Here is a 57,671-nt window from a genome sequence, read left to right as displayed (position 1 = left end):
GCGAAACTCGTGTGGGGTCTCGCGCCGCTGCCGGCGCCCGTGCCGCCGCTGTTCGACGGCGCGCCCGCGACCGTGTTCGGTCTTGCGTTGCCGCGTTACCGGCTGTTCATGATGGCGATGTCCGCGACGATGCTGGTCGCGCTCGGCGTGCTGCTGCGTGCGTCGCGCATCGGGCTCGTCGTGCGCGCGGCGCTCACGCATCGTGCGGCGGTCGAGGCGCTCGGCTACGACGTGCCGCGCGTGATGACGGCGCTGTTCGGTGCGGGCACCGCGCTCGCGGCGCTGGCCGGCGTGATCGGCGCGCCGCTTGCGGTGATCGAGCCCGCGCTGGCCGAGACCGTCGGGTCGGTCGTGTTCGCGGTCGTCGTGATCGGTGGCTTGGGTTCGCTCGGCGGCGCATTCGTCGCGTCGCTCGCGGTCGGCTTCGCGCAGACCTTCGCGGCCGCGAGCGACACGTCGCTGCGCGATCTCGCGCAATGGACGGGTATCGCGCTGCCCGACAGCGTGGCCGCGGTGTCGATCGCGCAACTGGCGCCGCTGGTGCCGTACCTGCTGCTCGTCGCGGTGCTGGTCGCGCGGCCGCGCGGGTTGTTCGGCGAGCGTGTCGATGCATAGCCGCGCACTGGCCGGAGGCGCGCGCTGGGCGCTGTTCGCCGCCTGCTTCGCGTTGCCCGCGTGGCTGTGGCCGCACGGCGCGGTGCTCGGCTATCTGGCGCAGACGGCCGCACTCGTCGTGCTCGCGCTGTCGTACAACCTGCAGCTCGGCACGACCGGGCTGCTGTCGTTCGGGCATGCGGCGTTCGCGGGCTTCGGCGCGTTCGCGGCCGCGCACTGGTTCAATCACGTCGGCGGCCCGCTGCCGCTGTTGCCGCTCGTCGGCGGCGTGGCCGGCGCGGGCTTCGGGTGCGTCGCCGGGCTGCTGGCGACGCGCCGTTCCGGTACCGCGTTCGCGATGATCACGCTCGGGCTCGGCGAATGCGTCGCGGCGGCTGCGTGGAGCGTGCCCGCGTGGTTCGGCGGGATCGGCGGCGTGCCGATCGACCGCGCGAGCGGCGCGCCGTGGGGCAACGCGCATTTCGGCGCGCCGGCGCACGCGTATGCGCTGATCGCCGCGTGGTGCGTCGTGTCGGCATGGGCGATGCATGCGCTGAGCCGCACGCCGCTCGCGCGGCTCGCGAACGCGGTGCGCGACAACCCGGCGCGCGTCGCGGCGCTCGGCACCGATCCGCGCCGCGTGCGGCTCGCGATGGTCGCCTGCGCATCGTTTTTCGCCGGCGTCGCCGGCACGCTGACGCTGATCGACGTCGAGATCGCGACGCCCGACAGCGTATCGATGGCGCGCTCGGCGACCGTGCTGATCGCCGCGGTGATCGGCGGCACCGGCGCATTCTTCGGGCCGGCGGCCGGCGCGGCCGTGCTGACCGCGCTGAGCATCGTCGTCGCGGGCGTGTCGCGCGCGTGGGCGCTGTATCTCGGCGTGCTGTTCGTCGCGATCGTCGTCGCCGCGCCGGGCGGGATCGCGGGCATCGCGCAGGCATTCGCGCATGCGCTGCGGCGCGAGGCCCCGGCGACCGAGCGGTGGCGGCTGCTGTGCGCCATCGGCGCGTGTGCGTTCTGGGGCGTCGCGATCGTCTGCGCGGCCGAGCTCGGCTATGCGTGGCGCTTCGCGCAGGACGACGGCACGGGCGTCGCGTTCGGCGCATGGGGCATCGACGCCGATACGCCGATCGGCTGGGCCGTCGCGGGTTCGGCGGCCGGCATCGGCATCCTGCTGTGGGGCTGGCGCGCGCGGCTCGGGCACGGCGCGGCGGCCGCCACGCGGGAGGACGCGCAATGAACGGCAACGCGATCGCGCTGCACGGCATCGTGCAGCGCTTCGGTGCGCAGACCGTGCTCGACGGTGTCGATCTGCGCATCGCAGCCGGCGAGCGCCACGCGCTGATCGGGCCGAACGGCGCGGGCAAGTCGACGCTGTTCGGCGTGATCGCCGGGGCGACGCGGCCGACGCGCGGGCGCGTCATGCTGCACGGCGTCGCGCTGCGCGGGCGCGGGCCGGTCGTCGCGAGCCGCCTCGGCATCGGCCGCAGTTTCCAGCAGACGAGCGCGTTCGCGCGCCTGAGCGTATTCGACAACCTGCGCTGCGCGGCGCTGCATGCGCCGGCCGAACGGCGGCGCTGGTGGAACCGGCTGCGCGACTCCGCGTCGGTCGATCTCGCGGCCGCGCGCGTGCTGCACGACATCGGCCTCGACGCGCGGCGCGATACGCCGGCCGGCGAACTCGGCTATGCGGAGCAGCGCGCGCTCGATCTCGGCATCGCGCTCGCGAGCGGCGCGCGGACGCTGCTGCTCGACGAGCCGACGGCCGGCATGAGCCGCGCGCAGGCCGCGCGGATGATCGCGTTGATCCGCGCGACGACGCAGGGCCGCACGGTCCTGATGATCGAGCACGACATGGACGCGGTGTTCGGTTTCGCCGAACGCATCACGGTGCTCGTGCGCGGCACGGTGGTCGCGACCGGCGCACCCGACGCGATCCGCGCCGATCCGCGCGTGCGTGCCGCGTACCTGGGCGAGGGCGCGGCATGAGCGCGGTGCTCGACATCCGCGGGCTGCGCGCGTGGTACGGGATGCAGCCCGTACTCGATGGCGTCGATGTCGCGCTCGCGCCGGGCGAGACGCTCGCGCTGCTCGGCCGCAACGGCTCCGGGCGCTCGACGCTCGCGAAGGCCGTGATGGGGCTCGTGCGCACGGCCGGCTCGGTGCGCATCGCCGGCGCCGAATGCGCGGGGGCGCGCACGTTCGAGATCGCGCGGCGCGGCGTCGCTTACGTGGCCGAAAGCCGCGACGTGTTCCCGCTGCTGACCGTGCGCGACAACCTGCGGCTCGGTTTGCGCGGCGCGCGCGGCGCGGCCGAACGGGCGGCGCTCGACCGCCTGTTCGACCGTTTTCCGCTGCTGGCCGCGCGCGCGGACGTGAAAGCCGGACGGCTGTCGGGCGGGGAGCAGCAGGTGCTCGCGCTGGTGCGCGCACTCGCCGGCGGCCCGCGCGTGCTGATCGTCGACGAACCGGCCGAGGGGCTCGCGCCGCTCGCGGTCGACGAAGTCGGCGCGTGCCTCGCCGCGCTGCAGGCCGACGGCGTCGCGATCGTGCTGATCGAGCAGCGGCTGCAGCTCGCGCCGCGGCTCGCGCGGCGCGTCGCGGTCATGGGGCGGGGACGGATCGTCTACGACGGCGGGCTCGACGGGCTGCACGGCGAGGTTGCCGACGCGTGGCTGAGCGCCGGCTGACCACGCCCGGTCGATTGTTCGGCAAACTCCGCCAGTCAATTCGCGTCGAGCCGCTTTATCGCTGCGGTGCCGCAACGTAAATTTCCAGTCAGGCCGATTGCCGCGGCAACATCGTCGCGGCAACCGGCGCCATCCATCGAAGGTCTTCTGACTGAGGAATGAAATCATGAGCAAGCTGGCAGGCAAGGTAGCGGTCGTCACGGGCGCCTCGAAGGGCATCGGCGCGGCGATCGCGAAGGCACTGGCCGACGAGGGCGCAGCGGTCGTCGTCAACTACGCGAGCAGCAAGGCGGGCGCGGATGCGGTCGTGAGCGCGATCACCGAAGCGGGCGGCCGCGCGGTCGCGGTCGGCGGCGACGTGTCGAAGGCCGCCGACGCGCAGCGCATCATCGATACCGCGGTCGACACGTACGGCCGTCTCGACGTGCTCGTCAACAACTCCGGCGTGTACGAATTCGCGCCGATCGAAGCGATCACCGAAGAACACTACCGCCGGCAGTTCGACACGAACGTGTTTGGCGTGCTGCTGACCACGCAGGCGGCCGCCAAGCATCTCGGCGAAGGCGCGAGCATCATCAACATCAGCTCGGTCGTGACCAGCATCACGCCGCCGGCCAGCGCCGTGTACAGCGGCACGAAGGGCGCGGTCGACGCGATCACCGGCGTGCTCGCGCTCGAGCTCGCTCCGCGCAAGATCCGCGTGAACGCGATCAACCCGGGGATGGTCGTGACCGAAGGCACGCACAGCGCGGGCATCATCGGCTCCGATCTCGAAGCGCAAGTGCTCGGCCAGACGCCGCTCGGCCGCCTCGGCGAGCCGAACGACATCGCGTCGGTCGCCGTGTTCCTCGCATCGGACGATGCACGCTGGCTGACCGGCGAGCGCCTCGTCGCGAGCGGCGGGCTGCGCTGAGTCGGCATGAGTGGGGCCTGCGCGAGGCAACGTGCCCCGCGATCACCGCGTCGCAGGCCCCGCCGTCGTGGCATCCCCGCAGCGCAGCTCGGTCGGGTTTGCGAAAACGCGAATTTCGATATTTAATTCCTCTGAAGTGATCCGGCAGGTTTGAACGGTTTGCGGCCGGATGCAAACGGCGCACGTCGCTGGCCGGTCGAGCGAACATCGGCGGTGCGGCGCTCGACATGCGGCCGACGCCGGCATGGTTCGTTTTCGGGGAAGCGGGACATGAGACGTGCGGTCATCACGGGGATCGGCATTGCGTCCAGCATCGGCAGCGATGTTCCGACCGTGCGCGACGCGCTGCGCGCGGGCCGCAGCGCCATCGTGTTTTCCGAATCATTCAGGGACGCGGGACTGCGCAGCCACGTCTGGGCGCCCGTCGAGGCGCCCGCGCCGGATCGCGTCGATCGCCGGCATCTCCGATGGATGACCCCTGCCGCGCTGCAAGCATTCGCATGCATGCAACAAGCGATCGACGACGCGCGGCTGCCCTCGCGCCTCGTGTCGAACGAGCGCACCGGCGTGATCGTCGGCAACGCGTGCGGGGTGTCGCTCGGTTACGTCCATGCGGTCGATGCGATGCGCACGCGTGGGTTGCGCGGCGTCGGCGCGTACGACATCGTGCATTCGATGCCGTCCGTCCATGCCGCGTGCCTTGCCGTCGCGTTCGGCGTGCGCGGCGTGAGCTACGCAATCTGCGGTGCGTGCGCCGCATCGGCACAGTGCATCGGCCATGCCGTCGAATTGATCAGGGCCGGCACGCAGGACATCGTGTTCGCCGGCGGCGCCGAAGAACTGGGGTGGGAAGTCGCGTGCCAGTACGATGCAATCGGCGCGCTGTCGACCCGCTTCAACGATACGCCGGTGCGCGCGTCGCGCCCCTACGATGCGGACCGCGACGGCTTCGTGATTTCAGGCGGCGCAGGGATCGTCGTGGTCGAGGAAATGAATCATGCAATCGAGCGCGGCGCGCCCGTCTATGCGGAAGTGATCGGCTACGGCACGACGACCGACGGTATCGACATGGTCGTGCCGTCCGGCGAAGGCGCCGAGCGCAGCATGAGGCTCGCATTGCGCGGTATCGATTTGCCGATCGACTATCTGAACACGCACGGCACGTCCACGCCCGTCGGCGACATCCGCGAATTACGCGCGATCCGCAACGTGTTCGGCGAGGCCGCGCCGCCGTTGTCGTCGACCAAGTCGACGACCGGCCACGCGCAGGGTGCGGCCGGTGTGCACGAATTCATCTATGCGGTGCTGATGATGAACGACGGATTCATTGCGCCGAGCATGAACATCGGGCAGCTCGACGACGGCGCGTGCGGCTTCGACATCGTCACGGCGACCACGCAGCGGAAACTGACGACCGTGATGACGAACAGTTTCGGTTTCGGCGGCGTCAATGCGACGCTCGTCATGACGAACGCCTATCGCGCGCAGATGCAATAGCGCGCCGCCGCATGCGTTTCCCTGAACTGCCGATTTCTCCCGGAGGTGTCGACATGCAGGTTGCTCCCAGCCATCGCAGCCATCATTTTTCGTTGCGCGTGCCGTTCGTCGATGTCGATCTCGGCGGCGTCGTCTATCACGCGAACTACCTGCGCTGGTTCGATCAGGCCAGGATGGAATGGTATCGCGCCAACGGCATCGATCTCGCGCACATGATGGCCGAACTGCGAACCGGACTCATCGTCTGCCGCATCGAGACGGCGTTCCTGTCGCCGGCGCGTCACGACGAACCGCTGACGATCCGCACGACGCTGACCGAGCTCACGCGCGTGCGTATCGCGTTCCAGCAGGAGGTCTATCGCGACGATACGCTGCTGGCAAAAGGGCGAACGGGGCTCGCCGGCGTGAATCTCGACACGCTGCGGCCGGTTCGGATTCCGTTTGCGTTTCGCGTCGAATGAAAGACGCATGCCGTGGCGCTGCGCGACCCGTCGACCGCCGGCCGCGAGCGGCCGCTACGCGCTCATCGCCAGCGCATTCGCGCCGACGTGCCACCGCAGGCATTCGACGACGAGCGCGTGATTGGCTTCGGAGCCGAGCCCCGCGATCGTCATCGCGCCGACGATGCCGGCGCCGGCGAGCCGCAGCGGTACGCCGCCGCCGTCGAGCGCGTAGTTGTCGTCCGACAGGCCGTGCGAACGCAGCGACCAGCCGGCACGCCGAAAGCACGCGCCGACCGCGAGCGAACTCTGGCCGAAACGCAGCACCGTGTTCTGTCGGCGGCGGATCGCATCGCTATCGTGCGCGTCGCTGCCGTCGAGCGCGCAGTAGAACAGCGGCGCCTGCCCGCCGACGATGCCGACCGCGATCGGCAGCCCGCGGCGCGACGCGAGGTTGACCGCGATTTCTCCGATGCGGCGTGCGACGGCTGCATTGAAGTGCGGCAGCGCCGGGTTCGACGCATCGTCGTCGAAGGCGTGGGGTTCGAGGCGAAAGGGGGGCGTCACCATGGCGGCTCCGTCGCGTTGCCGGCACTGTACGCGCGTGCCGGGCGTCGCATCGTCACGGGCCGCGCGCGGGCCCGTCTTTCGTTCAGTGCTTCGGCGTTTCGGCACGTCGACGTTTCAGCGTTTCAGCGCTTCAACGTTTCGGCGCCGCGTCGAGCATCCACTCGTGCGCGGGATCGTTCCTGAACGCCCACGCGCGGCTCGGGCCCGCCATCACGTTCAGGTAGTACAGGTTGTAGCCGTGCGGTGCGACGACCGGGTGATAGCCGCGCGGCACCATCACGACGTCGTGGTTCTCGACCGCGCACGCCTCGTCGAGGCTGCGGTCGTCGGTGTATACGCGCTGGAACGCGAAGCCCTGCGGCGGATCGATCCGGTGGTAATAGGTTTCCTCGAGCGACGTCTCGTCGGGCGCCGCGTCGCGGTCGTGCTTGTGCGGCGGATAGCTGCTCGAATGGCTGGCCGGCGTGACGACTTCGACGACGAGCAGCCGGTCGGCGGCCGGGTTGTCGCCCATCAGGATGTCGCATACGTAGCGCGTGTTGGTGCCTTGCCCGCGCACCGAGCGGCGCATCCGTTCGCCGTCGAGGCGCTGAACCCGCTTGCCGCCGCTCGCGTACGGCGCGGTGCACAGCGCGACTTCCGCATCGCGCGTCGCGACCAGCGTGACGGTCTTGCCGCCCGGCACGTACAGCGCGTCCGGCGACACGTCCTCGAACACACTGTCGCGCTTGCCGAGCGCGTCGTACGTCTCGCCGTCGACTTCGGCGCGCACCGTGCCCGTCAGCACGACCACACACAATTCGCGCGTGTCGGTGTCGAGCGTTTCGGTGTCGCCGGCCGTCAGGCGCAGCGCGCGAAAGCCGACGTGCTTCCAGCCGGCCGATTCGGGCGTCACGTTGCAGATCTCGCGGTCGGCGGATGCCTTGACCAGCAGGGGAGAAATCGTCATGAAATAAGTCTCCGCAATAGGGTAGGGCGCGAACGCTCAGGCGCTTGCGCGCGAACTCACGCGCTCAACCGGTCGACGATCGCGCGCAGCGATTCGTAGCCCTTCTTCGCATACGCATAGCTCGGCGCGACGGCCGGGTCCTGCTCGGCCTCGACGACGAGCCAGCCTTCGTAGCCGGCGTCCTTCAGCGTGCGCAGCGTCGCGTCGTAGTCGAGCGCGCCGTCGCCCGGCACCGTGAAGGTGCCGTTGATCACGCCGTTCAAAAAGCTCCAGCCGTCGTTGCGTGCCTTGCTGACGACCTGCGGCCGCACGTCCTTGCAATGCACGTGCGCGACGCGCGACACGTGCTTCCGCAGCAGCGCCACCGGGTCGGCCGCGCCGCCGAAATACGCGTGGCCGGTGTCGAACAGCAGGAACACCTTCGCGGGATCGGTCAGCGCCATCAGCCGGTCGACGTCGTCCGGCGACTCGACGTACGCGCCCATATGGTGATGGTACGCAAGCTTGATGCCGTACGTGTCGAGCAGGTGCGCGCCGAACGCGTCGAGACGCGCCGCATAGCGCCGCCACGCCGCATCGTCGACGAAACGCGGCCGCTTCGCGACCGGCGTGTCGATGTTGCCCTGGATCGTGCCCGCGCATTCGCCGTACACGACGACCTTCACGTCGTTGTACTGCAGCTTCGTCATATGCGCGCGGCAGCGCTCGATTTCCGCCGCGACCGCATCGGCATCGGTCATGCCCGGCGCGACTTCCGCGAGGAAGCCCGAATACCAGCCCGACACGCACACGAGCCCGAATTCGGCGAGCTTCGCCTTCAGTTCGGGGCCCGTCTTCGGAAACTTGTTGCCGAGCTCGAAGCCCGCATAGCCGATTTCGGCGCCTTCCTTCAGCGCCGTCTCAAGCGGCGTCTCGCCGCCGAGCGACGGCAGGTCGTCGTTCATCCACGACAGGGGATTGATACCGATGCGGACGTTCCAGCTCATGACGGGTTTCCTGGGTTCGAATGTTGTTGTGTCGGCGCGGCCGATGGAAAGGGGCGCGGATCAGCGCCGCTGGCGGGTCTTCGCGTCGAGATACGCGCGGTGCGCCGCTTCGACGCCGGCGCGTTCGGACACCTGCGGCACCGCGACTTCCCACCACGCGCCGCCGTCGTCGGTCGTGCGCTGGTGCGTGGTATCGATCACGAGCACCTGGCTCGTCGTCGCCGCCCGCGCGCGCTTCATTTCGTGGCGCAGCTCGCCGATGTCGCGCACGTGCACGGCTTCGGCGCCCATCGCGCGCGCATGCATCGCGAAGTCGATCGTCGAGCGTTCGCCGCCTTCGGGCACGCAGTCGTCGAGCATGTTGTTGAAGCTCGCGCCGCCGCAATGGCGTTGCAGCCGCTCGATGCAGCCGTAGCCGCGGTTGTCGAGGATCACGACGATGAGCTTGCGGCCGAGCATCACGGATGTCGCGAGTTCCGCGTTGAGCATCATGTACGAGCCGTCGCCGACGATCACGATCACTTCGCGCTCGGGCCGCGCGAGCTTCGCGCCGAGGCCGCCCGCGACCTCGTAGCCCATGCACGAATACGCATAATCCATGTGATAGTTGCCCGGCACGCCGCTGCGCCACAGCTTGTGCAACTCGGCCGGCAGCGTGCCGGCCGCGCAGACGACGAGATCGTCGCGCGCGCTGTCGCGTCCCGCGTCGGCCGCGGAGTCGCGCACCGCGCCGATCACTTCCGCATCGTACGGCAGCGTGTCCTTCGGAATCCGTGTGGTCAGGTCCGTCACGCGCGCGTTCCATGCGGCGGCCTGGTCGCGGTTCGCGGCGGTCCACGCCGGGTCGGCGCGCCAGCCGGCCAGCGCGGCCGACAGCTGGCCGAGGCCCGTGCGCGCATCGGCCACCAGTTGCCGGCCGCGTTTCTTGCCCGCGTCGAACGGCTGCACGTTCAGGCTCAGCAGCGTCGCGTCGCCGTAGAGCGCGTGCGAACCGGTCGTGAAATCCTGCAGCCGCGTGCCGACCGCGAACACGACGTCGGCCTGCGCGGCCGCGCGGTTCGCGGCGGGCGAGCCCGTCACGCCGATCGAGCCGAGGTTCAGCGGGTGGTCCCACGCGAGGCTGCCCTTGCCGGCCTGCGATTCGGCGACCGGCACGCCGTGCGTGTCGGCGAACGTGCGCAGCGCATCCCACGCCTGGCTGTACAGCACGCCGCCGCCCGCGACGATCAGCGGCTTCTTCGCGGCCTTCAGCATGTCGAGCGCATCGGCGAGCTCGAGTGCGTCGGCCGGCGGCCGGCGCATCCGGATCACCGGCGGCGCGAAGAAATCCTCGGGCCAGTCGTACGCGAAGGTCTGCACGTCCTGCGGCAGCGCGAGGCACACGGGCCCGCACTGCGCGGGATCGGTCATCACCTGGATCGCGCGCGGCAGCGCGACGAGCAATTGCTCGGGCGACGTGATGCGGTCGAAGTAGCGCGTGACGGGCCGGAAGCAGTCGTTCGCGCTGACGTCGCCCTGTTCGAAATCCTCGACCTGCTGCAGCACCGGGTCGGGCAGCCGCGACACGAACACGTCGCCGGGCAGCAACAGCAGCGGCAAGCGGCCGACGTGCGCGAGCGCGGCCGAGGTCAGCATGTTGGTCGCGCCGGGGCCGATGCTCGACGTCGCGGCCATCATCCGCTGGCGGAAATGCGCTTTCGCGAACGCGACGGCCGCGTTGGCCATCCCTTGCTCGTTGTGCGCGCGAAACGTCGGCAGCCGATCCTTCTCCGCATGCAGCGCCTCGCCGAGCCCGGCCACGTTGCCGTGGCCGAAGATCGCGAACACGCCGCCGCAGTACGGCAGGATCTCGGTGCGGCCGTCGGGCTGGACGACTTCGGCGCGCAGGGCGGCCAGGTAGCGCACGAGCGCCTGGCTGACGGTCAGTCTTACGGTGGTGGTCATCGTCGGTCGATAGAGAGAAGTCGGGTGGTCGTCACGGGCACATGCATCAGGCCGCGGCGGCGGCGCGCGCGGCGGCCCGGCGGCCCAGCCACGCGTCGACCAGTTGCGCGAAGTTGCCGGCCACTTCGTCGATCAGCGCCTGGTCGTCGATCCGGCCCGCGAACCAGTTCAGCGACGCATCGGCCCACAGCGTGCGCCCGACCATGAAGCCCTTGACGATCGGGTTGGTCGCCGAGCGGAAGCTGTCGACGAGGTATTGCAGCGGCTGGTTCAGCCCGAGGATCACCGCGCCGCGGCAGTACGGGTCGCGCTCGGCGATCAGCGCGGCGAGCCGCGCCCAGCCGTCGGCGGTGAGCGGCGTGAGCTTCCACCATTCGGGCTTCACGCCGAGGTTGTAGAAGCGCGCGACCGTGCGCAGCACCGCGTCGTCCTCGGTGCCGGCCGGCGTGACCGCGCGCGGCGGAATCATTTCCAGCAGCAGCTCGTTGCCGCTCGCGCGCGTGGCTTCCCACAGCTCCAGCACGCGCTGCTCCTGTTCGACGCGCAGGTCGACGTGGTCGTCGGGGTGATAGTGGACGAGGCACTTCACGACCTGTTCGGTCGGCCAGTGCGTGAGCGACGAGCCGACCGAACGCGTGTCGTCGAACCGCAGCGGCCGCGAGCCCGGCAGTTCGACCGGACGGCCGACCCACCAGCCGCGCCCGGTGGCCGACGCGAGCGCGTCGCTGCCGTACGCACCGCCGTCGATCAGCACGCCGACGTGGCCGGCGATCCCGCGATCGCGCTCGACCTGTTCGACCGCGCGCACGAGCAGGCGCTTCAGCGTCTTGATCCGCGCTTCGTCGGCGCCGGCCTGCACCGCGAGCTCGTAGAACTGGCTGCGATGGTCGAATGCCATCACGCAGAGATCGTCCCATTCGCGGCGCGGCACCGTCACGCGATGCAGGTGCGCGAGCGTGCGGTCGGCGTCGACCTGCGGATTGCGGCTGCCGTCGAACCAGTGCGCGAGTTCGGCCGGCGTCGGCATCGCGGCCGAGCACGCGTGGCGCGACACGACGATCGCGCCGCACGCGTTCGCGATGCGCGTCGATTCGGCCCAGTCGCGCCCGCGCAGCAGCCCGGACAGCAGCCCCGACAGGAACGCGTCGCCCGCGCCGAGTACATTGAGCACGTCGACGCGCTCGCCGAGAAAGGTCGGCGCATCGTCGATGCGCGCGGGAACATCGCCTTCGATCACGCAGCAGCCGAGCGCGCCGCGCTTGACGACCAGCGTCGCGTTCGTGATCGAGCGCACCGCCTGCAACGACGCGATCAAATCATCCGGCACACCGCCCGCGATCAGGAATTCCTCCTCGGTGCCGACCAGCAGGTCGAATTCGCCGAGCACCTGCTGCAGCTGCCGTGTCACCTGCGCGTCGGGCACGTAGCGGTTTTCGCCGGCGCCGCGCGCGGTCAGCCCCCACAGCACCGGCCGGTAGTCGATGTCGAGGATCCGCACGGCGCCGTGGCGGCGCGCATACGTCAACGCGGTCAGCGACGCCTCGCGCGTGCCCGGCGTCGACAGATGCGTGCCGGTGATCGCCAGCGCGCGGCAACCGGCGATGAAGGCCTCGCTGATCTCGTCGGCGCGCACGGCCATGTCCGCGCAGTTCTCGCGCACGAACAGCAGCGGAAACGTATCGCGATCCTTCAGCCCGAGCAGCACCAGCGCGGTGAGGCGCTCGCGGTCGGTCTGCAACTGGCTCGTGTCGCAGCCTTCGCGCTCGAGCGTCTCGCGCAGGAAGCGGCCCATCTGCTCGTCGCCGACGCGCGAAATCATCGCGGTCTTCAGCCCGAGCCGCGCGACGCCGAACGCGACGTTGCCGGACGAGCCGCCGAGATACATCTGGAAGCTGCGCGCGTCCTCGAGGCGGCTGCCGTACTGCTGCGCATAGAGATCCACGGCCACGCGGCCGAGGCAGGCGAGATCGATGGGGCGGTCACTCGGAAAGTTCAGCAGGCTCATATCACGTGTCACGCTCGCGGCCGGCGTTCGGCGCTGCCGGCAGATTAGGGGACCGATCCGGCGGCGGCTGTCGCGGCAGGTGCTGCACGACGCGAGGCGGCCTGTCGCCGGGATTCGGGCTACGGAACGGAGTCTAGACTTTTTGGAAATCTAGTTCCCTAGGTGAAATAACGTAGAAATAAATTTCCAAATTTTCGAGGAAGTGATCTACAGTTTCATCCGGATGCTTCAGTCCCGATCGGACCAGATCGGACTCGGCCCGGCGGCGCGCAACGCGCCGTCTTCCGCCCCCCGGAGATGAGGAGACAGATTGATCATGAAGACCAAGCTGATGGCCGTCGCGGCCGCCGCGATCCTGGCTGCGCCGCTCGCGCATGCCGAGAAGATCGGCGTGACGATGGCATCGTTCGACGACACATTCCTGACCATCCTGCGCAACAGCATCGCCGATTCGGCGAAGAAGGACGGCGCGACGGTGCAGATCGAGGACGGCGGCAACGACGTCGGCAAGCAGTTGAGCCAGGTCCAGAACATGATCGCGCAGAAGGTCGACGCGATCATCGTGAACGCGGTCGATACCGACGCGACGCCGAAGATCACGAAGATGGTGGCCGCCGCGAAGATCCCGCTCGTCTACGTGAACCGCAAGCCGGTCGATTTCGACAAGCTGCCGGCCGGCGTCGCGGTCGTCGCGTCCGACGAAAAGCAGTCGGGCACGCTGCAGGCGCGCCAGGTGTGCAAGCTGCTCGGCGGCAAGGGCGACCTGCTGGTGCTGATGGGCGAGCTGTCCAACGAATCGGCGCGCGCCCGCACCAAGGACATCGAGGACGTGATCGCGACGAAGGATTGCGCGGGCATGAAGATCGTCGACAAGCGCGAAGGCAAGTGGAGCCGCACGCAGGGCCAGGACATCACGATGAACTGGCTGAGCTCCGGCACCAAGTTCGACGCGATCATCTCGAACAACGACGAAATGGCGATCGGCGCGATCAACGCGCTGAAGGCCGCACGCAAGCTGACGCCGAAGACGGTCGTCGCCGGCATCGACGCGACGCCGGACGGGCTCGCGGCGATGAAGGCCGGCGAGCTGAAGGTGTCGGTCTACCAGAACGCGACCGGGCAGGGCGCGCAGGCGGTAGCCGCGGCGCTCAAGCTGGCGAAGAAGCAGCCGGTCGATCGCTACGTGAACGTGCCGTTCGAACTCGTGACGCCGGAGAACATGAACCAGTACGCGAAGCACTGACCGGTTTTTCCGCTGAACTGCGCGGGCCCGGCGCGGCCGGGTTCGCGCGCGATTTTCGAGGTACGTCCATGTTTACAGCCAGGATCGCGCGCTCGACGGCCAGCGAAAGCGCACCGGCCGCTTCGTCCGCCGCGCCCGGTGCGCCCACGGCCGACTGCGTGCTCGAAGTGCGCGGCGTCGGCAAGTCCTTTCCCGGCGTCGTCGCGCTCGACGGCGTGCAGTTCCGCGTGCGCCGCGGCACCGTGCATGCGCTGATGGGCGAGAACGGCGCCGGCAAGTCCACGCTGATGAAGATCATCGCGGGCGTCTACACGCCCGACCAGGGCGAAATCCTGATCAACGGCGAACCGGTCGTGCTGAACGGCCCGCTCGATGCGCTCGACCGCGGCATCGCGATGATCCATCAGGAACTCAACCTGATGCCGTACATGACGGTCGCGGAGAACATCTGGATTCGCCGCGAACCGAAGAACCGCTTCGGCCTGATCGATCACGCGGCGCTGCGCCGCCGCACGGCCGCGCTGTTCGAGCGGCTGTCGATCGACATCGATCCGGAGACCGACGTGCGCACGCTGACGGTCGCGAGCCGGCAGATGGTCGAGATCGCGAAGGCCGTGTCGTTCGACTCGGACGTGCTGATCATGGACGAGCCGACCTCCGCGCTGACCGACAAGGAAGTCACGCACCTGTTCCGGATCATTCGCCAGCTCCGCGAGCAGGGCAAGGGCATCGTCTACATCACGCACAAGATGAACGAGCTGTTCGAGATCGCCGACGAGTTCTCGGTGTTCCGCGACGGCAAGTACATCGGCACGCATGCGTCGACCGACGTCACGCGCGACGACATCATCCGCATGATGGTCGGGCGCGAGATCACGCAGATGTTCCCGAAGGAAGAGGCGCCGATCGGCGACGTCGTGCTGTCGGTGAAGGACCTTTGCGTCGACGGCGTGTTCCGCGACGTGAGCTTCGAGCTGCGCGCGGGCGAGATTCTCGGCGTCGCGGGCCTCGTCGGCTCGGGGCGCTCGAACGTCGCGGAGGCGCTGTTCGGCGTCGTGCCGGCCACGTCGGGCGAGATCCGCATCGACGGCAAGCCGGTGCGGATCGCGACGCCCGCGCAGGCGATGAAGCACGGGATGGCGTTCCTCACCGAGGACCGCAAGGATTCCGGCTGCTTCCTGAATCTCGACCTGCTCGCGAACATGGAAGCGGCGGTGCTCAGCCGTCGCTACGTGAAGTTCAACTTCGTGCAGCACGCGCAACTGAAGCGCGACTGCGAGGAAATGAGCCGGATGCTGCGCGTGAAGTCGCCCGGGCTGCACGAGGAAATCCAGAACCTGTCGGGCGGCAACCAGCAGAAGGTGCTGATCGGTCGATGGTTGCTCACGCAACCGCGCATCCTGATCCTCGACGAACCGACGCGCGGCATCGACGTCGGCGCGAAGGCCGAGATCCACCGGCTCGTCAGCGCGCTCGCCGGCAAGGGCGTCGCGGTGCTGATGATCTCGTCGGAAATGCCGGAAGTGCTGGGGATGAGCGATCGCGTGATGGTGATGCACGAAGGGCGCATGACCGGCATCGTCGATCGCAAGGACGCCGACCAGGTCCGCATCATGGATCTCGCGTCGCGCTGAGCCGAAACAAGATTGGAGACACTGAAATGGGCAACCTGAACCCGGTCGCGGATGCGCAGACCATGACCCTCAAGTCGCGGCATGCGAAGTGGCCGCCCGAACTGAGCATCTTCCTCGTGCTGGTCGGCATCAGCCTGTTCTTCGAGATCGTCGGCTGGGTCGTCGTCGGCCAGAGCTTCCTGTTCAATGCCGAGCGGCTCGAGATCATCGTGCTGCAGATGGCCGTGATCGGCATCATCGCGGTCGGCGTGAACCTCGTGATCATCACCAGCGGGATCGACCTGTCGTCGGGGTCGGTCGTCGCGGCGGCCGCCGTCGTATCGGCGAGCCTCGCGCAGGTGTCCGACTTCCCGCGCGCGGTGTTTCCGCACCTCACCGACCTGCCGATCATCTGGCCGGTGCTGGCCGGCGTGTGCGTCGGGCTGCTGGTCGGCCTGCTGAACGGCACGCTGATCGCGATGACGGGCATCCCGCCGTTCATCGCGACGCTCGGCACGATGGTCGCCGCGCGCGGCTTCGCGAAGTGGTTCACCAACGGGATGCCGGTGTCGATGCTGACCGACCCGTTCGCGGCGATCGGTGCGGGCGCCAACCCGGTGATCATCTTCGTCGTGATCGCCGCGATCTTCCACGTCGTGCTGCGCTACACGCGCTTCGGCAAGTACACCTATGCGATCGGCGCGAACCGCCATGCGGCCGTCGTGTCGGGCATCAACGTCACGCGGCACCTGATCTTCGTCTATGCGATCGCGGGCCTGTTGAGCGGCATCGCGGGGACCGTGACCGCCGCGCGTGCGATCTCCGGCCAGTCGGGCATGGGCGTGATGTACGAGCTCGATGCGATCGCGGCCGTCGTGATCGGCGGCACGTCGCTGTCGGGCGGCCTCGGCCGCGTGACGGGCACCGTGATCGGCGTGTTGATCCTCGGCGTGATGACGTCGGGCTTCACGTTCATTCGCATCGACGCGTATTACCAGGAGATGGTGAAGGGCGCGATCATCGTCGCGGCCGTGATCGCCGACCAGTACCGCAACAAGAAGAAGCGCCGCTGACCCGTCATGCATCGCCGGGCGGGGGCGGCACGTGCCGCCGCCTGCGTCCGGCACCTGTCACCGTCGAGGAGATTCGATGAAGATCGCGCTGGACCCCTACATGATTCGACACCTGCCGCTCGACCGCCTGCCGCACGCGGTGGCCGAGCTCGGCTACGACCAGATCGAGCTGTCGCCGCGCAGCGACTTTCTCGACTGGTGGGTGATGCCGCGCGCCACGCGCGAGCGGATGGCCGCATTCCGGCAGGCGATGCGCGCGAGCGGCGTCGGCCTCGCGTCGCTGCAGCCGATGTACCGCTGGGCGAGCCCGTTCGAGGACGAGCGCCAGTGGGCGGTGCGCTGCTGGAAGAAGGCGATCGAGGTGGCGGTCGAGATGGAGTGCGCGCTGATGGTGTCGGAGTTCGGGCGCGGCGCGTCGCCCGAGCGCTCGGTCGGCGAACGGCCGGGTGCGAACCCCAAGGAGCTGTGCGAAGCCGCGTGGTTCCGGTCGATGGACGAGCTGTTGCCGATCCTCGAGCGCGAACGCATCGTGCTGTCGGTCGAGCCGCATCCGGAGGACTGGATCGAGCAGCTGCAGCCGGCGATCGACATCGTCACGAACCTCGGCTCGCCGTCGCTGAAGCTGTCGTATATCGCACCGCACACGTTCTACTACGGCGACGACATGGCCGCGATGATCGCGCAGGCCGCGCCGATCCTCGCGCATGTGCGCGTGGCCGATACCTTCGACCACCGCAAGAGCAGCCAGCTGCGCTACATCGTCAACCCGCCCGGCTCGAACCAGATTCGCGTGCACCAGCATCTCGACATCGGGCAGGGCGAGATCGACTGGGACGTGTTCTTTCGCGCGCTCGGCGCGGCAGGCTTCGACGGCGTGATGTCGTCGTGCGTGTTCGCGTGGGAGGACCGCGCGGAAGCGTCGTCGCGCTACATGCGCGACACGATCCAGCGCTACGTCGATCGTCATTTCGATCGCACCGCGCGCTGACGGATGACTGACCGGTGCGGCGCGTGCCGCACCGCCAATGAACGACTGGAGACTCCTAGATGACCTTGCAAATCGGCGTGATCGGCTGCGGTGCGATCGGCCAGGACCATATTCGCAGACTGACCCGCACGCTGTCCGGCGCGCGCGTCGTGGCCGTCAACGACATCGATCCGCAGCAGGCGCGTGACGCGGTGACGAAGTACGGGCTCGATGCGGAGATCTACGGCGACGGCCACGAGGTGGTCGCGGCCGCCGACGTGCAGGCCGTGCTCGTCACGTCGTGGGGGCCGACGCACGAAGCGTTCGTGCTCGACGCGATCGCGCACGGCAAGCCCGTGTTCTGCGAGAAGCCGCTCGCCGTCACGGCCGAAGGCTGCATGCGGATCGTCGAAGCCGAAGTCGCGCACGGCAAGCGGCTCGTGCAGGTCGGCTTCATGCGGCCGTACGACGAAGGCTATCGCGCGCTGAAGCGCGTGATCGACAGCGGCGAGATCGGCGCACCGCTGATGCTGCATTGCGCGCACCGTAACCAGTCGGTCGGCGAGCGCTACACGACCGACATGGCGATCACCGACACGCTGATCCACGAACTCGACGTGCTGCGCTGGCTGCTCGGCGAGGACTACGTGAGCACACAGGTCGTTTATCCGAAGAAGACGCGCCACGCGTCCGCCCATCTCGCCGATCCGCAGATCGTGCTGCTGGAAACCGCGAGCGGCGTGCGCATCGACGTCGAGATCTTCGTGAACTGCCAGTACGGCTATGACATCCAGTGCGAGGTGGTGGGCGAGCAGGGCATCGCGAAGCTGCCCGATCCGCCGGCCGTCGGGCTCAAGCATGCGGCGCGGCAGTCGGTCGAAATCATGACCGACTGGAAGGAGCGCTTCATCGCGTCGTACGACGTCGAGCTGCAGGCGTTCATCGACGGCGTGCGGGCGCAGGCGCTCACCGGGCCGTCGGCCTGGGACGGCTACGCGGCGGCGGTCGCGGCCGACGCCTGCGTGCGTGCACAGAAGAGCGGGGCGGTCGAACCGATCGCGATGGCCGAACGCCCTGCGTTCTATCGCGGCTGAACCGCAGCCGCCTGTTTGCCGGACTGACCGACATGACGATGAAGATAGGTTGCGCACCGTGCTGCTGGGGTGTCGACGATGTGAAGAACCCGCACCTGCCGCCGTGGCGGCACGTGCTCGCCGAGGCCGCACAGGCCGGCTACTCGGGCATCGAGCTCGGGCCATACGGCTACATCCCGCTCGACCTCGACGTGGTGAGCGCCGAGCTCGAGCGGCAGCGCCTGAGCATCACCGCCGGCACGATTTTCGACGATCTGGTGTCGCCGGAGAACCTGCCGAACCTGTTGCGCCAGACGCGCGAGATCTGCGCGCTGATCACGCGGCTGCCGAAGCTGCCGAAGCTGCCGACGCAGGACGGCCAGCGCTACGCGGCGCCGTACCTCGTCGTGATCGACTGGGGCCACGAGGAACGCGACTACGCGGCGGGCCACGGCGAGCGCGCACCGCGGCTGTCGGACGAAAGCTGGGCGGCGATGGTCGACCACATCCGGCAGATCGCGACGATCGCACGCGACGAATTCGGCGTGCGCGCGGTGATCCATCCGCATGCGGGCGGCTACATCGAGTTCGCGGACGAGATCGACCGGATCGTCGCCGACATTCCGGCCGACACGGCCGGCCTCTGTCTCGACACGGGCCACCTGTACTACTCGGGCATGGACCCGGAGGCCTGGCTGCGCCGCCATGCGGCACGGCTCGACTACGTGCATTTCAAGGACATCGACGCGGCCGTGTACGACGCCGTGATGGGCGAGCACATCGCGTTCTTCGCCGCCTGCGCGCGCGGCGTGATGTGCCCGATCGGCACCGGCGTGCTCGACTACCGGTCGATCCGGCAGGCGCTCGACGATATCGGCTATGCGGGCTATATCACGATCGAGCAGGAGCGCGACCCGCGCAACGCCGGCACGAGCCTGCGCGACGTCGCCGCGAGCCGCGCGTTTCTCGCGTCGGCCGGCTTCGCGTGATCCACCGCATCACGCCCACCCTGAACTGAACACGCACCAGGAACACCACCATCATGATTGACGGACAGATTCTGCTTGGACATTCGATTCGCTGGGGCATGGTCGGCGGCGGGCTCGGCAGCCAGATCGGCTACAGCCACCGGTCGGCCGCGCTGCGCGACGGCAGCTTCCAGCTGGTTGCGGGCGCATTCGATATCGATCCCGAACGCGGCCGGCAGTTCGGCGTGAAGCTCGGCGTCGCGGCCGAGCGCTGCTATCCCGACTACGCGGCGATGTTCGACGCGGAGGCGCGGCGGCCGGACGGCATCCGCGCGGTATCGATCGCGACGCCGAACAACACGCACTTCGAGATCTGCCGCGCCGCGCTGAACGCGGGGCTGCACGTGGTCTGCGAGAAGCCGCTGTGCTTCACAACCGAGGAAGCCGAGGCGCTGCAGCGGCTGTCGGTCGAGAAGAACCGGATCGTCGGTGTCGCGTACGGTTATTCCGGACACCAGATGATCGAGCAGGCGCGCGAGATGATCGCGCGCGGCGACCTCGGCGAGATCCGCATCGTGCAGATGCAGTTCGCGCACGGCTTTCACAGCGAGGGCGTCGAGGCCGCGAGCGCGGCCGCGCGCTGGCGCGTCGATCCGAAGTTCGCGGGCCCGAGCTACGTGCTCGGCGACATCGGCACGCATCCGCTGTATATCTCCGAGGTGATGGCGCCGGAACTGAAGATCAAGCGGCTGATGTGTTCGCGGCAGAGTTTCGTGAAGAGCCGCGCGCCGCTCGAGGACAACGCGTTCACGATCATGGAATACGACACCGGCGCGATCGGCTACGTGTGGTCGAGCGCGGTGAACGCCGGCTCGATGCACGGGCAGAAGGTGCGCGTGATCGGTTCGAAGGCGAGCATCGAATGGTGGGATGAACACCCGAACCAGTTGCGCTACGAAGTCCAGGGGCAGCCCGCACAGGTGCTCGATCGCGGAATGCCGTACCTGCATCCGCACGCATTGCGCGAGGACCGCATCGGCGCCGGGCATCCGGAAGGGCTGTTCGACGCATGGTCGAATCTCTACGCGCGCTTCGCGCTCGCGATGGACGCGGCCGATCGCGGCGACGCCGCGGCGGTGAAGGCGATCCGTATTCCGGACGTGCACGCGGGCGTCGAAGGCGTGCGCTGGGTCGAGAACTGCGTGCGTTCGGCCGACGCGGGCGGCGTGTGGGTCGACTATCGCTGAACGGAGGCGGGCCGGCTGCGTCGCGCTTCGTCGCGACGGCCGGCCTCGGTACACACCCTGATCTTTACGCCGCCGCGAGCGCGTTGGACAATCGCTCCCAGTCTTGCCGTGGAGCGTATGCAAGCGATGATCGAGCGCGTGGGAGCGAGCAGGCGGCGCGGGCCGTGCCGCAAACGTGATTAAATTCGCCCTTCATGCATGTATCCAGTCGAGCCCCGGGCCGCGCCGGCCAGCCACGCGCGCGCACCGGGGCCGTCAACTTCGCGCTATCCGATGAGTTCATCCGAGAAACCTCCCGCCACCGTCGAGGCGTTCCTGCAGCACCTGACGCAGGAGTACGACGGCCTCAGCAATCGCCTGAAGGTGATCGCGCGCCACGTGGAAACGCATCGGGACCAGCTTGGGCTGGAGGGCATCCAGTCGCTCGCGGAAGCCTGCGGCGTGCAGCCGTCGGCCGTCGTGCGCTTCGCGAAGCACTTCGGCTTCTCCGGGTTCTCCGAGATGCAGCGGCTGTTCCGCGAAGGGCTCGCGCAGCAGATCGCGCCGGGCCGTGCGTACAACCTGCGCGTGCGCGACGTGATCGAATCGGGTTCGTCGAGCCTGCAACCCGAACAGATCGCCGACGAATTCATCAAGGGCAGCATTGCCGGGATGCAGCAGTTGCGGCAGACGCTCGACTCGCAGGCGCTCGCGCAGGCGGTCGACCTGCTCGCCGATACGCAGGCGATCTGGATCGCCGGGTCGCGGCGCGCGTTTCCGATCGCCGTGTATCTGGACTATGCGCTGCAGCACACCGACAAGCGCATCGGGCTGTTCAGCGCGCTCGGCAGCATGCATCTCGGGCAGATCCGGTCGGTGCGCGAAGGCGACGTGATGATCGTGATCTCGTTCATGCCGTACGCGGACGAGACGGTACAGGTCGCGCAGCAGGCCGCGCAGCGCGGTGCGCGGCTGATCGCGATCACCGACAGCCGGATGAGCCCGCTCGCGCGGGAGGCGGAAGTGACGCTGATGGTGCAGGACAGCGCGACGTTCGGCTTTCGCGCGCTGACGGCGACGATGGGCCTTGCGCAGAGCCTGTTCGTCGCGCTCGCGTACCGGCTCGAGCTGTCGTACCTGCCGACCGCCGACGGCGCGCACGGCACGAAGGCCGGTTGATCTCGGCTACCGGTGGGCCGCCCGCCGAACGGATCGACGGGCGGCCCACCGGCCGGCTTACTTCGCGGTCGGCATCGCGAATTCGGCGCCCTTGCCGATGCTCGACGACCAGCGCTGCATCACAGACTTCTGGCGCGTGTAGAAGCGCACGCCTTCCTCGCCGTACGCGTGCATGTCGCCGAACAGGCTCTTCTTCCAGCCGCCGAAGCCGTGCCATGCCATCGGTACCGGGATCGGCACGTTGATGCCGACCATCCCGACCTGGATGCGCCGCGCGAATTCGCGCGCGATCCCGCCGTCGCTCGTGAAGCACGACACGCCGTTGCCGAACTCGTGCGCATTGATCAGGTCGACCGCTTCGCCGAAATCCTTCACGCGCACGCAGCCGAGCACCGGCCCGAAGATTTCTTCCTTGTAGATCCGCATGTCGGGCGTGACGTGATCGAACAGCGTGCCGCCGGTGAAGAAGCCGGCCTCGCGGCCCGGCACGCGCAGCCCGCGGCCGTCGACCACCAGTTGCGCGCCTTCGTTCACGCCTTGCTCGATATAGCCTTCGATGCGCTTGAGCGCTTCGCCGGTGACGATCGGGCCCATCTCGACTTCCGGCGACATCCCGTCGCCGATCACCAGCTTGCGCGCGCGCTCGGCGACCGCCGGCACGATCCGGTCGGCCACGTCGCCGACCAGCACCGCGATGCTGATCGCCATGCAGCGTTCGCCGGCCGAGCCGTACGCCGCGCCGATCAGCGCATCGACCGCCTGCTCGATGTTCGCGTCGGGCATCACGACGAGATGGTTCTTCGCGCCGCCCAGCGCCTGCACGCGCTTGCCCGACTGCACCGCGCGCTGCTGCACGTAGGCCGCGATCGGCGTCGAGCCGACGAAGCTGACGGCCTGCACGTCCGGGTGGTCGAGCAGCGCATCGACCGCGCCCTTGTCGCCCTGCACGACGTTGAACACGCCGGCCGGGAGGCCGGCCTGCGTGAGCAGGTCGGCGATGAACAGCGCGGCCGACGGGTCGCGCTCGCTCGGCTTCAGCACGAACGTGTTGCCCGTCGCGATCGCGACCGGGAACATCCAGCACGGCACCATGCACGGGAAGTTGAACGGCGTGATGCCCGCGACGACGCCGAGCGGCTGGCGCATCGTCCAGTTGTCGATGCCGGTGCTGACCTGGTCGGTGAAGTCGCCCTTCAGCAGTTGCGGCACGCCGCACGCGAATTCGACGATGTCGATGCCGCGCGCGACTTCGCCCTGCGCGTCGGAGAACACCTTGCCGTGCTCGGCCGTGATGATCGCAGCCAGCGTGTCGCGGTGCTCGTTCATCAGTTGCAGGAAGCGGTGCAGCACGCGCGCGCGGCGGATCGGCGGCGTCGCGGCCCAGTCCGGGAACGCGGCGTGGGCGGACGCGACGGCCCGCTCGACTTCGTCGTTGCCGGCGAGCGCGACGCGGCGCACCGCGCGGCCGAGCGACGGGTTGAGCACGTCCTGGAAGCGGCCGCTGCGGCCGGCGACGGGCGCGCCGTCGATGTAGTGGCCGACGTCGGCGTCGGACGTATACGCGGGAACCGTGGTCATGCGTGTCTCCTGGGGGGATGAGAGCGGAACAGCGCCTAGTCTAGGGAAACCGGCCGGGCGGGAGAAGACCGCGCAGCTTGATTCACTGTTCAGAATTCTGAATAATCACTGGATGAATCAGCAAAATGTCCAGGCCCTCTGGCCGCATATCCATTCGCTGACGGTGCTGGCCGCCGCGGGCAGTTTCACGGCGGCCGCGCAGCGGCTCGGCATCAGCAAGGCCGCGATGAGCCAGCGCATCGCCGATCTCGAAAAGGCGGCCGGCGTGCCGCTCGTGCGCCGCACCACGCGCAGCGTGCGGCTCACCGATGCGGGCCAGACGCTCGTCGACAGCACGCGCGACGCGTTCGAGTCGATCGGCCAGCATTTCGCGCGCGTGAAGGACCTCGCCGGCGAGCCGCGCGGGCTGCTGCGCCTGACGGTGCCGGTCGCGCTCGGGCGCCAGCAGGTCGTGCCGCACCTGCCCGATTTCCTGCGCCAGCATCCGGGCGTGCAGATCGAGCTCGACCTGTCGGACCGTCTGCATTCGCTGACGCAGGAGGGCTTCGATCTCGCGATCCGCCATACGACCACCGCGCCGCAGACCCACGTCGCGTGGAAGCTGTGCGACACGCGTTCGCTGCTGGTCGCGAGCCGCGACTATCTCGACGCGCGCGGCGCGCCGCGCCACCCGAGCGAGCTCGTCGATCACAGCTGCCTGTGCTATCTGCGCGAGCACGAGCCGGCCGCGTGGAGCTTCGAGCCGGACGGCCGCCGCCGCGAGCGCGTGAGCGTGCCGGTGCGCGGCAGTTTCGCGGCGAACAACAGCGAGGCGATGCGCGAGGCCGCGCTCGGCGGGCTCGGCATCGCGCTGCTGCCCGATTTCAGCGCGCGGCGCGATCTCGACGCCGGCCGGCTCGTCGCGCTGCTCGACGGCTGGCGGCCGTCGGGCGCGTTCGGCGACCACATTTTCGCGATCCGCCCGTACAGCCCGGTCGTCCCGAGTGCGGTGCGCGCGCTCGTGCGGCACCTGCGCGAACGGCTCGCGGGCGGCTTCTCCGGCGCGTGAGCCGGGTGCCGGCGGGCGCCTGGCCGTGGGCGGCCCGGGCAAGCGCGGCGGCGCTGCGGTAAAATCGCCGCTTCCTCCCGCGCCACGTATGGCGCGTCATTCGAAGGTCGACAGCCGATGCAGATTCACAAGGAAGTGGACGCGCGCGGGCTCAATTGCCCGTTGCCGATCCTGCGTGCCAAGAAAGCGCTTGCCGATATGGAAAGCGGGCAGATCCTCAAGGTGCTCGCGACCGATCCGGGCTCGCAGCGCGATTTCGCCGCGTTCGCGAAGCAGACGGGCAACGAGATCGTCGAATCGACGACCCAGGACAAGACCTTCGTATTCCTGATGCGCCGCCGCTGAAGGCGCGCATCACGTGTCCCGCCGCGCCGGGCGCGTCGCCGGCTGTCCCTGGCCCGGTGTCCTTGCCCAGGCGCCTGTTCCATTGGAAAGCGCCGGCCACACTTCTCTGACAATTCTTAAACCTCGTTGCGCGACCGGCTGCGTATACTGACCCGGCCGGTCGTCCGCTCCCAGCGGAGGCGCCGGCCACGGTACGTCGCACGGCGGGCTCGGGGGCCATGCCTGACGCTACCGTCGTACAACGGGGAGAGGACATGTCCTTCAGACCAGGGACCCTTCGAAGTCCGTCCGGAGCGGAAAGCATCGCGCCCGTGCGCACCTCGGAATTGAGCCGGATCGAGCTCGATCCGCAACAGGACCGCCACGCGCGTGCCGCGCTGGAGGCCTATGCGGATTCGGCCGCGGCCGAGATGCCGTGGCTGGCCGAATGGCTGGACGAACGGCTGCGCGACGCCGCGCGGGACGACGGCGCGGGCCCGACCTACTGCGGTGCGACGATCGAACGCGTGTTCGATCTGGCGCAGGCATGGGCGGCGGGCCAGCCCGACTACGTGGCCGGCGCGTGGGAGCGCGTGCGCGACCAGTTGCAGCGGATGCTGGGGCAGCCCGTGCTGGGGCAGCCCGCGCTGGGGCAGCCCGTGCTGGGGCAGCCCGTGCTGGCGCAACCGCCGTTGCCGCAGCGGCCGTCGCCGCGCATGCCGACGGTTGATTTCGCCGAGCCGGTGGCCGGCATCGCGGGCGCCGAATAGGCGTCCGGTTGCGCAAGAGAAAGGATTATTCGAAGAAAGGGCGATAGTCCGCGCAATTTCTTGGCGAATTTCATACTACTATGATGAAATCGCCGGTTCGTCCGTGCCCCGTTTTTGAGATATTTAGCCGGGGTCGCCGGCTTGCGCAGGAGGCGCGAGCGGCGAACGACGGCTCGCCGGCCGGTATCCGGACGCCGCGCACAGGTGGCGCGGCCGGGGCAGGCGCGGGAGCCGAGTGGACGAGTCGACTTCGATTTGCGGGGTGCTATGAGAATTGCTGTACTGGATGACGATCCGGCCCAGACGGATTTCGTCAGTCAAACGCTGACGGCCGTCGGCCATACGTGCTATGCGTTCAAGGAAGGCAAGGCCCTGAAGAAGCGCCTGCAGCGCGAGACGTTCGACCTGCTGGTGCTCGACTGGAACGTGCCCGACATGTCCGGCGAGGAAGTGCTCAAGTGGGTGCGGGCGAACCAGACCGAGCACAGCCTGCCGATCATCTTCATGACGAGCCGCGACGACGAGGCGGGAATCACGCAGATCCTCAACGCCGGCGCCGACGATTACGTGGTCAAGCCCGTGTCGGGCCCGATCCTGCGCGCACGTATCGGTTCGCTGCTGCGCCGCGCGTATCCGGTCAATGCCGAGGCCACCGTCCGCGAGTTCGACCAGTTCCGTTTCGACGTGAACCTGAAGCAGGCGTACGTCGGCGACAAGGCTGTGAGTCTCACGCAAAAGGAATTCGAGCTCGCGCTGCTGCTGTTCCAGCATCTCGACCGGCCGCTGTCGCGCGCGCACATTCTCGACCTCGTATGGAAGCAGGCGACCGACATTCCGTCGCGCACGATGGATACGCACATTTCGATGCTGCGCACCAAGCTCGGCCTGCGGCCCGAAAACGGCTACCGTCTCGCGCCGATCTACGGATACGGCTACCGGCTCGAACGGGTCGGCCAGGGGGAACCGGAGTGACCGCGCGCATCACGCGGCGCACGGCGGGCCTGTGCACGGCGGGCCTGTGCACGGCGGCGCTGCGCGCGGCCTGCGCGGTCGCATTCGCGTTCGCCGCGCAGCAGGCCGCGGCGCAGCCGCCCGCCGCCGCGGGCAAGACGGTCGTCTATCGCACGCAGGCGGGCGACACGCTGTACGACGTCGCCGCGCGCTACCTGCAGGGCGTGGACGACTGGCAACTGCTCCAGCAGATCAACGGCGTGCCGGCGCCGAAGCGCCTGCAGCCCGGCATCGCGCTGAAGCTGCCGGTCGCGCGCCTGCGCAAGGAAAAGCTCACCGCACGCGTGATCGCGGTGCAGGGCACGGCCGAGCGCGCGTCCGGCGCCGCCTTCGCGCCGCTCGCGAACGATGCGACGCTCGCCGAAGGCGACCGCGTGCGTACCGGTCCGAACGGCTTCGTGACGATCGAGCTGACCGACGGCACGCACATGAGCCTGCCGCCCGACAGCCAGCTCGACCTGAAGTCGCTGCGCCGCACGGTGCTGACCGGCACGCTCGATCGCGAGTTCGAACTCACGCGCGGCTCGGTCGACAGCGAAGTCACCCACCTGAAGAAACGCGACGACCGCTTCCAGATCCGCTCGCCGTCGGTCGTCGCCGGCGTGCGCGGCACGCGCTTTCGCGTGAACTACGACGCGGCCGGCACGGCGTCGACGCGCGTCGAAGTGCTCGACGGCACCGTCGGCGTCGCGGGCGGCCGCAAGCCGGCCGGCGCGACGCTCGTGCATGCGAACTTCGGCAGCGTCGCGACGTCGTCGGGTGCGGTCGGCGCGCCGATCGCGCTGCTGGGCGCACCCGCGCTCGAGCATCCCGACAAGGTGCAGGACGAGCCCGGCGTCGCGTTCGACATCGCGCCGCTCGAGCAAGCGCATGCGTACCGTGTGCAGCTCGCGCACGATGCGGGGCTGATGGACCTGTTCCGCGAGACACGCACCGATTCGCCGCGCGCGGTGTTCCGCGACGTGCCGAACGGCAACTACTTCGTGCGGATCGCCGCGATCGATGCGAACGGCCTCGAGGGGCTGCCGCGCACCTATACGTTCGAACGCCGCGTGATGGGGCTCGACGCGAGCGCGTCGCCGGGCGCCGGCGGTTACGAGTTCCGCTGGTCGCCGAACGGGGCGGGCAAGAATGCGCGTTACCGGTTCGTGCTGTCGCGCTCGAAGGACCTGAGCGCGCCGGTCGTCGATCAGGTCGGCCTGCACGCGCGCCAGATCACCGTCGCGCACCTGCCGCCGGGCGACTATTTCTGGGCGGTGACCGTCGAGGAATTCGAAGGCGGCAAGTTCTACGAGAAGACCAGTCCGGTCAGCGCGTTCACGTTGTCGCGCTGACCCGCGGCGCATGAAACCCGATTCCGTTTCCACACGGCGGCACCTCGGCCGCCGCTTCCTGATCGAATGGATCGCGATCGGCTGCCTCGGGGTCGCGGTGATCCTCGCGTGCGCGCTCGGCCGCCTGTCGTCGAGCGTCGACGGGCTGATCTACGACCGGCTGCTGATGCTGCGCAGCCTGCCGCTGTCGCCCGACGTGGTGGTCGTCGACATCGACAACCAGAGCGTGTCCGCGCTCGGCCGCTGGCCGTGGCCGCGCGACGTGCATGCGCGGCTGCTCGACACGCTCGCGCGCGCGCAGCCGGCCGCCGTCGTCTACGACGTGCTGTTTACCGAACCGTCGCCCGAGGATCGCGCGTTCGCGGACGCGATGAGCCGCGTGCCGACCTTCCTGCCGGTGCTGCTGAGCCCCGAGCAGGCGGACGGCACGCGTTCCGTCGATCCGCCGGTCGCCGCGCTCGCGGCGCGCGCGACGGGGCTCGGCCATATCAATCTCGAAGTCGATCGCGACGGCATCGTGCGCAGCGTCGCGCTGTTCGAAAGCGACGGCCGCGTGCGCTGGCCGCAATTGATGGTGCCCGTCTATCGTGCGATCCAGGCCGGCCGGCTGCATCCGGTCGGCGGCGTGCCCGGCGCGAACGCGCACGACCTGTCGCGCGATGCGGCGGGCGACGGCCGCTACCTGATTCCGTTCAGCCGCAACACGCCCGCGTATCCGACGCTGTCGTTCGACGACGTGCTCGAAGGGCGCGTGAAGCCCGACGCGCTGCGCGGCAAGATCGTCGTCGTCGGCGTGACGGCGTCCGGGCTGTACGATCGCTTCGCGACGCCGGTGTCCGGCGAATTCGGCCCGCTCGCCGGCGTGTACATCCATGCGAACGTGCTCGACATGCTGGCGACCGGCAGTGCGATCTCGCCCGCGTCGCCCCCGGGGCTGTTCGTCGCGTCGCTGCTGCCGCTCGCCGTGTTGCTGGGCGGCTTCCTGATGCTGTCGCCGTGGCGTGCGCTGCTGCTGACGCTGAGCCTCGCCGCGCTCGCCGTCGTCGCGAGCCTGGCGCTGCTGTTCGAGGCGCGCATCTGGCTGACGCCGGCGCCCGCGATCTTCGGGCTGATCGCCGTCTACCCGATCTGGAACTGGCGGCGGCTGGAAATGACGATGTCGTACCTGCGCCGCGAGCTGCAGAAGCTCGCCGACGAGCCGCACCTGCTGCCCGAGGCGCCGCGTACGCGCAGCGTCGGCGGCGACGTGCTGGAGCGGCAGATGGCGCTGATGGCGCAGGCCGCGCAGCGCGTGCAGGACATGAAGCGCTTCGTGTGGGACAGCCTCGACAGCATGCCCGAGCCGATCTTCGTGACCGATCTCGCCGGCACCGTGCTGATCGCGAACCACGCGGCGAAACGCTACGGGTCGCGGCTCGCGCTGCCGCTGCCGGAAGGGCGGCCGCTGCGCACGGCGCTCGGCGAGCTGACGTTCATGAAGACCGTCGACGGCAACGCCGAGCACGACGCGGCGATCCGCGAGCGCTGGCCGGCCGCGCTCGACCCGACGCTCGAGGCCGAGCACGACGCGATGGCGCGCGGTATCGAGGTGCGCGATCGCGACGGGCTCGACCATCTGCTACGCTACGCGGCGTGTACGAACGCGCAAGGGCGCGTGACGGGCTGGATCGCCGGCCTCGTCGACGTGACCGAGCTGCACGCGGCCGAACGGCATCGCGAGGAAGCGCTGCACCTGCTGTCGCACGACATGCGCTCGCCGCAGTCGTCGATTCTCGCGCTGGTCGAGATCGAGCGCGACCGCGTCGACAGCGACGCGATGCGCAGGTTGCTCGCGCGGATCGAGCGCTATGCGCACCGCGCGCTGTCGCTCGCCGACGAGTTCGTGCAACTGGCGCGCGCGGAGTCGCAGGCGTACCAGCTCGAGGTGACGAGCCTCGTCGACGTGCTGATCGACGCGAGCGACGAGGTGTGGCCGCAGGCGCAGGCGAAGCACATCCGCGTCGAGACCGACGTGGGCGCCGACATGTGCTGGGTGCGCGCGGACCGCTCGCTGATCACGCGCGCCTTCGTGAACCTGCTGAACAACGCGGTCAAATACAGTCCGTCCGACACGGTGATCACGTGTACGCTGACGGTCGAGCACGCATCGAAGCGGATGTTCTGTACGATTCGCGATCAGGGATACGGCATTGCGCCGGAAGATCAGCGGCATCTGTTCGAGCGTTTCAAGCGATTCCATGCCGGCGAGCGGCCCGAAATCTCGGGCTCCGGGCTCGGCATGGCATTCGTGAAGACGGTCGTCACGCGCCATGGGGGCAGCGTGTCGGTCGACAGCGAAGTGGGTGTCGGCACCGCGGTGACGGTGTCGCTGCCCGCGATCGACGAGCCGTCCGCCTGACAGGGCCGGGCGCGACGGCAGGTATTTGGGGACAGCCATGAGAAAGCAATGGGCGGCGACCGCGCTGGCGGCGTCGCTGTTGACGGGTTGCGCGGGCGTGACGAGCGGCGTGAGTGCGCTCGGGCAGCCGAATGCATTTGCATCGGGGGCGCACGGCTACGATTTCGTGCGGACGGCCGCGCAGGCGGGCGACGCCGAGTATCGGCAGATCGAGACGCTCGTGCGCGACGAACTCGCGCGCCGCGGCTTCGATGCGCAGCCGCTCAAGGACGCGCGCTACCGGTTGTCGATCGCGTATGCGACGCAGCCGGCGGCGGTCGCGGCGAGCGCCGCCGGCTGCGGCGCGGCGAGCAGCGCATGCGTGACGGTCGACGGGCCCGCGCCGTTCGCGCTGCCGTTCATGGGCCGCGTGTACCGTCACGTGCTGACGCTGCGCTTCGTCGATGCGAAATCGGGCGCCGACGTCTATCGCGTGTCGGCGTCGCTGCGCGACCGCGATCCGGGCACGCAGCAGGCCGCGCCGGCGCTCGTGAAGAGCGCGCTGGCGAAGGTGCCGTTCGGCGACGGCAGCGGCTGGCTCGTCAAGACGAAAAAAGACGACGCGGGCGGCATGCCGGGCGTCGTCTCGGTGAAGCCGGCCGACGCGCACTGACAGCGCTGGCCGCGAGGTGAGGGCGGGCCCGCCGGGCGGGCCCTTGCCGCGTTCAGACGGTCGGTTGTCCGCCGTCGCGCGTGCGCAGGTACGTTTCGAACTCCGCACCGACTTCCGGGTGGCGCAGCGCGAATTCGACCGTCGCCTTCAGGTAGCCGAGCTTGCTGCCGCAGTCGTAGCGCGTGCCCTGATACTTGTAGGCCAGCACCTGTTCGTCGGCGAGCAGCGCCTGGATCGCGTCGGTGAGCTGCAGTTCGCCGCCCGCGCCCGGCTTCAGCGCACGCAGATGCTCGAAGATCCGCGGCTTCAGGATGTAGCGGCCGACCACGCCGAGGTTCGACGGCGCGACTTCCGGCGCCGGCTTCTCGACGATCGCCGACATCTTGACGATCGACTCTTCCCATTCCTTGCCGTCGACGATCCCGTACGACTTCGTCTCCGACGGCGGGATCTCTTCGACGCCGATCACCGAGCTGTGATAGTGGTCGAACACGTCGACCATCTGCTTCATCACCGGCGGGTTGCCGTCGAGCAGGTCGTCCGCGAGGATCACCGCGAACGGGTTGTCGGCGACCAGCTTTTCCGCACACAGCACCGCGTGGCCGAGGCCGAGCGCTTCCGGCTGGCGCACGTAGAAGCAGTCGACATGGCTCGGCTTGATGCTGCGCACGAGTTCGAGCAGCTTTTCCTTGCCGCGCGCCTCGAGTTCGGCCTCGACCTCGTACGACTTGTCGAAGTGATCCTCGATCGCGCGCTTGCTGCGCCCGGTGACGAAGATCATCTCGGTGATGCCCGCCGCGATCGCTTCCTCGACCGCGTACTGGATCAGCGGCTTGTCGACGACGGGCAGCATTTCCTTCGGGCTCGCCTTCGTTGCCGGCAGGAACCGCGTGCCGAGGCCGGCCACGGGGAATACCGCCTTGGTGACTTTCAACATGATCGAACCTTTATTCCTGTAATCGACTTGTCAGACGGTCTATGTTCACGTTCGCATTATATTGAACGCAAATGACCTTACCGTTTGTTACGCAGGCAACCGATCGAGCTGCGCACGCAGTTTGTCGAGCGTGCTCTGGAATTCCGCGACGCGTTTCTGCTCCTGTTCGACCACGGCCGGCGGCGCTTTCGCGACGAACGCCTCGTTGCCGAGCTTCGCGTTGCATTTGGCGATCTCGCCCGTCAGGCGCGTGATTTCCTTCGACAGGCGCTCGCGTTCGGCCGCGACGTCGATCTCCACCTTCAGCACCAGCTTGTTCGGGCCGACGATCGCGATCGGCGCGCCGTGCGCTTGCCGGTCGAGCGCCGCTTCGTCCGCGAGGATCTGCACGTCCGACAGGCGCGCGAGCGCCTGCACGTACGGCGCGAACGAGCGCAGGCGCTCGGCGTCGCCGGCGGCCAGCAGCGGCACCTTGGTGGCCGGCGACAGGTTCATCTCGCCGCGCAGGTTGCGGCACGCGTCGACGATCGCCTTCAGGTCGGCCGCCCACTGTTCGGACGCCTCGTCGAGCTTCTGCAGGTTCGCGACCGGATACGCCTGCGTCATCAGCGACGCTTCGCCCTCGGCCTTGCCTTGCGGATAGCGGCCGGCGAGCGGCGCGACCTTTTGCCAGAGCGCCTCGGTGATGAACGGGATGACCGGGTGTGCGAGGCGCAGCACCGTTTCGAGCACGCGCAGCAGCGTGCGGCGCGTCGCGCGCTGTTGTTCCGGCGTGCCGTTCTGGATCTGCACCTTCGCGAGCTCCAGATACCAGTCGCAGTACTCGTCCCACACGAACTTGTAGATGCTGCTCGCGATGTTGTCGAAGCGGTAATCGGCGAAACCCTTTGCGATGTCGGCTTCGGTGCGCTGCAAGAGCGACACGATCCAGCGGTCGGCCGCCGAGAAGTCGAGGTAGCCGCCGGGGCCGCAGTCGCCCGCGCCGCACACTTCCGGCTTGTCGGCGCCGCAGTCGTGGCCTTCGCAGTTCATCAGCACGAAGCGCGTCGCGTTCCACAGCTTGTTGCAGAAGTTGCGATAGCCTTCGCAGCGCGCGAGGTCGAAGTTCACGTTGCGGCCGAGCGTTGCCATCGACGCCATCGTGAAGCGCAGCGCGTCGGTGCCGAACGCGGGGATGCCGTCCGGGAATTCCTTGCGCGTCTTCTTCTCGATCGTCGCGGCCTGCTTCGGGTTCATCAGGCCCGTCGTGCGCTTCGCGACCAGCGCCTCGAGGTCGATGCCGTCGACGATGTCGATCGGGTCGAGCGTGTTGCCCTTGCTCTTCGACATCTTCTGGCCTTCCGCGTCGCGCACGAGGCCGTGCATGTAGACGGTATGGAACGGCACCTTGCCGGTGAAGTGCGTGGTCATCATCACCATCCGGGCGACCCAGAAGAAGATGATGTCGAAGCCGGTGACCAGCACCGACGACGGCAGGAAGTGCTTCAGTTCGGGCGTTTCGTTCGGCCAGCCGAGCGACGAGAACGGCACGAGCGCCGACGAGAACCACGTGTCGAGCACGTCTTCGTCGCGCTTGAGCGCCCCCGTGTAGCCCTTTGCCGCGGCCTGCGCGCGTGCGTCTTCCTCGTTGCGGGCGACGAACACCTCGCCGTTCTCGCCGTACCACGCGGGGATCTGGTGGCCCCACCACAGCTGGCGCGAGATGCACCAGTCCTGGATGTTCTCGAGCCACTGGTAGTAGGTGGTCGTCCAGTTTTCCGGGACGAACTTGATCTGGCCGTCGCGCACGACGTCGAGCGATACCTCGGTGATCGACTTGCCAGGATGGAACGTGCCTTCCGGCGCCGGCTTCGTCATCGCGACGAACCACTGGTCGGTCAGCAGCGGCTCGATCACGACGCCCGTGCGGTCGCCGCGCGGCACCATCAGCTTGTGCGGCTTCACGGAGTCGAGGAAGCCTTGCGCGTCGAGGTCGGCGACGATCGCCTTGCGCGCGTCGAAGCGGTCAAGGCCGCGATACTGTTCGGGGCCGTTGTCGTTGATCTTCGCGTCGAGCGTCAGGATCTCGATCGGCGGGAGCTTGTGGCGCAGGCCGACCTGGTAGTCGTTGAAGTCGTGCGCGGGCGTGACCTTCACGACGCCGGTGCCGAATTCGCGGTCGACGTAGTCGTCGGCGATCACCGGAATCTCGCGGCCCGTCAGCGGCAGCGTGACGAGCTTGCCGATCAGGTGCGCGTAGCGTTCGTCTTCCGGATGGACCATCAGCGCGACGTCGCCGAGCATCGTCTCGGGACGCGTGGTGGCGACCGTCAGCGAGCCCGAGCCGTCGACGAGCGGGTAGCGGATGTGCCACAGGTGGCCGTTTTCTTCCTCGCTGACGACTTCGAGATCCGACACGGCGGTGAGCAGCACCGGATCCCAGTTGACGAGGCGCTTGCCGCGGTAGATCAGCCCTTGTTCATACAGCGTGACGAACACGTCGCGCACGGCGGCCGACATCTTGTCGTCCATCGTGAAGTATTCGCGCGACCAGTCGGTCGACGCGCCGAGGCGGCGCACCTGGTCCGTGATCGTCGAACCGGATTTCTGCTTCCATTCCCACACGCGCTCGACGAACTTCTCGCGGCCGAGGTCGTGGCGCGACACGCCCTGCGCGTCGAGCTGGCGCTCGACGACGATCTGCGTGGCGATCCCCGCGTGGTCGGTGCCGGGCACCCACAGCGTGTTCTCGCCGAGCATCCGGTGATAGCGGGCGAGGCCGTCCATGATCGTCTGGTTGAACGCGTGGCCCATGTGCAGCGTGCCCGTCACGTTCGGCGGCGGCAACTGGATCGCGAAATCGGGGCGGGACGGATCGAATGCCGGGGCGGCATAGCCGCGTTTTTCCCACTCCGGCCCCCATTGGGACTCGATGGTGTGGGGCTCGAAGCTCTTCGCAAGCGTGTTGTCGCTCATGTTGGAAATCTGCCGAAAAATGCGTGAATTGGATGCCGAATCTGACAATTATATAGATGCGCCTATATCGAAGGCGAGTTGTGGATATCGACGCGCCGATATTTGCCGGACATTACGTGACCCGCGTCGGCGCGCTCTGCGGCCGTTGCCGCAGGTTCGAGCGATCGCGAACGGCAAGCTTCCCGTCGGACTTATAATGGCGGGTCCGTTTTTCTCACGCCCGTCCGCCGCCGCTCCATGCCCGATCTGCTCGCCAATCTGAACCCCGAACAACTCGCCGCCGTCACGTTGCCGAACGAACCGGCGCTGATCCTCGCAGGGGCGGGTAGCGGCAAGACCCGCGTGCTGATCACGCGCATCGCGTGGCTGATCCAGCAGGGCTATGCATCGCCGCCCACCGTGCTCGCCGTCACCTTCACGAACAAGGCCGCGCGCGAGATGATGGCGCGCCTGTCGGCGATGATGCCGATCGACACGCGCGGGATGTGGATCGGCACGTTCCACGGCCTGTGCAACCGGATGCTGCGCACGCACTGGCGCGACGCGGGCCTGCCGCAGACTTTCCAGATCCTCGATACGGCCGACCAGCTGTCCGCGATCAAGCGACTGATGAAAGCGGCGAACGTCGACGACGAAAAGTACCCGCCGAAGAACGTCCAGTACTTCATCAACAACGCGAAAGAGCAGGGGCTGCGCCCGGACAAGGTCGACGCGACCGACAACTTCAACCGCAAGTTCGTCGAGCTGTACCAGGCGTACGACCAGCAGTGCCAGCGCGAAGGCGTCGTCGATTTCCCCGAGCTGCTGCTGCGCTGCTACGAATTGCTCGCGTACAACGCGCCGCTGCGCGCGCACTACCAGGCGCGCTTCCGGCACATCCTCGTCGACGAGTTCCAGGACACCAACAAGCTGCAGTACGCGTGGCTCAAGATGCTCGCGGGCGGCGAGAACGCGATTTTCGCGGTCGGCGACGACGACCAGTCGATCTACGCGTTCCGCGGCGCGAACGTCGGCAACATGCGCGACTTCGAGGACGAATTCCGCGTGCGCAACCTGATCAAGCTCGAGCAGAACTACCGGTCGCACGGCAACATCCTCGACGCGGCGAACCAGCTGATCTCGAACAACGCGCACCGCCTCGGCAAGAACCTGCGCACCGACGCCGGCCACGGCGAGCCCGTGCGCGTGTACGAAGCCAGCACCGATTCGCAGGAAGCCGGCTGGATCGTCGAGGAAATCCGCTCGCTGATCAATACCGGGATGGCGCGCAGCGAAGTGGCCGTCCTGTACCGCAGCAACGCGCAGTCGCGCTCGATCGAGCACACGCTGATGTCGTCGGGCATTCCGTACCGCGTGTACGGCGGCCTGCGCTTTTTCGAGCGGCAAGAAGTGAAGCATGCGCTCGCGTACCTGCGCCTGATCGACAACCCGAACGACGACACGGCATTCGCGCGCGTCGTGAACTTCCCGACTCGCGGGATCGGCGCGCGCTCGGTCGAGCAACTGGCCGACGCCGCACGGCTGTACGGCTGCTCGATGGCCGCCGCGATTCCGTACGTGACCGGCAAGGCCGGCACGAGCCTCGGCGGGTTCGCGAACCTGATCGCGAAGATGCGCGCCGACACGCAGCACATGAACCTGCCCGACACCGTCGAGCACATCGTGCGCGCGAGCGGCCTCGCCGATTTCTACCAGGGCGAACGCGAAGGTCAGGATCGCCTCGAAAACCTGCAGGAACTCGTGAACGCGGCCACCGCGTTCATCGCCGAGGAAGGCTATGGGCTCGACACGCCGGCCCGCTCGATTCCGCTGCGCGCGGGCGCGATCGCGGCGCCCGAACTCGGTACCGCGACCGACGATCCGGCGGTCGACGTGCTCGATCCGGCATCGCCCGCCGACCCTGCCCAGAACCCCGACACGATGACGCCGCTCGCCGGCTTTCTGTCGCACGCGTCGCTGGAAGCAGGCGACAACCAGGCGCAGGCCGGCCAGGACGCGGTGCAGCTGATGACCGTGCACGCGGCGAAGGGGCTCGAGTTCTCGGCCGTGTTCATCACGGGGCTCGAGGAGGGGCTGTTCCCGCACGAGAACAGCGTGCTCGAATCGGATGGCCTGGAGGAGGAGCGCCGGCTGATGTACGTCGCGATCACGCGTGCGAAGGAGCGGCTCTACCTGTCGTTCGCGCAAAGCCGGATGCTGCACGGCCAGACCCGCTACAACGTACGCTCGCGCTTCTTCGACGAACTGCCGGAGCACGTGCTGAAGTGGCTCACGCCGAAGGTCGAGGCCGGGTCGCGCTGGGGCGGGCGCTCCGACAACGCTGGCTACGGGCGCGACTGGTTCGCGCGGCCGGGCGGCGGCAGCCGAGAGCAGATCGTCGATGCGGCCGTGTCCGCGCCGCTGCCCGCGTTCGCGGACAAGCAGCGCGCGGCCGACACCGGCTTCCGGGTCGGCCAGCAGGTGTTCCATACCAAGTTCGGCGAAGGCACGGTCACCGCGCTCGAAGGCAACGGCACCGATGCGAAGGCGCAGGTGAAGTTCAAGCGCCACGGCGAGAAATGGCTCGCGCTCGCGGTCGCGAAACTGCAGGCGGTGGAATGATGGACGTCGACCTCGTCGTTGCGCCTGCCGCGCGTCGGCTCGGCATTCTGGCCGCGCTGCCCGAGGAACTCGGCGACCTGATCGCCGCGATGCGCGCCGACGGCGCGATGAAGACGGTCACGCTCGGCCGCCGCGATTATCACGTCGGCACCGTGCACGGCGCGGCCTGCGTCGTCACGCTCGCGCGGGTCGGCAAGGTCGCGGCCGCCGCGACGGTCAGCGCGCTGATCCACGTGTTCGGCGTGTCGGGCGTGGTGTTTACCGGTGTCGCGGGCGGCGTGTCGCGCACGGTGCGGGTCGGCGACGTCGTCGTGGCCGATACGCTGCTGCAGCACGATCTCGACGCATCGCCGCTCTTTCCGCGCTACGAGGTGCCGCTGCTCGGCATCACGCGTTTCGCGACCGACGCGGCGCTGACGGCCCGCTTGCGGGCCGCATGCGCGCTGTTCGTCGAGGAAGAGGCCGCGCGGTTCGCCGAGCGCTTCGGGCTTGCCGGCGCGGCGCTGCACGCGGGGCTCGTCATCAGCGGCGACCGCTTCGTGTCGAGCGAGCGCGAAGTCGTCGCGCTGCGCGACGCGCTGCCGGACGCGCTCGCGGTCGAGATGGAAGGCGCCGCGATCGCCCAGGTATGTGCCGAACACGACGTGCCGTTCGCGCTCGTGCGCACGATCTCCGATACGGCCGACGACCACGCGACGCAGTCGTTCTCGCACTTCCTGTCGGCGATTGCGAGCAGCTATTCGTCGGGCATCCTCAAGCGTTTCCTGACGCTGCATGCGACGACGGCGGCCTGAAGCCACCGTCTCGTCTTTTCCGTTCAAACCGCTCGACCGGCCACGGTGCGTACGCCGCGGCCGGTCGTTCGTCACGCCTTTTTGCGCCCGCTGCCTTCGAGGTTCGGCAGGAACACCGTCAGCACGCCGATCAGCGGCAGGAACGAGCACACCTTGTAGACGAACGGGATGCTCGTCGCGTCCGCCAGCTGGCCGAGCACGGCCGCGCCGACGCCGCCCAGCCCGAACGCGAAGCCGAAGAACAGGCCCGCGACCATCCCGACCTTGCCGGGCATCAGCTCCGTCGCATAGACGAGGATCGCGGCGAACGCCGACGCCAGCACGACGCCGATGATCACGGTCAGCACGCTCGTCCAGAACAGGTTCGCGTACGGCAGCAGCATCGTGAATGGCGCGACGCCGAGGATCGACACCCAGATCACGTACTTGCGGCCGATCCGGTCGCCGACGGGCCCGCCGATCAGCGTGCCGGCCGCCACGGCCGCGAGGAACACGAACAGGTGGATCTGCGCGGCCTGCACCGACAGGTGGAACTTGTCGATCAGGTAGAACGTGAAATAGCTGTTGATGCTCGCGAGATAGAAGTACTTCGAGAACACGAGCAGCACCAGCACGCCGATCGCGCCCATCACGCGGCCGCGCGACAGCGTCGGGTGGCCGGCCGCCGCGGCCTTCTTCTTCATCGACGGATGCTTCTTGTACCAGTGGCCGATCTGCGTGAGCACGATCATCGCGACGAGCGCGGCCGCCGAGAACCACGCGATGCTGTGCTGGCCGTGCGGAATGATCACGAGCGCGGCGAGCAGCGGCCCGAGCGCGGAGCCGGCGTTGCCGCCCACCTGGAACACCGACTGCGCGAGCCCGTGCTGGCCGCCCGACGCCATCCGCGCGACCCGCGACGATTCGGGATGGAACACCGACGAGCCGCAGCCGACGAGCGCCGCGGCCACCAGCAGCATCGGGAAACTCGACGCCGCCGACATCAGCAGCAGCCCCGCGAGCGTGAAGCCCATGCCGACCGGCAGCGAATACGGCTTCGGACGCTTGTCGGTATAGAGGCCGATGAGTGGCTGCAGCAGCGACGCGGTGATCTGGTAAGTGAGCGTGATCAGGCCGATCTGCGCGAACGACAGCGCGAACTGGCTCTTGAGCATCGGGTAGATCGCGAGGATCAGCGACTGGATCATGTCGTTGAGCATGTGCGAGAAGCTGATCGCGCCGAGCACCGGGTAGACGGTGCGGGCGACGGGCGGTGCGGACGGCTGAGCGACGGCTGGGCCGGCGCCGGAGTCGAGGCTGGTTTCCATGTGAGCTGAACGAGTTGAGGTGGCTGGCGCGCTCTGTTGGGGATCGGCGCGTGGTTGATTCGTTGATGCGTCAAAGAAGTGTAATGTGGCGTGTCACGAATGTCCTGCCAAGTTTTATCGCGAATCGGACATTCGTCGGACGGATCGGCCGATGCGTGCTTTTTTGGACGGGTATAACGCTGGCGGTGCGTTCGCCGCTTCAGCGGGGCCGCGCCGGGGCCCGGTGCGTGTTTTTCCGGACTCAAGAAACGGCGGTGGCGGCCGTAGAACGACCCAATGACAACACGCGCGCCGCGCCTGGCCCCGGCTACCCGCCGGGCGGGCGCCGGACGCGCGGCATGGCCTGCCATCGCGGGACCGCCGGACCGACCTTTCCGGCAGCGTGATCCATACGGGGATAGTTCGATGAAAGCAGCATCTTTGCATCCACAGCCCGGTGCGGCGGCCGCCGCATCCGGTGTTGCCGCCGGTCGTGTCGCACGGCGTGCGCGCGCGGCGCGTCGCGAGCGTCGGCCGTGGACCGTCAAGGCGACGTTGCGCGCCGCATTCGCGATCCTGCTGGCGGGCACGCTCGCGATCGGCGTGTTTTCGCTGTGGCAGATCAGCCGGCTGAACGCGTCGATCGCGTCGGTCTACGAACAGGGTCACGTCGCGAGCCGGGCGGCGGCGGAAGTCCGCGCCGAGGTGCTGCGCGCGAGCCGCGCGCAGAAGATGCTGCTGACCGCGACGACCGCGAAGGAGCGCGACGAACTCGGCGCAGACGTCAGCGCCGGGCTCGCGTCGATCGGCCAGGCGCTCGGCACGCTGCAGCGCTATGCGGATCCGGCCGATGCCGGCGATTCGGCGCGGCTGCACGCGTTCTCGACAGCGGTCGGCACGTGGAGCACGCATCTGCGCGATTTCGTCACGCTGGTGCGCGCGCAGCCGCTCGACCTGTCGCAGATGAACTGGCAGGTCGGCACGCAGGACGTGTCGCTGCTGGTCGAAACCGGCAAGCTCGAAAAACTCGTCGCCGAACTCGTGAAGACGCGCGGCGAGAAGTCGAAGGCGACGCTCGATGCGTCCGCCACCATTTTTTCGTCGTCGTTCGCGATGATCGCCGCGATGACGGCCGCATTGATCGTGCTGGCCGTCGTGATCGCCGAGCGCGTCGTGCGGCGTCTCGCGTCGCAGCTCGGCGGCGAGCCCGCGCTCGCGAAGGAGATCGCCGCGGACATCGCGCGCGGCGACCTGACGCGGCCGATCGCGCTCGGCCGGCACGATCGCGGCAGCATGGTGCGCGCGCTGGCCGAGATGCAGACGGGGCTCGCGGCCACCGTCGGCGAGATCGCGGTGAGCGCCGAGGCCATCGCGGCCGCGTCCGGCGAAATCTCGACCGGCAACCTCGACCTGTCGCGCCGCACCGAACAGCAGGCCGTCGCGCTCGAGCGCACCGCGGCCAGCATGGAGCAGCTCACGTCGACCGTGCGGCAGAACGCCGAGAATGCGCGTCAGGCGAGCTCGCTCGCGGCCAATGCGTCGGCGGTGGCGGAGACGGGCGGGGAGGTCGTCGGGCGCGTGGTCGCGACGATGAGCGAGATCGACGACAGCGCGAAGAACATCCGCGACATCATCGGCACGATCGAAGGGATCGCCTTCCAGACCAACATTCTCGCGTTGAACGCGGCGGTCGAGGCCGCGCGCGCCGGCGAGCAGGGGCGCGGTTTTTCGGTGGTCGCCGGCGAGGTGCGGCTGCTCGCGCAGCGCTCGGCGACCGCGGCCAAGGAGATCCGGGAGCTGATCGGCGCGTCGGTCGAGCGCGTGGCCAACGGCGCGGCGCTCGCGCACGACGCGGGCCGCACGATGGGCGACGTGGTGCGCGCGGTCAAGCGCGTGACCGACATCATCGGCGAGATTTCGGCGGCGTCGGACGAGCAGAGCGCGGGGATCGACGAAATCGGCCGCGCGGTCACCCAGATGGATGCCGGCACCCAGCAGAACGCGGCGCTCGTCGAACAGGCGGCGGCTGCCGCGAACGCGCTCGACGAGCAGGCTCAGGCGCTGAAGGCGCTGGTCGGGCGTTTCCGCATCGCACACTGAGCGTGCGGCGCGCCCCGGCGCTTACGACTTCTTCTGCTTGTCCGGATCGATGATGACCGTGCAGGTCGTGCCCGCCGACAGCACCACGTCGGCCGGCACTTCGTCGATCCGGATGCGCACCGGCACGCGCTGCGCGAGGCGCACCCAGTTGAAGGTCGGGTTCACGTCCGCGACGAGGTCGCGGCTTTGCGGGTTGTCGCGATCGTAGATGCCGCGCGAGATGCTTTCCACATGGCCCTTCATCACGCCGCCGCTCATCAGCCGCATTTCGGCCGGCGCGCCGATCTTCACGCGCGGCAGCTTGGTTTCCTCGAAGTAGCCGTAGACCCAGAACGAATGGCTGTCGACGATCGCGAGCTTCGCCTGGCCGGCCACCGCATAGTTGCCCTTGAACGTCTGAAGGTTCGTGATGTAGCCGTCGACCGGCGCGACGACGCGCGTGCGTTCGAGGTTGAGCTTCGCGGCGTCGAGCGCGGCGATCGCCTGCTGGTACTGCGCATCGGCGCTCGACGCGCTGTGCGCCGCGTTCTCGCGGTTTTCCTTCGACACGACGAGCGCATCGAGGTCCGCGCGGCGGGCCGCGTCGTCGCGGCGCATCTGCAGTTCCGCGCGACGGGCAGCGACCGCCGCCTGCGCCTGCTCGACCGCGATCCGGTAGTGCGACGGGTCGATCTGCATGATCAGGTCGCCTTTCTTCACGAGCTGGTTGTCATGCACGGGCAGCTCGACGATCGCGCCCGACACGTCCGGCGCGACGTTGACGATTTCGGCGCGCACGCGCCCGTCGCGCGTCCACGGATCGTCCATGTAGTGCACCCACAGCGAGCGCCCGATCAGGATCGCGACGAGAAGGATGACGGCGGTCGCGACGAAGCCGAAGAGTTTTCTGAGCATCATGATGGTTCGGAATCAACGGTAAACGGCAAGACTCAGTCCGCCGCAAATGCAGACGAGAAGGCAGGCCCGGAATAGCGACGGGTGCCAGACAAGGCGATAGAGGCCCGTATAGGCGAGCAGGCGGTCGACGGCCCAGGTCGCGATCGCGCCGAGGACGAACATCAGCACCACCGTCGGCATGTAGGCATCGAGAATGGCGATTTCACGCGGCATCATGACGAGGCTCCTGGTTGGGGACGCACGGGGCGGTTGCGGTTGAGCGGCTCGAGCGGCGATTCCGGGTCGAGCAGCGCGGTCCGCACGAAATGCAGATGGCTCAGGATGCGCTGCAGCCGGTGACGCTCGTCGCGCGACGGCTCGACCGCATCGAGCGTCTGCCGGGTCGCGTCGATCGCCGCATTGGTCGCGGCGAGCGTTGCGTCGAAACGTGCTGCGCTCGGCGTCGAGAACAGCGCCGACAGCGCGCTGCGCATCGTCTCGATCGCGCGCCGCCACGGCATCGCGCTCGCATAGCGCGGGTCGGACGGCAGCGTCGCGAGCTCCTGGCGCAGGTCGATCGTCGCGTTGCCGGCTTCGAGCACCGCGAACATCCAGCGCAGCGCGTCGCGCTGCACGTCCGGCTGGTCGGCCGACAGCGTGTGCGCCTGGTACATCAGGTCGCGCGCGCCGCTTTCGAAGCGCGTGCGCAGGCCCGCGAGCCGCGCGTGACCGGCCGCGACGGCCTGGTGGCGCAGGTCCGCGAAGAGGCGCTTCTTGAGCCACGGCGCGGTCGGCGGGAACAGCACCGCGAACGCGATCGCCGACGCCAGCATCGCCAGCACCAGCGCGAGCGAGTCGTTCATGAAGCTGGTCGGATCGTAGTGCGTGATGTTGTCCGGGCCGGCGAGGAAGCTGAAGAAGATCAGGTAGCCCATCCCGTAGCCGGCGAGCTTCGGCTTCAGCGTCATGAAGATGCCGATCGCGAGCAACGGCGCGAGCGCGACGCACAACAGCGGGAAGCCGTCGATGTGCGGATAGATGCCGAACGTCAGCAGGAAGCCCGTGCAGATCGCGAGTGCGGTACCCATGCCCATCTGCGCGGACATCGCTGTCGGGCGCGGCGTCGACGACGCGAGCGCGCAGGTGGCCGCCGCCGTCAGCGTCATCGTCACGCCGCTCGGCCACGCGGTCTCGATCCAGAACCAGCCGAGCACGAGGATCACGGTCGCGGTGCGGATCGCCGCGATCACCATCGCCGTCGCATTGGTGCGCGGCTCGTAGCGCTCGATCCAGCGTTCGCGCTCGTGCGTCGCGCTCGACAGCGACGCGTAGGTGGCCGCGTATTCGTGCAGGTCGGTGATGAAGCGGTACAGCAGTTCGGCGGCCGTATCGAAGTCGAGCAGCGGAAAGTCCGGCTGCGTCTCGAGCGCGGCGCGCGTCGCGCGGATGCGGCGCGGCAGCGCGTCGCGCCACGCAAGCAGTTGCGCGGCCGCGTGGCCGGCATCGGCCGACGTGCGCACCGGTTCGCCGACGGGCGTCAGCAGCAGCGGCGCGATCTCGCGAAAGTACGGCTCGATCGCGTCGATCGCGGCCTGCGCGCCGGCCGCATGCAGCCGGTTCATCAACTGGTGCAGCGCATGGAAGCGGCTCGACGCGCTCATGAACTCGCTGTTCAGCCGCGCGAGGCGGCCGCTGCGCATCCGCGTGTCCGGATCCTCGAACACGGCCATGCTGCGCGCGGCCTCGAACCCGACCACGTCGGCGACGAAGCGCGTATGGATGGTTTCGATATGCGCGCGGTCGAGCTTGCCCGACAGCGCCGCCGCGACGTAGTCGACGAAGCTGCCGAAGCGCTTGCGCACCGTCGTGCGCATCTGCTCGCCGGTGGTCCGCGGAAACACGAGTGCGCTGACCACGCCGGCCGACACGATCCCGACCATGATTTCGGCCACGCGCGTCATCGCGCTCATGAATGCGCCGTCCGGGTGCTGCGACGCGGGCAGCCCGATCAGCGCGGTCGTGTAGCCGGCCAGCAGGAAGCCGTAGCTGCGGAAGTTGCGGTTGCGCGCGGCGCCGGCCGTGCACAGCGCGACCCACAGCGCGACCGCCAGCAGGAACAGTTGCGGCTGCTGCGGGAACAGCCCGACGAAGGTGAGCGTCGCGATCAGCCCGAAGATCGTGCCGGCGACCCGGTAGAAGCTTTTCGCGAGCACCGCGCCGCTTTGCGGCTGCATCACGATGAACACGGTCGTCATCGCCGTTTTCGGCGCGGGCAGGTCGAGCCGCATCGACACGCCGGTCGCGATGAACGCGGCGAGCAGCGCCTTGAACAGGTAGAGCCACGCGGCGCCGTCGGTGCGGGCCCAGTCGCCGAACGCGTCGGTCCAGGCCGCGAACGGGCCGTCGACGCGCGGGGAAGCGGGGGAGGAAGCTGACATGGCGGCGCTCCGCGTTACCGTGCGGCCGGCGCGGCGCCGCCGGCGGTTGCGACCTGCGCGGGCCGGGCGGCGGCTGCAGCGGGCTTCGCGGCCGATGCGGCGGCTGGCGCGGCTACACCGACGGTGGCCTCATCCTTCGGCGGTTGGCCGCCCCGGACATCCGTCCCCGTCTCGACCCCGCCGCCGAGCGCGGCCATCAGCTGCGCGTGTGCGGCGAGGCGTTCCGCGTCGATGCGGGCGGCCGTCTCCTGCGCACGCAGCAGTTGCTGTTGCGCGACCAGCACGTTCACGTAATCGGTCAGCCCGCGGCGGAAGCCTTCGCGGGACAGTTGATAGCTGCGATTGTTGGCCGCCACCGACCGCGCGGCGTCCTTCTTCTGCGTATCGAGCGAGCGGATCCGCACGACCTGGTCGGCGATGTCCTTGAGCGCGCCGACGATCGTCTGGTTGTAGCGCTCGACCGCCTGATCGTAGCCGGCATTCGCGGCGCCGAGCTGTGCACGCAGCCGGCCGCCTTCGAAGATCGGCAGCGACAGCGCGGGACCGGCCGTCCAGCCGCCGTTCATCGCGCGCAGGAAGTCGGTGAACGGCGCGGTCACGCCGAAGCCGCCGACCGTCGCGAGCAGGTCGATGTTCGGGTAGAACGACGCCTTCGCGACGTCGATGCCGCGCGCCTGCGCGTCGACCGTCCAGCGCGCCGCGACGACGTCCGGGCGGCGGCCGAGCAGGTCGGCCGGCATGGCCGACGGCAGGCCGGCCGGCGCATCGAGCGCCAGCTGCGGCCGCTTGATCGCGTCTCCGGCGCCGGGACCCTTGCCGGCCAGTGCGGCGAGCTGGTGGCGCGCGAGCTGGATCGCTTCCTCATAGCTGTCGATCTGGCGCTCGTAGTCGGGCAGCGTCGATTCCGCCTGGCTTACGTCGAGCTGCGTGCCGAGGCCGGCCTGCAGCCGCTTGCGCGCGAGATCGGCGAGCGAGCGCTGGCGTTCGTACGTTTCGTGCGCGAGGTCGAGCAGCGCGTAATTCATCGACATGCCGACATACGCGCGCACGACGTTGACTTCGAGTTCGAGCTTTGCCGCCCGCGCGTCGGCGGCGGTCGCATGCGCGGTGTCGAGCGCACGCTCGGTTGCGTTCTTGTCCTTGCCCCACAGATCGAGGTGATACGACAGGCCGAGCGTGCCGGTGTTGTTCCAGGTGTCGGTATCGGCGAGCGGCCCCGGGCCGTAGTACACGTTGTCCGGCCAGTGCTGACGCATCAGCGACAGGTTGCCGTTGATCTGCGGCAGCTCGGCCGAACGGGCGACGCGCGCCATCGCCTGCGCTTCCCGCACGCGGGCCTCGGCCGCCGCGAGGGTCGGGTTGCCGGCCTGGGCGGCGGCGATCCACGCATCGAGCTGCGGATCGCGGTACGCGCGCCACCAGTCGGCGGCGGGCCAGCCCGCGTCGCGGTCGGCCGCGCGGATGGCCGCGCCGGCGTCGAGCGCGTTCGCTTCGATGCGAGTGGACTGGGTTTTGTTGTCGCCCATGCTCGCGCAACCGGCCATTATTAATGAGACTGCAAGAACCGCCAGTGCGAGCGTCCCTTTTGTCGCCGGAGACTGCACGATTTTCTCCCTTTCGGATATAGATGAGTCGGAGGCGATTATATTTTTCAGCGATTCCTGAATAAACGGACAACGGTGCAAGTCATTTTTACGAATCCTGAGATAATATTTGTTGGACCCTGTGCAACAATCCTTGCGGATTCACACGGGTAATCGGATGGATACGTTACAAAACATGCGGGTATTCGTCCGCGTGGTGGACGCGGGAAGCTTTACCGCCGCCGCCCAGCAGATGAATTCGACCACCGCCTACGCATCGCGCGCGGTCTCGGATCTCGAGGCCCACCTGCGCACGCGCCTCCTGAACCGCACGACGCGCCGGATCGCGCTGACCGAAGCCGGCGAGCGCTATCTGCAACGCTGCGAACAGATCCTCGCCTATGTCGACCAGGCCGAAGCCGAGGCCGGCGACGCGCATGCGCGCCCGTCCGGCAAGCTGAAGGTCCATTGCTTCACGAGCCTCGGCCAGCACTACCTGGTGCCGGCCATCGCGCGCTACCGCGAGCGCTATCCGGACGTGCACGTCGAGCTGACGCTTGCGCAGCGGATGCCCGACCTGCTCGACGAGGGCTACGACGTCGCGATCGTCGTCGGCCGCGATCTGCCGGATTCGGGGCTCGTGTCGCAACGGCTCGGCGAGAGCTACAGCGTCGTGTGCGCGTCGCCCGGCTATATCGAGTCGCACGGCTTGCCGCAGCGGCCGGCCGATCTCGCGCAGCACGTGTGCCTCGGGATGGTCGCGCCGGGCTTTCACTTCGACGAATGGGCGCTGGCGGGGCCGAACGGCGACGAGGTCGTGCCGATCACGGCGCCGCCGTTCCGCGTGAACGTCGCCGAGGCGCTCGCGGTGGCCGTGCGGGAGGGGATGGGCATCGGCGGCCTGCCGCTCTATTCGGCGATCGGCTGGCTGCGCAGCGGGCACATCGTGCGCGTGATGCCCGAGTACCGCTCGCACGTGATGAACATCTACGCGCTGTATCCGTCGCGTCAGTACCTCGACGCGAAAATCCGGACCTGGGTCGATTTCCTGCGCGAAGAGGTGCCGCTCACGCTCCAAGCCGACGAAGCCGCGCTCGAACAGTTCACGCGTGCGACATGACCGCGCGCTCGACCGCGATCTGACGAGATTTGTCCTTCACGCAACATTTTTTTACGAACGTGTGTCAGACAGTTTGATACTGTTGGAATTAACGAGATACACCACACCGGAGTAGCGATGGATACGCACCTGATGATCGGCCTTGGCGTCCTGCTGGGCGCGGCTGCCGCCGCGGCGGCGACCCGCGACCTGCTGCGTGCGATGAAGGCGAAGGCGCAGCTCAAGCCCGTGCCGGTCCGCGTGCGCGAGCCGCGCCGCCCCGGCCGCTGATCTCGCGGGCGTCACGCTTCAGGTCGGGAAGGCCGTGCGACGCGGCCGCCCGGGCCGGCGCTCAGCCGAGCTCGACGACCTTGTCCCACGCGAACGCGGGGTTTTCCCATTCGCCGGTGCGCCGGTGAAAGTAGCCGCGCGGATTGCACACCACGCGCGTGCCGCCGTCCGCAACGTAGTCGAATGACGTATGCGTGTGGCCGTGCAGCCACAGATCCACCGGCGGCCGCACCAGTTCCGCCATGTCCGTGACGAACCCCGCGGAAGCCAGATCTTTCGCATAGCGTTCCGCCAGCGAGCGCCGGTGCGGCGCATGATGGGTGACGACGATCGTCCTGCCCGCGAACGGCGCGGCCAGCTGCGCTTCCAGCCATGCGCGGCCTCGCCGGTGCAGCGCGATCGCGTCGGCCGGCGCGAAATCCCGTTCCGGCGCCGCGGCTGTCGTATGCACCGCCGCGTCGTGCGGCCAGGTCACCTGGATCAATCCCTTGAAATCGAGCATCACGCGCAGCCCGGCGTCGGTCGCGCGCGCGACGCTGGCTTCGTCCCGGCCGAACAGCGAAAAATCGGCCCACAGCGTCGTGCCCAGCACGCGGAAGCGTTGGGCGGGATCGACGTAGACACCGTTGTTCAGGTAATGCACGTTGTCGAGCGCATGCGCCGCGTCGCGCATTGACGATTCCAGCGCGCCGAATTCCCCGTCGTAATACTCGTGGTTGCCGGGCACGTAGATCACCGGCACCGCCGGGTCGAACGTCTCGGCGGCCCAGCGCAGACCTTCCGCGTGATTGTGGATGTCGCCGGCCAGCACGACGAGATCCGCGTCGGCATGCGGGATCGCGTCGGGTAGGTTGTTTTCGAGATGCAGGTCGGACAGGACGCGGACTTTCACGGGCGTGGCTCCTGAGTGGGCGGCTTCAGCGCAGGACCTTGCCGGGATTCATCAGGCCGCGCGGGTCGAGCGCGGTCTTCAGCGTGCGCATCAGCGTCGTTTCGACCGGCGACTTGTAGCGCTGCGCGTCGTCGATCTTCAACTGGCCGATGCCGTGCTCCGCGCTGATGGTGCCGTGGTGACGGTGCACGTTGTCGTAGACGATCCGGTTGATCGGCGCCTGGAACGCTGCGAGGAACGCCTTCGGATCGCCGCCTTCGGGCATCTGCACGTTGTAGTGCAGGTTGCCGTCGCCGAGGTGGCCGAACGTGACCATGCGCGCGCCCGGCGCGGCCTGCTGGATCGCCGCGTCGGTCTCGTCGATGAAACGGGCGATCGACGAGATCGGCACCGCGATGTCGTGCTTGATGTTGAGCCCTTCGTCCGCCTGCGCGAGCGGGATGTGCTCGCGCAAGTCCCAGAACGCACGCGACTGCGCGAGGTTCTCCGCGACCACCGCGTCGACCACGAGCCCGGCCTCGAACGCTTCTTCCATCAGCTTTTCGAACAGCGCGCGCGCATGCGCTTCGCTTTCGTTGTCGGACAGCTCCAGCAGCACCGTTTGCGCATGCGTCTGCGCGAACGGGTAGCGCAGTTGCGGATAGTGCTTGCCGACCAGCTGCATGCAGAAATCCGACATCAGCTCGAAGCCGGTCAACAGCGGCCCGGCCGCGCGCTGCGCGAGCGCGAGGAAATCGAGCGCCGCGTGCGGCGATTCGAGCGCGGCCAGCGCGGTGACCTGCGCGGCCGGCAGCGGATGCAGCTTCATCACGGCCGCGGTGATGATCCCGAGCGTGCCTTCGGCGCCGATGAACAGGTCGCGCAGGTCGTAGCCGGTGTTGTCCTTGCGCAGGCCGCGCAGCCCGTCCCAGATCTCGCCCTGCGGCGTCACGACCTCGAGCCCAAGGCACAGCTCGCGCGCGTTGCCGTAGCGCAGCACTGCGGTGCCGCCCGCATTGGTCGACAGGTTGCCGCCGATCGTGCAGCTGCCTTCCGCCGCGAGGCTCAGCGCGAACAGCCGGCCGCCTTCGCGGGCGCGCGCCTGCACGTCGGCGAGGATCACGCCGGCTTCGACGGTAATCGTATTGTTGTGCGGATCGAGCGCGCGCACGCGGTTCAGGCGCGCGACGCTCAGCACGGCCTGGCTGCCGCTCGCGTCGGGCGTCGCGCCGCCGGCGAGCCCCGTGTTGCCGCCCTGCGGCACGAGCGCGACGCCGTGCGCGTTGGCGAGCTTCACGAGCGCGGCGACTTCGGCCGTGTTCGCGGGCCTCAGCACCGCGCACGCGGCGCCCTTGTAGCGGCGGCGCCAGTCGGTCAGGAACGGTTCGGTATCGTGCGGATCGGTCAGCACGTGGTCGGCGCCGATCGCGTCGCGGCATGCGGAAACGAAAGCTTCGGAGGACATCATCACCTTGTCGCGTAAGGGTCAGGACGCGGCGCGCGGTTTTTTCGCCGCGCGCTTGAACGGCGCGACGTAGGCCAGCGCCGCCACGAAGAAGCCGACGGCAAGCAGGGTCTCGCACCAGCCGAGCGTCGCGGACAGCCCGCGATCGGACATGCCGCGCACGATGCCTTCGGCCAGATAGACGAGGATCAGCATGCTCGCCCACTGCATCGTATAGATGTTACGCCGCCAGACGCCGGGCAGCGCGAGCGCGAGCGGCACGGCCTTGAGCATCAGCGCGGAGCCGCCGGGGCGCAGCGGCGCGAGCCACAGCTCCCATGCGAGCGACAGCGCGATCAGCGCGACGAGACACGCGGCGGCGGCGAGCGCGTAGCGCGGCCGGGCCGCGACGGCGGGGCGGGCGGGGGCGGTCATGCGGCTTCGGCGGCCTGCGCAGCGGAAAGGGCCGCGGCGGCGCGCGCGAGCCGTACGCCGAGCGCGGCGGCAAGCGCCTTCTCGTCCGCCGACAGCCCGCCGGGCGCCGCGCGGTCGTGCTGCGCGACGTGCGACGCGCCGTACGGCGTGCCGCCGGTACGCGTCGTGCTGAGGGCGGATTCGGTGTACGGGATCCCGACGATCATCATCCCGTGATGCAGCAGCGGCAGCATCATCGACAGCAGCGTCGACTCCTGGCCGCCGTGCAGGCTGCCCGTCGACGTGAACACGCTCGCGGGCTTGCCGGTCAGTGCGCCCGACAGCCATTGCGGCGTCGTGCCGTCGAGGAAATACTTGAGCGACGCGGCCATGTTGCCGAAGCGGGTGGGCGAGCCGAGCGCGAGGCCCGCGCATTCCTCGAGGTCGCGCAGCTCCGCGTACGGCGGGCCGTCGGCCGGGATGTCGGGGGCGGTGGCTTCGCAGACGGCCGACACGGGCGGCACGGTGCGGATGCGGGCCTGCATGCCCGGCACGCTGTCGATGCCGTTCGCGATCGCGAGCGCGAGATCGCGCGTGGCACCGTGACGGCTGTAATAGAGGACGAGAATGTCTTTCATGGGCGACGGAGCCGCGTGCGGCCGCGCGCGTGCCCGGTGCAGTCGGCCCCTGCTGGAATCGAGCGGCTATTATAGGGGCTGAAGCCGTCGCGCAGCGCGGCGGCGGCGCGCCGTGACGCGCGCAGTTTCGAGAAGGAGAAGCCGTTTGCCGAAGTTGAGCGTCGATCTCGACACCATCAAGCGCCTCGCGCAGTTCGCGGCCCGGCGCAGCGCCGAGGATCGCATCCCGCAGGTGGCGGGGAGCCTGACCTTCACGACGATGCTGGCGCTCGTGCCGCTGCTGACGGTCGCGTTCGCGCTGTTCACAGCGTTCCCGATGTTCGCGTCGTTCCAGATCTCGCTGCAGGGGTTCCTCGCGGATCACCTGATGCCCGCGCAGTTCAACATCCAGATCTTCAAGTACCTGAACCAGTTCGCGTCGAAGGCCAAGGGGCTGACGACGGCCGGGCTGATCGTGCTCGTCGTCACGTCGGTGATGACCATGATGACGATCGAATCGGCGTTCAACCTGATCTGGCGCGTGCGCAAGCCGCGGCCGTTCGCGCAGCGCGTGCTCGCGTACTGGGCGCTGATCACGCTCGGGCCGTTGCTGTTCGGCGTGAGCCTGTCGATTTCGTCGTACCTGTTCACGCAATCGCTCGCGTTCACCGGCGCGGGGGCGTCGACGTCGATCGTCGAGTGGCTGCTCGCACTTGCGTCGCTGCCGTTGACGGTGCTCGCGTTCACGCTGCTGTACGTGTACCTGCCGAACTGCGCGGTCGCCTGGCGCGACGCGGTGATTGGCGGGCTGTTTGCGGCCATCGCGTTCGAACTCGCGAAGCGCGGCTTCGGCTACTACGTCCGGCGCATTCCGACCTATACGGCCGTCTATGGCGCGTTCGCGGCGCTGCCGGTGTTCCTGCTGTGGGTGTATCTGAGCTGGTTCATCGCGCTGCTCGGCGCGATGGTCGCGTCGGCGCTGCCGGCGATTCGCGTCGGCCAGTTTCACCGGATCCACTACCCGGGCAGCGACCTGCTCGACGCGCTCGAACTGCTCGCGCGGCTGGCCGAAGCGCGCGCGGCCGGCAAGCGCGGCTACACGGCGCTGCGGCTCGCGACGATGCTGCGCTGCGACATGGAAACCGCGCAGCGGCTGCTGACGACGATGGAGGAGCGGGAATGGGTCGCGCGGCTCGACGGCGGCGAAGAGGCCACGCCGCGCTATATCCTGCTCGCGAACCCGGAGCAGCTGACGCTCGCCCAACTGTTCGACGTGCTGGTGATCGATCGTACCGAGTTGACGTACCAGCTCGAGCGGCGCCGCAGCCACGTCGAAGGCGCGGCGCTGCTCGAGGTGCTGTCGAGCGACCGGTTCGACGTGACGCTCGCGTCGTTGATCGCCGCGCACCGGCTCGCGGGCGGGCAGCCGGCCGCGAGCGCCGGGCCGACGCCGGGCGCGGCCGACCCGCACGCGCGGCCGCCGCGGCCGGCCTGAAGGCGGGCCGGCGGCTACAGCGGGATCTTGCCGGTACAGATATCCTTGAACATCACCCAGTCGCCCATCAGGCTGTAGATCGGGTGCCGGAACGTCGCCGGACGGTTCTTCTCGAAGAAGAAGTGGCCGACCCACGCGAACCCGTAGCCGCAGACGATTGCCGCCGGCAGCCACAGCCAGTGGCCGGTCGCGACCGCCATCGCGACGCAGCCGATCACGCCGAGCGAGCCGATGAAGTGCAGCCGCCGCGACGTCAGGTTCTGGTGCTCGTTCAGGTAATACGGGTAGAAATCAGCGAAGCGGGCGAATTGTTCCGTATGCGTATGCGCCATGGCCGTCTCCTCGGGCCGCTGTTCATGAGGTCATTGTGCGGCCGGCGGGCCGCGTCCGCAAGCGGCGGCGGCGGCCCGCCGCGCCGGCCCGTGCTTTCCTTTTGACAGGCTTTCCGATAGGATCGAAAGAGATTTTGCATTCAAGCATGAGGGGACTACGATGCGCGTCAGCGATATTCTGAAAGTGAAGGGCAACACGCTGTTTACGGTGACGCCCGATAAGCCGCTGCGCGAAGCGGTCGATACGATGGCCGAGCACGACATCGGTTCGCTCGTCGTGATGGAGTACGGCGATCTCGTCGGGATGCTGACGTTTCGCGAGATCATCCTGCGCCTGCACGTGAACGGCGGCGCGATCGGCGACGTGCAGGTGCGCAAGGTGATGGACGAGCCGCTCACGTGCACGCCGGAAACGGACGTCAACGAAGTGCGCCGGATGATGCTCGAGCGTCACGCACGCTACATGCCCGTGCTCGACAAGAAGGTGCTGATGGGCGTCATTTCGTTCTACGACGTCGCGAAGACGGTCGTCGAGGCGCAGAGCTTCGAGAACCGGATGCTGAAGGCGTACATTCGCGACTGGCCGGAATCGGAAGCCGAAGCGCACAAGCCGTGAATCGCGCCGCGCCCGGCACGTCGATGCATGGGCGCCGCCATCCGGCACGCGGCGGCGCAGGCATGTCCTGCGCCGCCGTTTTTTCAACGACAACACGAGGCCCGCGCAGCATCGCCCAGACGATGCGCGCGTATTCCGCATGAGCGATCACACGCAAGCCACATCGGGGCGGCGCGACGAACGTCGCGCCCACGCATCGCAGTTCGACCTGCTGCGCGAGCGCCGCTTCGCGCCGTTCTTCACGACCCAGTTCCTCGGCGCGCTGAACGACAACGTCTTCAAGATCGGCTTCACGTCGCTCGTCACGTATCACACCGCGCGGTTCTCCGGCGTCGATGCGAAAACGGCCGCGTTCCTGATTTCCGCGATCTTCATCTTGCCGTTCGTGCTGTTCTCGGCCACCTCGGGCCAGATCGCCGACAAATACGACAAGGCGACCCTCACGCGCTTCGTGAAATCGTTCGAGATCGTGCTGATGCTGGTTGGCGCGGCCGGCTTCGTCACGCACAGCGCGACGCTGCTGTATCTGTGCACGTTCATGATGGGGATGCATTCGACGCTGTTCGGGCCCGTCAAGTATTCGTACCTGCCGCAGCATCTCGGCGAACATGAACTGGTCGGCGGCAACGGGCTCGTCGAGATGGGCACGTTCATCGCGATCCTGATCGGCACGATCATCGGCGGCGCGGCGGCCGGCATCGAAGGCAGCGGCGAGCGCGTGCTCGCGGTGAGCGTCGTCGTCATCGCGCTGGCCGGGCGGCTCGTCGCGCAGCGCGTGCCGTCGACGCCCGCGCCGCAGCCCGATCTCGTGATCAACTGGAACCCGGTCAGCGAGACCTGGCGCAACCTCAAGCTCGCGCGGCAGAACCGCACGGTGTTCCTGAGCCTGCTCGGCATCTCGTGGCTGTGGTTTGTCGGCGCGACGTTCCTCACGTCGTTCTTCAATTTCGCGAAGGACGTGCTGTCCGCGAGCCCCGACGTCGTCACGGTCCTGCTCGCGACGTTCTCGGTCGGCATCGGCCTCGGTTCGCTGCTGTGCGAGCGGCTGTCGCAGCGGCGCGTCGAGATCGGCCTCGTGCCGCTGGGCTCGATCGGCATCAGCGTGTTTGCGATCGAGCTGTATTTCGCAAGCCACGCGCTGCCGTCGCCCGGCCATCTGCTGTCGGTCGGCGAATTCCTCGGCGGCGCGCGCCACTGGCGCATCCTGGCCGACCTGTTCCTGCTCGCGATGTTCGGCGGCTTCTACAGCGTGCCGCTGTATGCGCTGATCCAGAGCCGCAGCGCGCCGACGCACCGCGCGCGGATCATCGCCGCGAACAACATCCTGAACGCGCTGTTCATGATCCTGTCGGCCGTGATGGCGATGGGGTTGACCAAGGCCGGCGTCGACATCCCGGGGCTGTTCCTGGTCACCGCGCTGTTGAACGTCGTGGTCGCGACGTATATCTACCTGCTCGTGCCCGAGTTCCTGCTGCGCTTCGTCGCGTGGGTGCTCGTGCATACGTTCTACCGGATCCGCCTCGTGCACGCGGAGCGAATCCCGGCGGAAGGGGCGGCGGTGCTCGTGTGCAATCACGTCAGCTACGTCGATGCGCTCGTGCTGGCCGCCGCGAGCCCGCGTCCGATCCGTTTCGTGATGGATCACCGGATCTTCAAGACGCGTTTCGCGAGCTGGGTATTCCGGCATGCGAAGGCGATTCCGATCGCGCCGCGCCACGAGGATCCCGCGATGCTCGCGCGGGCGTACGACCTGTGCGAGGCCGCGCTGAAGGACGGCGAACTCGTGTGCATCTTCCCCGAGGGCAAGCTGACGAAGACCGGCGACATCAACCCGTTCCATCACGGCATCACCGAGATCCTGAACCGCACGCCGGCGCCGGTGATCCCGATGGCGCTGCGCGGGCTGTGGGGCAGCTATTTTTCGCGGCATACCGATGCGCGGATGCCGCGCCCCATCAAGCGCGGCGTGATGAGCCGGCTGACGCTGGCGGTCGGCGAGCCGATTCCGGCGTCGGTGGCGACGCCCGAGGCGCTGCAGGTCGCGGTGACCGAGCTGCGCGGCGCGCGGAAGTAGGCGGGCGGGCGTCGGGTCCGGCGCGGGACGATCGATCCGCGCACCGGGCCGGGATGGCGGCCCGGTTCGGCGGGTCCCGAGCGCAACGCCGAGGGCCTGCGATCGCCACACCTGCCTCGCATCCGCCCTTATCCGCGGCCGGCCCGTGTGGTCTGAACGGTTCACCCGGCCCGCGGGCCCGGGACGGCTGGCATAATAGCGGTTTACCTCTTTCTCGACCGGCAAACGATCGACCTGCCTGCGGCGCCGGCAGCGCATCGGTTTGACCATTTCTCTTTGGGCGGTTCCATCATGTCCGGCAATACCCTCGGCACGCTTTTCACTGTCACGACCTTCGGCGAATCGCACGGTCCCGCGATCGGCTGCGTGATCGACGGCTGCCCGCCGGGGATGGGGCTGACCGAAGCCGACATCCAGGTCGAGCTCGATCGCCGCAAGCCCGGCACGTCGCGGCACGTGACGCAACGACAGGAGGCCGACGAGGTCGAGATCCTGTCGGGCGTGTTCGAAGGCGTGACGACCGGCACGCCGATCGCGCTGCTGATCCGCAATACCGACCAGCGCAGCAAGGACTACGGCAACATCGTCGAGACGTTCCGTCCCGGTCACGCCGACTACACCTATTGGCAGAAATACGGCATCCGCGACTACCGCGGCGGCGGCCGCTCGTCCGCACGCCTGACCGCGCCGATCGTCGGCGCGGGCGCGGTCGCGAAGAAGTGGCTGCGCGAGCGCTTCGGGGTCGAGGTGCGCGGCTACATGAGCGGCCTCGGCGACATCGACGTGCCGTTCGTCGACTGGTCGTACGTGCACGAGAACCCGTTCTTCTCGCCGAACGCGGCGGTCGTGCCGGAGCTCGAGGCGTACATGGATGCGTTGCGCAAGGACGGCGATTCGATCGGCGCGCGCATCGACGTCGTCGCGTCCGGCGTGCCGGTCGGCTGGGGCGAGCCGGTATTCGACCGTCTCGATGCCGATATCGCGAAGGCGATGATGAGCATCAACGCGGTGAAGGGCGTCGAGATCGGCGCGGGCTTCGACAGCGTCGCGCAGCGCGGCTCGGTGCACGGCGACGAACTGACGCCGGCCGGCTTCGTCGGCAACCACGCGGGCGGCGTGCTCGGCGGTATTTCGACGGGGCAGGACATCACCGTGTCGATCGCGATCAAGCCGACGTCGAGCATCCGCACGCCGCGCCGCTCGATCACGAAGTCCGGCGAAGAGGCGACGGTGGAAACCTTCGGTCGCCACGATCCGTGCGTCGGCATTCGCGCGACGCCGATCGCCGAATCGATGCTCGCGCTGGTGCTGATCGACCATGCGCTGCGCCACCGCGCACAGTGCGGCGACGTCGAGACGGCCACGCCGAAGATCGCGGGCAGCGCGACCTGATAGAAGCGGGCGCGTCGCGTCGGCCGTCGAACGATGAATGCAAGCGGGGCGCTGCGTGATGCAGCGCCCCGTTTCGTTTGCGGCGGTGGTGTGCCGTGACCAAAAAACGCGCCGCTCGCGGCGGCGCGTTCCGGCAGCTTACATGTTCGGGTAGTTCGGCCCGCCGCCGCCTTCGGGCGTGACCCACACGATGTTCTGCGTCGGATCCTTGATGTCGCACGTCTTGCAGTGCACGCAGTTCTGCGCGTTGATCACCAGGCGGTCGCTGCCGTCGTCGTTCTTCACGAACTCGTACACGGCCGCGGGGCAGAAGCGCGCCTCCGGCCCCGCGTACGTGCGCAGGTTCACGTTCACCGGCACGCTCGCATCCTTCAGCGTCAGGTGCGCCGGCTGGTTCTCCTCGTGGTT

General features: G+C 68.5%; 50 protein-coding genes (1 of these 50 running past the window's edge). 31 read left to right on the top strand and 19 right to left on the bottom strand.

The genetic code is table 11. The features are described 5' to 3' along the window. From J8I33_RS29940 to J8I33_RS29910, 7 genes are all read left to right on the top strand, one after another. Positions 1-615, top strand: partial view of a branched-chain amino acid ABC transporter permease gene (locus J8I33_RS29940; RefSeq protein WP_124595258.1) — the 3' portion only. The gene continues 321 nt to the left of window position 1, outside the view; the window shows 615 of its 936 coding nt (coding positions 322-936); its start codon lies beyond the left edge, outside the window; its stop codon occupies positions 613-615. Continuing rightward, a complete protein-coding gene (locus tag J8I33_RS29935; protein ID WP_209939644.1) occupies positions 608-1,837 on the top strand; it encodes a branched-chain amino acid ABC transporter permease in 1,230 nt (409 codons plus the stop codon). The genes J8I33_RS29940 and J8I33_RS29935 overlap by 8 nt, the downstream gene beginning before the upstream one ends. Continuing rightward, the gene (locus J8I33_RS29930) at positions 1,834-2,586 is read left to right on the top strand and encodes an ABC transporter ATP-binding protein (protein WP_050017593.1); all 753 of its coding nucleotides are present in this window, start codon (positions 1,834-1,836) and stop codon (positions 2,584-2,586) included. Before J8I33_RS29935 ends, J8I33_RS29930 begins: the two co-directional genes overlap by 4 nt. After that, entirely contained in the window at positions 2,583-3,287 is a 705-nt protein-coding gene (locus tag J8I33_RS29925) for an ATP-binding cassette domain-containing protein (protein WP_209939643.1), read from the top strand. Before J8I33_RS29930 ends, J8I33_RS29925 begins: the two co-directional genes overlap by 4 nt. Positions 3,288-3,453: 166 nt before the next feature. After that, a complete protein-coding gene (locus J8I33_RS29920) occupies positions 3,454-4,200 on the top strand; it encodes a glucose 1-dehydrogenase (RefSeq protein ID WP_050017591.1) in 747 nt (248 codons plus the stop codon). Positions 4,201-4,470: 270 nt separating this feature from the next. Then, entirely contained in the window at positions 4,471-5,697 is a 1,227-nt protein-coding gene (locus J8I33_RS29915) for a beta-ketoacyl synthase N-terminal-like domain-containing protein (protein ID WP_209939642.1), read from the top strand. 53 nt (positions 5,698-5,750) lie between these two features. Next, complete coding sequence (locus tag J8I33_RS29910) at positions 5,751-6,158, top strand: YbgC/FadM family acyl-CoA thioesterase (RefSeq protein ID WP_050017589.1); 408 nt, start codon at positions 5,751-5,753, stop codon at positions 6,156-6,158. 54 nt (positions 6,159-6,212) lie between these two features. On the opposite strand, the gene J8I33_RS29905 is transcribed toward J8I33_RS29910, so the two are convergent. From J8I33_RS29905 to iolC, 5 genes are all read right to left on the bottom strand, one after another. After that, complete coding sequence (locus J8I33_RS29905) at positions 6,213-6,707, bottom strand: heme-degrading domain-containing protein (protein WP_209939641.1); 495 nt, start codon at positions 6,705-6,707, stop codon at positions 6,213-6,215. 130 nt (positions 6,708-6,837) lie between these two features. Next, a complete protein-coding gene (iolB, locus tag J8I33_RS29900) occupies positions 6,838-7,656 on the bottom strand; it encodes a 5-deoxy-glucuronate isomerase (RefSeq protein ID WP_209939640.1) in 819 nt (272 codons plus the stop codon). 56 nt (positions 7,657-7,712) lie between these two features. Further along, positions 7,713-8,642 carry a myo-inosose-2 dehydratase gene (gene iolE / locus J8I33_RS29895; RefSeq protein WP_209928597.1) on the bottom strand — a complete coding sequence of 310 codons (930 nt, stop codon included), beginning with the start codon at positions 8,640-8,642 and terminating at the stop codon, positions 7,713-7,715. Between the two features lie 60 nt (positions 8,643-8,702). Then, a complete protein-coding gene (iolD, locus tag J8I33_RS29890; protein ID WP_209939639.1) occupies positions 8,703-10,586 on the bottom strand; it encodes a 3D-(3,5/4)-trihydroxycyclohexane-1,2-dione acylhydrolase (decyclizing) in 1,884 nt (627 codons plus the stop codon). 46 nt (positions 10,587-10,632) lie between these two features. After that, complete coding sequence (gene iolC / locus J8I33_RS29885; RefSeq protein WP_209928594.1) at positions 10,633-12,591, bottom strand: 5-dehydro-2-deoxygluconokinase; 1,959 nt, start codon at positions 12,589-12,591, stop codon at positions 10,633-10,635. Between the two features lie 316 nt (positions 12,592-12,907). Here iolC and J8I33_RS29880 point away from each other — a divergent pair, with 316 nt between their 5' ends. From J8I33_RS29880 to J8I33_RS29845, 8 genes are all read left to right on the top strand, one after another. After that, the gene (locus J8I33_RS29880; RefSeq protein WP_124595266.1) at positions 12,908-13,834 is read left to right on the top strand and encodes a sugar ABC transporter substrate-binding protein; all 927 of its coding nucleotides are present in this window, start codon (positions 12,908-12,910) and stop codon (positions 13,832-13,834) included. A gap of 68 nt (positions 13,835-13,902) precedes the next feature. Then, complete coding sequence (locus J8I33_RS29875) at positions 13,903-15,468, top strand: sugar ABC transporter ATP-binding protein (RefSeq protein ID WP_209939638.1); 1,566 nt, start codon at positions 13,903-13,905, stop codon at positions 15,466-15,468. A 26-nt stretch (positions 15,469-15,494) separates the two neighbouring features. Further along, positions 15,495-16,520 (top strand): ABC transporter permease, encoded by a 1,026-nt coding sequence (locus tag J8I33_RS29870; RefSeq protein ID WP_209928587.1) that lies wholly within the window; start codon positions 15,495-15,497, stop codon positions 16,518-16,520. Positions 16,521-16,596: 76 nt separating this feature from the next. After that, positions 16,597-17,508: a sugar phosphate isomerase/epimerase gene (locus tag J8I33_RS29865; protein WP_089439844.1), complete on the top strand. Its 912-nt coding sequence runs from the start codon at positions 16,597-16,599 to the stop codon at positions 17,506-17,508. A gap of 59 nt (positions 17,509-17,567) precedes the next feature. Then, on the top strand, positions 17,568-18,581 hold the full coding sequence (locus J8I33_RS29860) for a Gfo/Idh/MocA family oxidoreductase (protein WP_174954527.1): 1,014 nt from the start codon (positions 17,568-17,570) through the stop codon (positions 18,579-18,581). Between the two features lie 32 nt (positions 18,582-18,613). Continuing rightward, a complete protein-coding gene (locus J8I33_RS29855) occupies positions 18,614-19,549 on the top strand; it encodes a TIM barrel protein (protein WP_209939637.1) in 936 nt (311 codons plus the stop codon). Between the two features lie 53 nt (positions 19,550-19,602). Continuing rightward, positions 19,603-20,775, top strand: a complete 1,173-nt coding sequence (locus J8I33_RS29850) for a Gfo/Idh/MocA family oxidoreductase (RefSeq protein ID WP_124631710.1) — start codon at positions 19,603-19,605, stop codon at positions 20,773-20,775. A gap of 273 nt (positions 20,776-21,048) precedes the next feature. Continuing rightward, positions 21,049-21,933 (top strand): MurR/RpiR family transcriptional regulator, encoded by an 885-nt coding sequence (locus J8I33_RS29845; protein WP_050017572.1) that lies wholly within the window; start codon positions 21,049-21,051, stop codon positions 21,931-21,933. Positions 21,934-21,990: 57 nt separating this feature from the next. Here J8I33_RS29845 and J8I33_RS29840 read toward each other — a convergent pair whose 3' ends face one another. Then, positions 21,991-23,511 (bottom strand): CoA-acylating methylmalonate-semialdehyde dehydrogenase, encoded by a 1,521-nt coding sequence (locus tag J8I33_RS29840; RefSeq protein WP_050017570.1) that lies wholly within the window; start codon positions 23,509-23,511, stop codon positions 21,991-21,993. A 112-nt stretch (positions 23,512-23,623) separates the two neighbouring features. On the opposite strand from J8I33_RS29840, the gene J8I33_RS29835 reads away from it, so the two are divergent. From J8I33_RS29835 to J8I33_RS29805, 7 genes are all read left to right on the top strand, one after another. Then, positions 23,624-24,559: a LysR family transcriptional regulator gene (locus tag J8I33_RS29835; RefSeq protein ID WP_050017569.1), complete on the top strand. Its 936-nt coding sequence runs from the start codon at positions 23,624-23,626 to the stop codon at positions 24,557-24,559. Positions 24,560-24,676: 117 nt separating this feature from the next. Beyond that, positions 24,677-24,904, top strand: a complete 228-nt coding sequence (locus J8I33_RS29830) for a sulfurtransferase TusA family protein (RefSeq protein ID WP_006402122.1) — start codon at positions 24,677-24,679, stop codon at positions 24,902-24,904. 254 nt (positions 24,905-25,158) lie between these two features. After that, on the top strand, positions 25,159-25,653 hold the full coding sequence (locus tag J8I33_RS29825; RefSeq protein WP_209939636.1) for a peptidase: 495 nt from the start codon (positions 25,159-25,161) through the stop codon (positions 25,651-25,653). Positions 25,654-25,920: 267 nt separating this feature from the next. Further along, positions 25,921-26,625 (top strand): response regulator transcription factor, encoded by a 705-nt coding sequence (locus J8I33_RS29820; protein ID WP_006490421.1) that lies wholly within the window; start codon positions 25,921-25,923, stop codon positions 26,623-26,625. Then, positions 26,622-27,998, top strand: coding sequence for a FecR domain-containing protein (locus tag J8I33_RS29815; protein WP_209939635.1), 1,377 nt, complete (start codon positions 26,622-26,624; stop codon positions 27,996-27,998). The genes J8I33_RS29820 and J8I33_RS29815 overlap by 4 nt, the downstream gene beginning before the upstream one ends. Before the next feature lie 10 nt (positions 27,999-28,008). Next, the gene (locus J8I33_RS29810) at positions 28,009-30,396 is read left to right on the top strand and encodes a CHASE2 domain-containing protein (protein WP_209939634.1); all 2,388 of its coding nucleotides are present in this window, start codon (positions 28,009-28,011) and stop codon (positions 30,394-30,396) included. A 37-nt stretch (positions 30,397-30,433) separates the two neighbouring features. Continuing rightward, positions 30,434-31,048: a DUF4136 domain-containing protein gene (locus J8I33_RS29805; protein WP_124595271.1), complete on the top strand. Its 615-nt coding sequence runs from the start codon at positions 30,434-30,436 to the stop codon at positions 31,046-31,048. Between the two features lie 52 nt (positions 31,049-31,100). Here J8I33_RS29805 and galU read toward each other — a convergent pair whose 3' ends face one another. After that, on the bottom strand, positions 31,101-31,985 hold the full coding sequence (galU, locus tag J8I33_RS29800) for a UTP--glucose-1-phosphate uridylyltransferase GalU (protein WP_050017561.1): 885 nt from the start codon (positions 31,983-31,985) through the stop codon (positions 31,101-31,103). Between the two features lie 87 nt (positions 31,986-32,072). Then, positions 32,073-34,940, bottom strand: coding sequence for a valine--tRNA ligase (locus tag J8I33_RS29795; protein ID WP_209939633.1), 2,868 nt, complete (start codon positions 34,938-34,940; stop codon positions 32,073-32,075). Positions 34,941-35,177: 237 nt separating this feature from the next. On the opposite strand from J8I33_RS29795, the gene J8I33_RS29790 reads away from it, so the two are divergent. After that, positions 35,178-37,541, top strand: a complete 2,364-nt coding sequence (locus J8I33_RS29790; RefSeq protein WP_050017558.1) for a UvrD-helicase domain-containing protein — start codon at positions 35,178-35,180, stop codon at positions 37,539-37,541. Continuing rightward, positions 37,538-38,335: a 5'-methylthioadenosine/adenosylhomocysteine nucleosidase gene (locus J8I33_RS29785; protein WP_124557266.1), complete on the top strand. Its 798-nt coding sequence runs from the start codon at positions 37,538-37,540 to the stop codon at positions 38,333-38,335. Before J8I33_RS29790 ends, J8I33_RS29785 begins: the two co-directional genes overlap by 4 nt. Positions 38,336-38,406: 71 nt before the next feature. Here the strand turns inward: J8I33_RS29785 and J8I33_RS29780 are convergent, their stop codons facing one another. Beyond that, positions 38,407-39,642 carry an MFS transporter gene (locus tag J8I33_RS29780; protein WP_209939632.1) on the bottom strand — a complete coding sequence of 412 codons (1,236 nt, stop codon included), beginning with the start codon at positions 39,640-39,642 and terminating at the stop codon, positions 38,407-38,409. Between the two features lie 405 nt (positions 39,643-40,047). Between J8I33_RS29780 and J8I33_RS29775 the strand changes: the two genes are divergently transcribed. Continuing rightward, a complete protein-coding gene (locus J8I33_RS29775; protein WP_124557264.1) occupies positions 40,048-41,721 on the top strand; it encodes a methyl-accepting chemotaxis protein in 1,674 nt (557 codons plus the stop codon). A 21-nt stretch (positions 41,722-41,742) separates the two neighbouring features. Here J8I33_RS29775 and J8I33_RS29770 read toward each other — a convergent pair whose 3' ends face one another. From J8I33_RS29770 to J8I33_RS29755, 4 genes are read right to left on the bottom strand one after another with little or no spacing between them, the layout of a single operon-like run. Further along, on the bottom strand, positions 41,743-42,618 hold the full coding sequence (locus tag J8I33_RS29770; RefSeq protein ID WP_050018179.1) for an HlyD family secretion protein: 876 nt from the start codon (positions 42,616-42,618) through the stop codon (positions 41,743-41,745). 12 nt (positions 42,619-42,630) lie between these two features. Next, positions 42,631-42,834, bottom strand: coding sequence for a DUF1656 domain-containing protein (locus tag J8I33_RS29765; RefSeq protein WP_006476212.1), 204 nt, complete (start codon positions 42,832-42,834; stop codon positions 42,631-42,633). Then, positions 42,831-45,035 carry an FUSC family protein gene (locus J8I33_RS29760; RefSeq protein WP_209939631.1) on the bottom strand — a complete coding sequence of 735 codons (2,205 nt, stop codon included), beginning with the start codon at positions 45,033-45,035 and terminating at the stop codon, positions 42,831-42,833. The genes J8I33_RS29765 and J8I33_RS29760 overlap by 4 nt, the downstream gene beginning before the upstream one ends. Positions 45,036-45,049: 14 nt before the next feature. Beyond that, positions 45,050-46,639 carry an efflux transporter outer membrane subunit gene (locus tag J8I33_RS29755; RefSeq protein ID WP_209939630.1) on the bottom strand — a complete coding sequence of 530 codons (1,590 nt, stop codon included), beginning with the start codon at positions 46,637-46,639 and terminating at the stop codon, positions 45,050-45,052. Positions 46,640-46,796: 157 nt separating this feature from the next. On the opposite strand from J8I33_RS29755, the gene J8I33_RS29750 reads away from it, so the two are divergent. After that, positions 46,797-47,738, top strand: coding sequence for a LysR family transcriptional regulator (locus J8I33_RS29750; protein WP_124557261.1), 942 nt, complete (start codon positions 46,797-46,799; stop codon positions 47,736-47,738). A 117-nt stretch (positions 47,739-47,855) separates the two neighbouring features. Continuing rightward, positions 47,856-48,008: a hypothetical protein gene (locus tag J8I33_RS29745; RefSeq protein WP_162838134.1), complete on the top strand. Its 153-nt coding sequence runs from the start codon at positions 47,856-47,858 to the stop codon at positions 48,006-48,008. 61 nt (positions 48,009-48,069) lie between these two features. Here the strand turns inward: J8I33_RS29745 and J8I33_RS29740 are convergent, their stop codons facing one another. The 4 genes from J8I33_RS29740 to wrbA are packed head-to-tail and all read right to left on the bottom strand — an operon-like array spanning position 48,070 to position 51,375. Further along, a complete protein-coding gene (locus J8I33_RS29740) occupies positions 48,070-48,900 on the bottom strand; it encodes a metallophosphoesterase (protein WP_089488376.1) in 831 nt (276 codons plus the stop codon). Between the two features lie 25 nt (positions 48,901-48,925). Next, a complete protein-coding gene (locus tag J8I33_RS29735; protein ID WP_050018174.1) occupies positions 48,926-50,347 on the bottom strand; it encodes an FAD-binding oxidoreductase in 1,422 nt (473 codons plus the stop codon). A gap of 18 nt (positions 50,348-50,365) precedes the next feature. Next, complete coding sequence (locus J8I33_RS29730) at positions 50,366-50,758, bottom strand: DUF2069 domain-containing protein (protein WP_050018173.1); 393 nt, start codon at positions 50,756-50,758, stop codon at positions 50,366-50,368. Then, positions 50,755-51,375, bottom strand: a complete 621-nt coding sequence (gene wrbA, locus J8I33_RS29725) for an NAD(P)H:quinone oxidoreductase (RefSeq protein WP_050018172.1) — start codon at positions 51,373-51,375, stop codon at positions 50,755-50,757. Before wrbA ends, J8I33_RS29730 begins: the two co-directional genes overlap by 4 nt. 145 nt (positions 51,376-51,520) lie before the next feature. Between wrbA and J8I33_RS29720 the strand changes: the two genes are divergently transcribed. After that, complete coding sequence (locus J8I33_RS29720; RefSeq protein WP_209939629.1) at positions 51,521-52,849, top strand: YihY family inner membrane protein; 1,329 nt, start codon at positions 51,521-51,523, stop codon at positions 52,847-52,849. A gap of 14 nt (positions 52,850-52,863) precedes the next feature. Here the strand turns inward: J8I33_RS29720 and J8I33_RS29715 are convergent, their stop codons facing one another. Next, positions 52,864-53,181: an Mpo1-like protein gene (locus J8I33_RS29715; RefSeq protein WP_050018170.1), complete on the bottom strand. Its 318-nt coding sequence runs from the start codon at positions 53,179-53,181 to the stop codon at positions 52,864-52,866. A gap of 160 nt (positions 53,182-53,341) precedes the next feature. Here J8I33_RS29715 and J8I33_RS29710 point away from each other — a divergent pair, with 160 nt between their 5' ends. The 3 genes from J8I33_RS29710 to aroC all read left to right on the top strand — a co-directional run bounded on the left by J8I33_RS29710 (position 53,342) and on the right by aroC (position 57,263). After that, positions 53,342-53,797, top strand: a complete 456-nt coding sequence (locus J8I33_RS29710) for a CBS domain-containing protein (protein ID WP_006488504.1) — start codon at positions 53,342-53,344, stop codon at positions 53,795-53,797. A gap of 139 nt (positions 53,798-53,936) precedes the next feature. Then, positions 53,937-55,871: an MFS transporter gene (locus J8I33_RS29705; protein WP_124557257.1), complete on the top strand. Its 1,935-nt coding sequence runs from the start codon at positions 53,937-53,939 to the stop codon at positions 55,869-55,871. A 291-nt stretch (positions 55,872-56,162) separates the two neighbouring features. After that, positions 56,163-57,263: a chorismate synthase gene (aroC, locus tag J8I33_RS29700; protein WP_050018168.1), complete on the top strand. Its 1,101-nt coding sequence runs from the start codon at positions 56,163-56,165 to the stop codon at positions 57,261-57,263. Between the two features lie 138 nt (positions 57,264-57,401). On the opposite strand, the gene J8I33_RS29695 is transcribed toward aroC, so the two are convergent. Continuing rightward, on the bottom strand, positions 57,402-57,671 hold a 270-nt coding region (locus J8I33_RS29695; RefSeq protein ID WP_185727955.1), incomplete at its 5' end, for a 4Fe-4S dicluster domain-containing protein.

Origin of the sequence: Burkholderia sp. AcTa6-5, assembly GCF_017815075.1 — a bacterium.
Taxonomy (GTDB): Bacteria; Pseudomonadota; Gammaproteobacteria; order Burkholderiales; family Burkholderiaceae; genus Burkholderia; species Burkholderia sola.
This window is presented reverse-complemented; position numbering and strand designations above follow the sequence as displayed.

Bases quoted from the DNA above. Each gene is read 5' to 3' on its own strand.
- J8I33_RS29930 (WP_050017593.1), top strand. From the start codon at position 1,834: ATGAACGGCAACGCGATCGCGCTGCACGGCATCGTGCAGCGCTTCGGT.
- J8I33_RS29920 (WP_050017591.1), top strand. From the start codon at position 3,454: ATGAGCAAGCTGGCAGGCAAGGTAGCGGTCGTCACGGGCGCCTCGAAG.
- iolC (WP_209928594.1), bottom strand. From the start codon at position 12,591: ATGAGCCTGCTGAACTTTCCGAGTGACCGCCCCATCGATCTCGCCTGC.
- J8I33_RS29810 (WP_209939634.1), top strand. From the start codon at position 28,009: ATGAAACCCGATTCCGTTTCCACACGGCGGCACCTCGGCCGCCGCTTC.
- J8I33_RS29730 (WP_050018173.1), bottom strand. From the start codon at position 50,758: ATGACCGCCCCCGCCCGCCCCGCCGTCGCGGCCCGGCCGCGCTACGCG.
- J8I33_RS29770 (WP_050018179.1), bottom strand. From the start codon at position 42,618: ATGATGCTCAGAAAACTCTTCGGCTTCGTCGCGACCGCCGTCATCCTT.
- J8I33_RS29790 (WP_050017558.1), top strand. From the start codon at position 35,178: ATGCCCGATCTGCTCGCCAATCTGAACCCCGAACAACTCGCCGCCGTC.
- J8I33_RS29915 (WP_209939642.1), top strand. From the start codon at position 4,471: ATGAGACGTGCGGTCATCACGGGGATCGGCATTGCGTCCAGCATCGGC.
- J8I33_RS29840 (WP_050017570.1), bottom strand. From the start codon at position 23,511: ATGACCACGGTTCCCGCGTATACGTCCGACGCCGACGTCGGCCACTAC.
- J8I33_RS29765 (WP_006476212.1), bottom strand. From the start codon at position 42,834: ATGATGCCGCGTGAAATCGCCATTCTCGATGCCTACATGCCGACGGTG.
- J8I33_RS29925 (WP_209939643.1), top strand. From the start codon at position 2,583: ATGAGCGCGGTGCTCGACATCCGCGGGCTGCGCGCGTGGTACGGGATG.
- J8I33_RS29835 (WP_050017569.1), top strand. From the start codon at position 23,624: ATGAATCAGCAAAATGTCCAGGCCCTCTGGCCGCATATCCATTCGCTG.
- J8I33_RS29780 (WP_209939632.1), bottom strand. From the start codon at position 39,642: ATGGAAACCAGCCTCGACTCCGGCGCCGGCCCAGCCGTCGCTCAGCCG.
- J8I33_RS29805 (WP_124595271.1), top strand. From the start codon at position 30,434: ATGAGAAAGCAATGGGCGGCGACCGCGCTGGCGGCGTCGCTGTTGACG.
- J8I33_RS29715 (WP_050018170.1), bottom strand. From the start codon at position 53,181: ATGGCGCATACGCATACGGAACAATTCGCCCGCTTCGCTGATTTCTAC.
- J8I33_RS29855 (WP_209939637.1), top strand. From the start codon at position 18,614: ATGACGATGAAGATAGGTTGCGCACCGTGCTGCTGGGGTGTCGACGAT.
- J8I33_RS29830 (WP_006402122.1), top strand. From the start codon at position 24,677: ATGCAGATTCACAAGGAAGTGGACGCGCGCGGGCTCAATTGCCCGTTG.
- J8I33_RS29870 (WP_209928587.1), top strand. From the start codon at position 15,495: ATGGGCAACCTGAACCCGGTCGCGGATGCGCAGACCATGACCCTCAAG.
- J8I33_RS29795 (WP_209939633.1), bottom strand. From the start codon at position 34,940: ATGAGCGACAACACGCTTGCGAAGAGCTTCGAGCCCCACACCATCGAG.
- wrbA (WP_050018172.1), bottom strand. From the start codon at position 51,375: ATGAAAGACATTCTCGTCCTCTATTACAGCCGTCACGGTGCCACGCGC.
- J8I33_RS29745 (WP_162838134.1), top strand. From the start codon at position 47,856: ATGGATACGCACCTGATGATCGGCCTTGGCGTCCTGCTGGGCGCGGCT.
- J8I33_RS29850 (WP_124631710.1), top strand. From the start codon at position 19,603: ATGATTGACGGACAGATTCTGCTTGGACATTCGATTCGCTGGGGCATG.
- galU (WP_050017561.1), bottom strand. From the start codon at position 31,985: ATGTTGAAAGTCACCAAGGCGGTATTCCCCGTGGCCGGCCTCGGCACG.
- J8I33_RS29710 (WP_006488504.1), top strand. From the start codon at position 53,342: ATGCGCGTCAGCGATATTCTGAAAGTGAAGGGCAACACGCTGTTTACG.
- iolD (WP_209939639.1), bottom strand. From the start codon at position 10,586: ATGACCACCACCGTAAGACTGACCGTCAGCCAGGCGCTCGTGCGCTAC.
- J8I33_RS29825 (WP_209939636.1), top strand. From the start codon at position 25,159: ATGTCCTTCAGACCAGGGACCCTTCGAAGTCCGTCCGGAGCGGAAAGC.
- J8I33_RS29760 (WP_209939631.1), bottom strand. From the start codon at position 45,035: ATGTCAGCTTCCTCCCCCGCTTCCCCGCGCGTCGACGGCCCGTTCGCG.
- J8I33_RS29880 (WP_124595266.1), top strand. From the start codon at position 12,908: ATGAAGACCAAGCTGATGGCCGTCGCGGCCGCCGCGATCCTGGCTGCG.
- iolE (WP_209928597.1), bottom strand. From the start codon at position 8,642: ATGAGCTGGAACGTCCGCATCGGTATCAATCCCCTGTCGTGGATGAAC.
- J8I33_RS29785 (WP_124557266.1), top strand. From the start codon at position 37,538: ATGATGGACGTCGACCTCGTCGTTGCGCCTGCCGCGCGTCGGCTCGGC.
- J8I33_RS29910 (WP_050017589.1), top strand. From the start codon at position 5,751: ATGCAGGTTGCTCCCAGCCATCGCAGCCATCATTTTTCGTTGCGCGTG.
- iolB (WP_209939640.1), bottom strand. From the start codon at position 7,656: ATGACGATTTCTCCCCTGCTGGTCAAGGCATCCGCCGACCGCGAGATC.
- J8I33_RS29935 (WP_209939644.1), top strand. From the start codon at position 608: ATGCATAGCCGCGCACTGGCCGGAGGCGCGCGCTGGGCGCTGTTCGCC.
- J8I33_RS29750 (WP_124557261.1), top strand. From the start codon at position 46,797: ATGGATACGTTACAAAACATGCGGGTATTCGTCCGCGTGGTGGACGCG.
- J8I33_RS29705 (WP_124557257.1), top strand. From the start codon at position 53,937: ATGAGCGATCACACGCAAGCCACATCGGGGCGGCGCGACGAACGTCGC.
- J8I33_RS29860 (WP_174954527.1), top strand. From the start codon at position 17,568: ATGACCTTGCAAATCGGCGTGATCGGCTGCGGTGCGATCGGCCAGGAC.
- aroC (WP_050018168.1), top strand. From the start codon at position 56,163: ATGTCCGGCAATACCCTCGGCACGCTTTTCACTGTCACGACCTTCGGC.
- J8I33_RS29865 (WP_089439844.1), top strand. From the start codon at position 16,597: ATGAAGATCGCGCTGGACCCCTACATGATTCGACACCTGCCGCTCGAC.
- J8I33_RS29775 (WP_124557264.1), top strand. From the start codon at position 40,048: ATGAAAGCAGCATCTTTGCATCCACAGCCCGGTGCGGCGGCCGCCGCA.
- J8I33_RS29905 (WP_209939641.1), bottom strand. From the start codon at position 6,707: ATGGTGACGCCCCCCTTTCGCCTCGAACCCCACGCCTTCGACGACGAT.
- J8I33_RS29820 (WP_006490421.1), top strand. From the start codon at position 25,921: ATGAGAATTGCTGTACTGGATGACGATCCGGCCCAGACGGATTTCGTC.
- J8I33_RS29845 (WP_050017572.1), top strand. From the start codon at position 21,049: ATGAGTTCATCCGAGAAACCTCCCGCCACCGTCGAGGCGTTCCTGCAG.
- J8I33_RS29735 (WP_050018174.1), bottom strand. From the start codon at position 50,347: ATGATGTCCTCCGAAGCTTTCGTTTCCGCATGCCGCGACGCGATCGGC.
- J8I33_RS29875 (WP_209939638.1), top strand. From the start codon at position 13,903: ATGTTTACAGCCAGGATCGCGCGCTCGACGGCCAGCGAAAGCGCACCG.